This is a genomic window from Leptolyngbya sp. FACHB-541 (assembly GCF_014695875.1).
GTDB lineage: Bacteria > Cyanobacteriota > Cyanobacteriia > Elainellales > Elainellaceae > JAAUTN01.
The window spans coordinates 1-57,671 of the sequence record NZ_JACJPC010000048.1; the positions used below are offsets into that span (position 1 = coordinate 1).

Below are 57,671 nucleotides of genomic sequence, written 5' to 3' on the forward strand. Positions count from 1 at the left end.
GAGGTCTAATCTACGTACAGGCTTGGTTATCCCTAGGGGCGAATCAGAGTACTTCACTCCTGACAGGGTCTATCAGCAGTCTCGCTGATGCTGGCGCTTACATACAAGGGGCGTAGCTTCAGCAGGTAGTCTTTGGAATAAATCGAAAATTTTTGCGCGAATGCTATGCCCCTACATTCTCCTGGTCTATAGATTGATTTCTTAAGCATCTTCTTAAATTGGAATGTAATTCAAGCATTAATTTAGACAAAAAATACCGTTTAGAGCAAATTTATATCTGCAAGTATAGATATTCCTGATTTTTCTGAACGCATTTATATATTCGTGTTTAGAGTAAGAAATTTATTTCTTGAATAAACGGCTGGCTATACCTTTTAAGTACACAAAATCTCCTCCACAATTGGGAGTGATTAGATTTTAGAGCGGCAGATTTAGAAACACTACTGTTGGAATATGTCTTACTACAAACCAAAGCTCGTTCAAGTTTGGATCCAGCCTCACAGCAAGCACTGTGGTCACAAAATTTCTGAGGTTTATCTGCCTAAGCAATGCCAAATTATGGGATTGATTCGTCAGGAAGAAGTCATTCTAGCAAATGAAGATCCAATTATCTGTAGCAACGACCTTGTGATTGCTGTCGCTGTCAATCCGATGTTTTTGCCCGAACTGAAGTTGTGCCTAGAGCAAGCAAAGTATGTTTCGTAAAGCAAAAATTGCATTTAATTTATGGTGTGGCAAGGGCTTCTACAAATTTCGTTAATACTGCTGATTCTTGCAGTTGTGTCTCCTTTTCTGGGTAAATATATTGCACAAGTCTTCCAAACAAAATGGTCTTCTTGACCGATTTGCCTCTCCTTTAGACCAGTTTATTTACGCTTTGGGTGGGCTTTGCTATCAGGAATCGATGACAGGATGGCATTATGCCCGTGCTGTGTTTTACAGCAATCTAGTTATGGGCGTTCTGGTCTATTCAATCTTTTTGCTTCAAGCGATTTTGCCGTTCAATTCAACCAATTTATCGGCACCTTCCTGGGATTTGGCGCTGCATACTGCTATCTCGTTTACGACCAATACCGATCAGCAGCATTACTCTGGCGAAACGACGTTTAGCTATGCGAGTCAGGTGCTAGCACTGGGGTATTTGATGTTTACTTCAGCCGCAACCGGAATTGCAGTGGCGATCGCCTTCATTCGGGGTCTAACGGGGCAACCGCTGGGCAATTTCTATCGAGATCTGACTCTATCTATTACGCGCATTTTGTTACCCATTTCGGTTGTGGGGGCGATCGCCCTCCTTGCTGCTGGAGTGCCCGAAACCTTAGCTGGTCCGGCAACAGCAACTACGCTGGAAGGCGCAACCCAATACATTGTCAGAGGACCAGTTGCTCACTTTGAAATCATTAAACAGCTCGGCGAAAACGGCGGCGGATTCTTTGGCATTAACTCAGCCCATCCGTTTGAAAATCCCAATGGGTTTAGCAATCTGCTAGAGACCGTGACGATGCTAATTATTCCGGCGGCGCTGATTTTCACTTATGGAATCATGGCTGGCAACCAGAAACAGGGGCGACTAATCTTTGGAATGGTGTTTGTTTTGTTTGTGGGTTTGGTGGCGATCGCCCCTCTGGCTATTTCTGGCGCTGCGCTTGAATCTGGCGATCGCCCCTGCCGTTCTAGCTGCCAGCTCAAAAAGCGATCGGTTTAGAAACAGTGCCTTGTAAAGAATCGATCTGTCTAGGGCTAGATACCTGTTTGGCTCCTGGTTGACTGACAAATCTTCTGATGTAGGTTGGTGAAACAACGTGAAGCCCAACATTTGCCTGAATTCTGTTGGGTTACGCATTCGCTTCACGTAACCTACGATATACCCTTAGCTTTAGGAGTTTTGTCAGTCAACCAGAGGCATGAATACGAGAAACGCTATCGGGCTGTAGAGCAAACTCTCGTGGCTGGAATTGATGTTTTTTCTACCGTCAACATTCAGCATTTAGAGAGTTTAAATGATCTTGGGTTGCAGATATCGGGCGTTGACGTGCGCGAGCGCATTCCCGATCGCCTGCTTGATGAAGCCGACGAAGTTGTGGTTGTGGACGTAATGCCCGAGACACTTGAAGAACGTTTGATTGAGGGAAAGATTTATGCTCCCGAAAAGATCGATCAGGCGCTGAAAAATTTCTTTCAGCGGCGCAATCTCATTGCACTACGAGAGCTTGCATTGCGAGAGGTTGCTGACAATATCGAAGAAAACAATGGCACAAAGATTGCAGAAAAACGCTACTGCAATATTCATGAGCGGGTCATGGTTTGCCTTTCAACTTATCCCAATTCAATTCGGCTGTTGCGTCGTGGTGTAAGAATTGCAAGCTACATGAATGCGAAACTTTATGCCCTATTTGTAGACAATCTAGAACAATTTTTAACGAAAGCTGAAAGCCTACATGTAGAAACTTGTGAAAAGCTCTGTCGCGAGTTGGGGGGCGAGTTTTTGCGAGTTGAGGGGCATGACCCACTATCTAAGATTACTGAAATTGCTCAACGAGAACGAATTACCCAAATTGTAGTCGGGGAGACACATCGATCGCGCTGGGAGCTGTTTATTAAAGGATCGATTGTGCAGCGACTAATGCGATCGCTTCCTGACATTGACCTTCACATTATCGCGACCCAACAGCCTTTAACTTGAGGTCATCAGGTCTTTAATAGTCCATAGTGCTTCAGTGTCTCAGTCAAAAAACTCTTGTAGGAAAAAAAGATTGACCTACTCGTAACTTTACGGTATTTTTACAGTTACCAAAGCTTAGCCAGATTCAATCTCTCCTATTAGCTACTTGCTATAAGGATGATATTGAGACGGGGGGTTTAATTGGGGCACATCTCTGCTCAATGTATGCGTATTTCACATTTAATTTGATGCATCGATAGAGAGGACTTTCCTAAGTCTTTGCCCGTCAACTAGCTCCGTTGGCATTTGGTATTAAGTCTGTAAATTTGGCATTTTTATGAGTGCTATTACAGCAGTATCCTGCTCTCGTCAGTGTTCCTGGTTGGTATCGAGTCATGTCCTTGTACCTGCCCTTGGCTCTGAGGAGAAAGTTGTGTTGCCTTAGATTCAGAGCTTAGGGTCGGGTTAGTTGTTTAGGGTGAAATAATCTACCATGCTCCTGACTCAAGAAAAGCGAGTTGCTTTGATTTCTGTTTGTGGTGATCCTGCTGCTGAGATTGGGCAGGAAGAGGCTGGAGGGGAAAATGTTTATGTCCGTCAGGTCGGACAAACACTAGCTCAGCAGGGTTGGCAAGTGGATATGTTCACTCGCCGTAACGATCCTGAGCAGGCTGCAATTGTTCAGCATTTGCCTAACTGTCGAACGATTCGCCTGAGTGCTGGACCTGCGACTTACATGCATCGAGATCATCTATTTGAGCATCTACCGGAGTTTGTAGACCAGTTCCAGCGGTTTCAGCAACGGGAGGGGGTGCAGTACTCCCTGGTTCATACGCACTACTGGTTGGCCGCGTGGGTCGGAATGCAGCTCAAGCAGGCTCAACCCCTGGTTCAACTGCATACCTATCACTCACTCGGTGCGATCAAGTACAACACGGTGAGTGATGTTCCGGCGATCGCCACCCAGCGTCTAGAGGTCGAAAAAGCTTGCCTGGAAATGATTAACTGTGTGGTCGCCACCAGCCCTCAAGAGCAAGAGCACATGAGGACGCTGGTATCTAAGAAAGGCAGAATCGAAGTGATTCCCTGTGGCACAGACTTAGACAAGTTTGGCAACATTAGTCAACTTGAGGCGCGACAGCAGTTAGGAATTGATCCAAAGTCTAAGGTTGTCCTCTATGTTGGTCGATTTGACCCCCGTAAGGGGATCGAAACCTTAGTGCGGGCAGTTGCCAAATCTAGCCTGCGAGATCAGGGTGATTTGAGGTTGGTCATTGGTGGCGGCAGTCGTCCCGGACAGTCCGATGGCAAAGAGCGCGATCGCATTGGCGGTATTGTCTCAGAGCTAGGACTCGACTCGATCACGACTTTTCCTGGTCGTCTAGACGACTCAAACCTGCCGTTCTACTATGCCGCTGCGGATGTGTGCGTTGTGCCCAGTCACTATGAGCCGTTTGGCTTGGTGCCACTAGAGGCAATGGCTAGCCGCACTCCAGTCATCGCCAGCAACGTTGGCGGACTGAAGTTTACTGTTGTTCCTGAAGTCACCGGATTATTGGTACCACCCAAAGACGAGCTAGGGTTTACCACGGCGATCGATCGCATTCTTAGCGATCCCGCTTGGCGAAACCAGCTGGGTGAAACGGCTCGGCAACGAGTTGAAATCGCCTTTAGCTGGCAAAGCGTTGCGGCAAACCTGGGTCAACTTTACACCAGCTTGCTTGCCCAGGCGACTGCGGCTCCAGCAAAGTCTGTTGTTCCGGCAGCGATCGCGCCCAAAAAAGATCGCGTAGCGTGAGACACCGTGAATTTCGAAGTTTAGGAATTTAGTTGGGTGGTTGCTTTTGATCGGCTAACAAAAAGTTAGGGCAGAAAACGTCAAAACTAGGAGTCAGAGCAATGCTAAACGTTGAAGATTACGCAGTTCATCGCAAAACTGGATGGATTGGTAAGGTTACGGGCTACGGACACCTAATGCTCAACGGTACATATCTACCCACGCTCAAAGTCCATCTGCTAAAAGGTTCAGGCGCAGTTCAAGGCAGCATCATTGAAGATCTTTCTTCATCCTGGATGGAAGTAGAGGCAGAGTATAGCCACAGTGTTTAGTGCAGTGTCTTAGAAGGTGTTTTAGAAAAGGAGGATGGGTTTTGCCCCGCCCTCCTTTTTTGTCGTAATCCAGATCAGGTTGTGAGTGCACTTTTCGAGTGCACTCACAACCTATTCGTCGCTTGCTATAGACTTGAATCAAGGGAAGAGTAGGCGCAGGTGGTTACGGACGAAAGTCTGAGGAAAGTCCGGGCTCCCCAAAGACCAAACTTGCTGGGTAACGCCCAGTGCGGGCGACCGTGAGGAAAGTGCCACAGAAACATACCGCCGATGGAGTCTCAGACTCACAGGTAAGGTTGCAAGGGTGCGGTAAGAGCGCACCAGCAGCGTCGAGAGGCGCTGGCTCGGTAAACCCCGGTTGGGAGCAAGGTCGAAGGAGCAACGGTTGGTCTTTTTCCGGCTCCGGGTAGAAACGGTTAATCCGGTTCTGCGAAACCCGCTAGAGGTGTCTGGCAACAGGCATCCCAGATAGATAACTGCCCTTTCAGCAGTTCTCTGTTGAAAGAACAGAACCCGGCTTATGTCCGACTCTTCCCTTTTCCCAATTCCTTTCCCAGAGCTAATTGGGCTATCGGTTTCCAGCAGCAATGCGTCCAGGTTTAGGTTGAATGTCCCTGATTGATCCCCGTCGTCCAAAGCAGCTCCGTCAATTGGTAGAAAGGCTTGGATTACCGGCTGACTCTCCGGTTAAATGGGAGCTATTAGATTTGGCGTTGACCCATCCGACTGCTTCGCCTGAGGCAAATTATGAGCGGCTCGAATTTGTCGGCGATGCGGTCGTGAAGCTGGCAGCAGCAGAATTTTTATTTGAAACTTATCCCCAGTCCAGTGAAGGGGTGCTTTCGGCAATTCGGGCGGTATTGGTTAGCGATCGCTCTCTAGCAGCGATCGCTGATTCTTATGGCTTCGATCGCTATCTGCTCGTGGGCAGCAGCGCCTCACGCGACAAGGTTGGGCAGGAAACACGCTTAGCAGATTCTCTAGAAGCCGTTTTAGCAGCACTCTACCTCAGCACTCACAACCTGAAGCTAATCCATCCCTGGCTAGACTCTCATTTGCGCGAGTTGACCGAAACGGTTTTGCGTGATCCCACCCTGCAAAATTACAAAGGCGCTTTGCAAGCCTGGACGCAAACTCACTATCAAATGCTGCCTGAATACCGCGTCACTGAGATTGGTCAAACCTATGGCGATAGCGAGCGATTTATGGCAGAAGTTTGGTTCAAAGGACAACAGTGGGGACAAGGCAAAGGGCAATCTAAAAAAGCGGCAGAGCAAGCGGCAGCAAGAATTGCATTTCTAGCGTTGCAGCAAACAGAAGGAAGGGAAGGATGAGGAGGGAGAAGGATGAAGGCATTTCATTCTTCCGCTATACCTACTGTTCGAGGGAATAAAGGATGAGGGATGAGAAGCTTGGAATCGCGGTATTTGGGGCAGGGCGATGGGGCGTGCATCTGGTTCGCAATTTTTTAGAGCATCCTAACGCTCGGTTAATTGCAGTGGTAGACACTGAGGGCGATCGCCTAAATGCCCTGGCTGAGCGGTTTCCTCTGGACAATGTCAAGTTAAGTACGGATTGGGAAGCGGTAATGCAGCTTCAAGACGTGCAGGGGGTGGCGATCGCCACTCCAGCAACAACTCATGCCCTACTGATTCAGGCTGCACTAGAGCAAGGACACCACGTTCTTTCAGAAAAACCGCTGACGCTAGACGGAGCAGAATCAATCAAGCTATGTCAGCTTGCAGAGCAGCATCAGCGTCAGCTTGTAATTGACCATACTTACTTGTTTCATCCGGCTGTGCGGCAAGGCAGAAAAACTCTTCAAACTGGGGACTTAGGAGAGTTACGCTACGGCTACGCCGCCCGTACCCATCTTGGTCCCGTCCGTCAGGACGTGGATGCGCTCTGGGATCTAGCCATTCACGACATTGCTATTTTCAACCACTGGTTAAACGAAACACCGACTCAAGTGCAGGCACAGGGCACGGTCTGGCTACAGTCTCAGTCACCCAATACTCAGTTTTTTCCTCAAGGGTTATCAGATTTAGTGTGGCTAAAGCTCATTTACCCCAGCGGTTTTCAAGCCTTGGTTCACCTCTGTTGGCTCAATCCTGATAAACAGCGGCGACTCTGTATTGCTGGTAGTCAAGGGACGCTCATTTTTGATGAGCTATCTACTTCTCCTTTGACCCTCCAACGGGGATATCTGGAGCAGACCGATCAATACTTTATTCCTGCCGGTCAGAGCGTTGAAGCGTTAGAGCTAGAACCTGCTGAACCACTGCGACAAGTTTGTGACCACTTCCTGGACTGCATGGCTCAAAATCGACCCTCCGAAATTTCTTCCGGTTGGGTAGGGGCAAAACTCGTTCAGATTCTCTCAGCGCTGACGACCTCCCTCAACCAGGGTGGTCAAATCGTGTCAGTTCCATAGAGTGCAATCCGTTCTAGGTCTACTACCGTACGGCTGGATGCTCTGTAATAGTCTTTGAGGCTGGTTCCTGAGTGTCAGATCCCGCAATGGCAGCCGCAGGAGGCTGAATAGTGGCGATCGGCAAGGCAATTTCTACAGTGGTGCCCTGACCCACACCCGCGCTGTGCAGCGTAATGCTGCCACCCATCAACTCGATCAAATTTCGAGAAATAGCCAGTCCTAAACCCGTTCCTTCAAATTTGCGTGTGGTGGTACCGTCAACCATCACAAAAGGACGAAATAGCTTATGCTGCTGTGTCGGGTCGATTCCAATGCCTGTATCGTGAACCGAGATGATCACCCAGGCTTCAGGATTGACAGGAGTTTCTACAGTCCGATGTCCGTTAAACTGGCTTGTTTGAACCGAGTTCACAGCAGTTTCAATGCGAGTATCAATCGTGATACTGCCCTGATCAGTAAATTTAATTGCGTTGTATATCACGTTCAGCAGCACCTGCTTTAGCTTTGCCGGATCAGAGCGAACCATGATTGGCTCGGACATTTCTGGTACGCTCAGACGCAATCCTTTCTCGTGAATTTGCATACTTTGCAAATCGACCACTTCCTGAAGAATTTGCCGCAGGTCGATCAGCTCAATTGAAAGGGAAAGGGTTCCTGCCTCAATTTTGGCAATGTCCAGCAAATCGTTGATGATTTTGAGCAAATGGATTGCTGCTTCATCTGCTCGATCAAGAAACTCCACCTCTTCCTCAGGCGAGTCGCAGCAGTCGTCTCGGACTAAGCGAATGCAGCCAATAATTGCATTCAGCGGTGTTCGCAGTTCATGAGAGGTATTGGCAAGAAACTCACTTTTGAGTTGATTGGCGGCTTCGGCTTCTTGCCATGCTGCCTCTAGTTCTTTAGCCCGTTCTTCTAGCCGCCTCACCATGTTGTCGAGTACTTCAGCTAGATGATTGAGTTCTCGAATGCGAAAGTTTTTGGGAGCGCGTTGCAGCGGGTCGCGTTTGTGGATGTGACGGGCGTACTTTCCCAATTGCTCAATGGGTAGAGCCAAGTCTCTTGCCATGTAAAGCATGGCTAAAAGGTGAGCAGCCAGTAATCCTGTCGTTAGAATTACCAGAATGCGTTTAATATCTTCCAGCCCATGCAGGGCATTATCTAAGCGAGTTACGGCTAGAACTGTCCAGGTGCGATCTTCGGTTGGGCTAATACTAATTTGAATAGGGCTGTAGCCTGCTAGCCACTCCTCCTCATCTCCTACAAAACTGAAGATGTGACGGACATCTGGGTCGTCCCCTCGCTGAACGTTGTTAATGATATTTTCGAAGCGATCGGCATCAGGCCCGTCTTTAATGTTTTGCCCAACTCGGCTAGATAATGGATGAGCCAGAAAAACGCCATCTTGGTCAATGATGGTGGTGTAGCCTAGCAGTGAGCCTGGCTTGCCGCTTTCCCGCTGTGTCAGAACGGATTGAGCCGCTAGCGTATAGCGGAGCTGTCCGTTTTGATCGTAAACGGGAGTGCCAATGAGCAAATCTAATTCAGTTGAAAGTTCTGCTTGATCAGATTGAGTAGATTCGTTGCTTGGTTCAGCTTGTCCATCAGGTGTGGCGGGTTTGCTCGGCAGCGTACTGAGATAAAAACTGTCGGCGTTGAGTTCACTTTGCTGAGTCGCCCAGGGTAGGTCAGCCTTGGAAAGGAGAGGTTGATTACCGCAGGTCGTAGCAGTTATGTTGCCTGTTTGCCAGTCAATCAGCTGAAGGCAGTGAATCTCGGTAGGCAAATCGGCGGACAGTTGATTCAAATAAGTTTGGATCGCCTCTGGCTGGCCAGCCTGCAAGATAGAGGTACGGCTGGCCGTTTCTAGATTGGTTTGTAAGGACTGGATTGATGCCTGGATGTCATCTGCTTTGCGGATTGCGCTCTCGGCAAGGTTTTGACGAGCGGTATATAGCAGGCTGGTACGCGCCTTACGGAAAGTCACTCCTACTCCCAGCAGCAAGATTGGGATGCTGAGTACGAGAATTCGCGATAGCAGAATTCGGCGAAAGGAGGATTGACCTAGCATAGCCATAGCGATTGCTGAATCAAGGGACAAAGCCTGCTTTTAAAGCTTAATATTCAACCACACTGAGTAGCCTAAACATCCGTACACTGAGATGGATTTTTTCAGGGATTCTTTATACAGATGAAGAATTAACTGAGTTGGTGGATGCTTCAGGCAAAGCACTACATTTGGCTGAAAGCGTTCCCAGCAAATGGATTGAGTGGTGATGCTGATGAGATGGACCTTGATCTGTCTAAATTTTGTCTAAGCGATAGAAAATACCTGCTATTCGCTCGACTTGTTTAGAACGCTGAATGGCGATCGCTCCCTGAATTGGCTCACCCTTCAAGATCGATGATTTCTACAACAGTAGGTGGGCAGTACACGCTCCAGCGCGTTACTAAAAAGACGTACTGACAGGAAACACGAATAAATTCCCAGTATACATTCTTCAATCGAGCTGAACTAATCTTAGAAGATGGACCGTAAATCTATGTGTCACCACAATGGCAAATGTTTGGCATCTGTCCATTTAAAGCGTTTTACCGATAAAGTGTTTTACCGAAACGCAGCACAACAGACTGTCTAAGCAAAGAATCAGTTTTTGATTTGAAGTAGCGTGCCAGAGATGACTAAAAAACGGACTTCACCCTGCCGCATTTTTGACGGTGAAACAGACTCGATTGTTGCCGACAGTGCTGATATCGTGTTTTGCCAAGGGTTACTAGTCATTTAGAGGGTGCCACAGCACCTTAATTTGCCGTTAATTTAACGATGAAAACGATGAAGATGAATTAGAGGGCAATCTGCTGGAAGATTCTATCGGTTCTCTTAGCGCTTGAGCGAGTTGGGCAGGAGTTAAAAAACGCACTAAATCAATGGGCAATGTGGGTTCACTGATGCGTTCAGTGTAAGCAGCTCTGAGATAGTCAAGGTAGTCTGCATCCTTGACCAGATGAACTTGAAAAAAGGCTGTACTCATTGCGTCGATGTAGCTCCGAGCAACGGCTGGGCTTGGCCCAATGATTTCGGGTGGCAAAGTCACTATCTCGCTGCTAGTTTCAGAAGTGCCAATGGTTGAAAAGTGGGTTGATCCGCGAATCATCAGCAAATATTTGTTGGGCGTGGTGAGCCAGGTGAAAGGGCGAATCTGTTCAAACAGGGCTGGTGCAACGGTGTCTGCATTGCCTGAAACTAGCATGACTGGAATGTCGATTTCGCTAAAGCCTGCTGGACCTAAAATAATGCTGCCAATTGGGTTGATTGCCATGATTGAAACCACTCGCTCGTCTCGCAGGTCAATAGCGGGCGGCACCAGTTCTTCGGCCCGACATTGGAGCAATAGCGATAAATTCAGCGTGCTTTCTTCCGCAGCGCAATCTTCTGCAAGCTGCTGGAAGTTAATTTTTGCGCCTGCTAGGGCCAATGCCGTGTAACCGCCAAAGGATTGGCCCACTACGCCGACCTGCTGTAGATTTAGCCTCCCCTGAAAGGCAAAGTCTGATTGGTTGAGCCTTTCTAACTCGTCAAGCAGATATGTCACATCTAACGGACGGTTGATGAACTCAGCGGGTTCTGTGACCTGGCTAGCTCGACCCTCGACCAGTGCCTGTAGCTGATCGGCATTGCTGCCTGGATGCTCTGGAATGGCAACCGCAAAGCCGTAAGAGGCTAGGTGTTCTCCCAAATAACGATAGGTGGTACGGTCTGACCCTAGCCCATGAGACATGATGATCACCCGGGCAGAGGCAACAGGAGCTAGCGGGTAATTCGGATCCCCCGTTGCCTCAAGCGGAAGATAAACATCTGCAACAAAGGTGCGATCGCGGCTAGGGTCGTTTAACGTGATGGTTTGTCTTTGCCAGGTAAAGCTGCCTAATCGCCGAGGATCAGGCGGCGATGAGGAGTCAGTCATCGGATCAGATGCTGCTTCCAGTTCGGATTGTTGTTCAATTGCATTGACGGCTTCGGTGGTTTGATTGATCAGTTGCTCTAAGTTGCTAACCACTGACAGGGTGCGACTGAGGTCAATGCGAATGCCTGCGACTGGAAATTTCCTTAAAACATTTAATGGCGTTAGCCCTTCTGGATCGTCCGCAGCCAAAATCAAAGCAGAGCGAATGGCGTAAAATCCCGATTGACGGGCTTCGGTTTGGATAATTGCGCCTAGTCGCCTGAGCAGGATTTCCCCTTGGTCGGTGTAAAGAAACTGGGCGATCGCCACTGGACTTAGTTCTGCTTTGGCGCTCAGGAGGGTACGTAGTTGCTCTAGCTGTTCTGGGGTGGCGTATCGGGAGTAAGCTTCCAGATCAGCCTCAATCGTGCCTTCTTCGGCATAGATTTCTAAAGAATCAATAGAAATAGAGCGCTCGATAATGCCATAGGAAAAGTAAATGCGCTCAGCCGCCGACGCAGGAGAGGCAACTAAAACTGCGGGTAAGACTGCCGGAATTAAAATAGACTTTATTTTGGACTTAAACCAACGAGAGGATCGTTGAGTTAAAGCAAACGGACGCGATCGCACGTGCCTGGCAGTGAAGGACGAGGCAGGCTCAGAACAGTTCATATTCGTGAAATAGCCGTATTTTTACACCATTACAGCTAAAAATAGCCGTAATCAGAATGCTTTCGAGACGCTAAAACGTCTGCCCCTTCTAATCTGCCAATAACTCTAGCAATTGTGCTTCCGACAATTGGGTGATTCCAAGTGACTCAGCTTTCTCTAGCTTAGATCCGGCCTCAGCACCAACCACTACATAACTGGTTTTGGCACTGACCGAACCGGTGACCTTGCCGCCTGCTGCCTGAATCATGTCTTTTGCTTCCTCTCGCTTTAATGTTGGCAGTGTTCCTGTAATTACAAACGTTTTACCTGCCAGTTTGGAAGAAGCGGGTGCGGAGTTGGAAGTGTCACCTGCAAGCTGAATTCCCTCAGTTTTTAGGCGATCGATTAGCGTTTGGTTAGCAGGCACTCGAAACCAGTCATATACTGACTGAGCAATTTCAGCGCCAATGCCGTGAACAGTTTCAATGGCTTCTGGGGTGGCTTCAGCAAGCTGTTCTACAGTGGAAAACCGCTCCGTCAGGAGTTGGGCGTTGACGCTGCCAACATGCCGAATTCCTAACCCGTACAGCACTCGTGACCAAGGTTGAGTTTTAGATTGGGCGATCGCCTCCACTAATTTCTGTGCCGACTTTTTGCCCATGCGGTCTACGTTTATAAGTTGCTCAACCGTCAGGTCATGGAGGTCTGCAACGGTGCGAATTAGCTCCCGATCAACAAACTGCTGTACCCATTTTTCGCCTAGCCCGTTGATGTCTAACGCATCACGGCTCGCCCAATGCTCCAGTGCCTTGCGCAAAATTGCCGGACAGGAGGCATTAATGCAGCGCACCACGGCTTCACCCTCTGGACGCACGACTGGCTGTTTGCAGGTGGGGCAGTGGGTCGGCATTTGAAATGGCTGAGTGCCTGGTGGACGCAGATCCGTCAGCACCCGCACCACTTCGGGAATGATTTCGCCTGCCTTCCGCACGATCGCCGTGTCGCCAACTCGAATGTCTAGCTCGGCAATGCGATCGCCATTATGCAAGGTCGCCCGTGAAACGGTCGTTCCGGCTAGCTGCACCGGACGCAGTTCTGCGGTGGGGGTCAGTGCCCCAGTGCGGCCGACGTTGATGGTAATATCTTCTACGATTGTGGGGGCTTCTTCTGCCGGATATTTGAGGGCGATCGCCCAACGCGGAAACTTTTGGGTGAATCCTAACCGTTGCTGTAGCGACAGCGGATTTAGTTTGACGACCACGCCATCGGTCAGGTATGGCAATTCCAATCGCTCTGTAGACCAGCGATCGTAATATTCCTGCACCTCTTCTAATGATTGGCAAAGTTGGCGATTTGGATTGACCCGAAACCCAACGCTTTGTAGGAATTCTAGCGATTCCCACTGGCTAGAAATGTTGTGATGCAGTTCGCCTGTAATCGGGTTTTGATTCTCTAAATTTTGACTGTCGGAGTTTTTGGGTGGGCGATCGCCCTGTTCAGGAATGTGCAGCGTGTAGGCAAAAAAATCAAGCCGTCGCCGCGCCACAATTCGAGAATCTAACTGTCGCAGCGTTCCTGCTGCCGCATTGCGCGGGTTGGCGAACAGCGCCTCGCCTGCCTGCTCCCGCTCCTGATTGATTTGCTGAAACACGTCTAGCGGCAAAAATGCCTCGCCCCTCACCTCTACTACAGCAGGGGGATTGTCTGTCGCTAACCGCAGCGGAATCGTGCGAATTGTACGGACGTTCTGGCTAATGTTTTCGCCCATTACCCCGTCGCCCCGCGTCACGCCTCGAACCAAAACTCCGTTCTCATAGGTCAGCGCTAGCGCAGAACCGTCAATTTTCAATTCACAGACATACTCAAATTCTTTAACTTCCGGGGCAACTCGTCGCCAGCGCTCTTGCCATGCGGCAAACTCCTCTAGATTAAAGGCATTCTCCAAACTGTAAAGGGGAATATTGTGTCGCACCGAAGCGAATTGGGCGGCCGGACGCTCTCCCACCCGCTGGGTCGGGCTATCTGGACTGATCAACGCTGGATACTGGGCTTCTAGATCCTGAAGTTCCCGATAAAGCTGGTCATACACTGCATCTTCCAGGTCAGGAGCATCTAACACGTAATAGGCGTAGCTCGCTTGCTGAAGTACGCGACGCAGTTCCTCAACTCGCTGTTTGATTTCAGGTGGCTGTTCAGTTTCAGGTGGCTGTTTAATTTCAGGTGGCTGTTTAATTTTATTGGCGGGCTGTTCCACTTTAGGTGTGGGGTTTTCCACAAGTCTTCTCCACTCTGGCGATCGCTCCAAACAATCAGAGCTAGTCTAATATCACTTTAATTTGCAAACATCAGGTATTCTGCCTGTAGTTAGTCCTAAGCTGAAGCAATGCATGTTTGGGCTGCTTTTTTCGTTATCTTTTTAGGCATGATAGAACTCTATCAATGGTTACAGGGCTTGACGTTGCCTCTGCCTACGTTGATTGTGGCGGGAGTTTTGCTGGCGATCGCCTCCAACCGCAACAAACCGGCAGGCTTACCTTGGCAAAATTTTTCCCAACCATCACTCCCCAAGCCCCCTCAACCTAATTCCTCACTTCCCACCTCTCAATCCCCCAATTCCCAATCCCCAACCTCTAACCCTCAATCCTCAATTCCCAATCCTCGCCCTACCCCGCAGCTTCCTAACCTCACTGCTCCAAAAGCTCCATCAACTCCCCCTCAGCGCTCTATTTCGTTTACGATTCGCAAGCCGGGGCAAAACTGATTATTAAGAATGGCTGGGATAGGGGTTGTAGGATTGAGGCAGTTCAGCTACTATTAGGACTTCAAACGAGGCGATCGCTCCTGACTAACGCTTCAAAAGGTTTAGTTTCAAGGAATCTCAGCTTAGGCATTCATCCGGTAGAGTGAGGCTTAAGAGGCGATCGCTCCATCCAGAAGATCAGTGAAGAAATCGCAAAGAAATTCTTCTGGGCACTAAATATTCTGATTTGCATCTGCCGATTGGGTAAAGGTGTGGGGGCGTAACTCGTTACGTCCCCACTCTTATTAGGGGTTAACGCATTGCATTGACTCCCATTCCCACACTTACAGCCTGGCAGAGTAGCATGAAGAAGTGTTGCACAAATCCTAACCCAGATGTTACATTTCTTTGCAGAAACCAAACGTACCTGGACGTGACTCAGGTTTCAGGTCTAGTTTTTCAGGCTGACACTGATGCACTGCTCTGGTATCGGGTTCTATCCTCCCAACACAGCAAGTTCAGCCAGCCCAACACAATTAGGCTGGCTTTTGTTTAGTTCTTCACGAGAATTGCTGCTTATGGGTTGCAAGCTTTCTTCCAGAAATCGAAATCTACCGATGGAACTAGGGTTTAAGCTAGCCCCAAGCTTAAGGTCGTGGTAACTTAGTGGATGGCGCAGACATTTTGAGGTGGAAGGGTCACGTTAGACTCCTAAACTTTACGCTCTAGCAGTTGTTTGAGGTTCACTGAATTCTTTATCAGAGCCCTTTCTCTCCCCTGAGCATGAAGTTCCGCATAAGAGATGTTCAATAGTATCCACTAAGATGATGTGTTGCTGAAGTTTGGTCAAAGTATTAACTCATGAGTCTTTCAGTTTAGTGACCCCAGCTCTCTATCCTTAGCCAGTCCCAAAGCAGCACTTTTTAGCAAATTTGTTCGACTCAAAGTCTAGAGGTATCTTTGTTCTATGTCTATTCGTCTTTATGTAGGCAACCTGCCTAGAGAACTGGAACGCCAGGAACTAGAGACTGTGTTTGCCGAATTTGATGATTCAGTCTCTACCAAAGTGATTACCGATCGCAAAACCGGCAAATGTCGCGGTTTCGGGTTTGTCACCGTCAAAAATGACGAGCAGGCTGACCAGTTGATTGAGAAGTTCAACGGCTTTGTCCTCAAAGACAGTGCTCTCAAGATCGAAAAGGCACTGCCGCGGTCAAAAGGCAAGGATGAAGGCGACGCGAGCGAGGCTGAAAGTAACGCTGCTCCCGTTTCTGCCAAGCGTAGCAAAGGCAGCGGTGGTGGTGGCGGTGGTAAATCTAAGCGTCCTGCGGCGGCAAACTCTTCTGATCCTGAAGCAGTTCAGCCTGATCCACGCTGGGCTCAAGATTTAGAAAAGCTGAAGCAGCTTCTCGCAACCCAGACTGCTAACTCGTAGGTTTTGATTAGTTAGCCTCGAAGACGGTCTAACGCTGCTCGTCTGATGAGGGACTGGTTTTAGTAGCAATATGCCTGCCGTGATGGGGTTGGATAAACCTAACTCCATCGCGGCAGGCAGCTTTGTTTTTAGGTCTTTCTGTGTAAGTCAGGGATTATGTCGTCATTCGTACCTTGTTTGAACGGCAGATCGAGGTTGATGGCATCGATCTCTTGTTGCTCCATTCGGTTAACTTCAGTAATGTATGAGTTAAGAATTTGAGCAAGGCGACTATCGTAAAAGCGGTGCAGACTGTGGTTGGGGGTAGCGGGGAAACCACGCCGCTTTTTGTGTCTGCCACCAGCACCCGGATCAAAGGTTTGAATGTTGTGGGCGATCGCCCACTCAATCGGAGTGTAGTAGCAAGCATCAAAATGCAGGCTGTCAAACTCCTGTAAGCAACCCCAATATCGTCCATAAAGCTGGTCGCCTTTGGTCAGGCAAAAGGACATACCAATGGGTCGCTGCTCATTTTGCTCGTCATGGGCGGCAACAAATACTACCCGATGGCGGTAATGCGGGTAAAGCTGCTCAAAGAAGCGACGAGTCAAATATTTGCTGCCCCACCAGCCAAACTTATCGCAGGTATCGCTGTAGAAGGCATACATTTGTGAAAACATCGATTTAGGGATTTCGTCTCCGGTCAGCACCTGAAGCCGTAATCCTGCCTTTTCGACCGCCTTGCGCTCTCGTTTGATGTTGCGACGTTGGTTTGCGTTAAACGCACCTAAGTAATGGTCAAAGGTTTGATAGCCCTGGTTTTGCCAGATGTAGCTGTGGTGTAGCCAACTAACGAAGCCGTGCCGCTCCATCACGCTTCGCCACTCTGGATCGGCATAGAGAAAATTGCAGCTGGAGATGTGGTTGCGAAGACAGAAGTGGTCGATCGCCTCTACCATCAGTTCTGTAATTTCGTCTTCGTCTTCACCAGGGGCAATCAAGAAGCGGTAACCCTCTGCTGGGGTAAAGGGTGACATCCCCAGTAGTTTGGGGTAGTACTGGATGCCTAAGCGCTGCGATAAATCGGCCCACTGGTGGTCAAACACAAATTCACCATAGCTGTGCCCTTTCAGGTACAGGGGGGCGGCTGCGATTAAGGTGCGATCGCGCCATACCGTTAAGTGATTGGGCAACCAACCTGCTTTAGCGGTAGCGCTACCAGAGGTTTCCATGTTGTTGAGCCATTCCCACTCCAAAAATGGAGTTTTGAGTGGCAGTGCCAGCGCATCCCATTCGACTTGGGGGACTTCAGACAGCTTGTTAATCCAAGCCAGGGAATAGCGGGGCTTAAGTTGTTCCACCATGTTTGTAGATTAGGAATCGGATACCAAAGGGTTGAATGGGTTGAAGAACGTGAATGAATTAACCTGCCTAATCTCTTTACTGTACTCAACTGTACGGGCTTGGCAGTGCCAAGCCCCCAGCCTAAATGCTGCGCTTGATTCACTTACTTAATTCACGTTCCTGACTTGGGTGCGATCGCCAGCGTTTCAGGCTTACCAGGATCGCCACTCAGACTCACTCCACGTTGATTGGCGTGTAAATGCCGAGCGATTTTATAAATGGTTTCGATTTCGTCAGAGGCGTTGATCTTCTCAGCCAAGTCTGTAAGCCTAATAGGCTGCCCTACTTCCTGTAGAACCTCTACAACTCGTCGTTGCAGGTCTAACACTGCCGCTGCCGCCTTTTTGCCTGCCTCAACGCCCGGCTGATGGTAAGCGTTGATGTTGACCAGGGAAGCGTAGAATCCAACTGCTCGTTCATATAGCGCAATCAATGCCCCGACTGTATAGGGATTGACTTCAGGAATGGTCAGTGTAATCGAGTCTCGATGATTTTCGTAGAGTGCCTGACGAGTACCTTGAAGTAATCCAGAAAGGTAGTCTCCAGAGGTTACGCCCGGTTCGACTGCAACAGATTCGCCCTCGCGGTCGTCCAGCACTTCGATAAAGGTAAGGAAGAAGTTGGGTACGCCTTCTCGCAACTGCTGCACGTAGGCATGTTGGTCAGTGGAACCTTTGTTGCCATAAACTGCGATGCCTTGATAGACCGTGTTGCCATCCAGGTCTTTTTCCTTGCCCAGAGATTCCATCACGAGCTGTTGCAGATAGCGAGAAAACAGCAGCAGGCTGTCCTTGTACGGCAAAACCACCATATCTTTTTCGCCCTTACCGTTCCCAGCAAAATACCAGGACAGCGCCAGCAGTGCGGCAGGATTACCTTTGATGTCTGGCACACGGGTTGCGGCATCCATTTCCTTTGCGCCAGCTAGCATTGCGTCAATGCCAATTCCTTGAAGTGCGGCGGGAAGTAATCCAACGGCTGACAGTTCGGAGGTTCGTCCACCTACCCAGTCGTGCATAGGAAAACTGGCTAGCCAGCCTTCGGTTTGCGCGATTTTGTCCAAGTTGCTGCCTTTGCCTGTTGTAGCAACGGCATGTTTAGCAAAATCTAGCCCCTGTTTTTCAAAGGCGTGTTTGACTTCTAACATGCCGTTGCGCGCTTCAGGGGTACCACCAGACTTGGAGATGGTAATGACCAGTGTGGTCGCAAGTCGGTCTTGCAGTTGGATCAGGATGCGATCGATTCCTGTAGGGTCGGTGTTGTCAATGAAGTGAATGTTGAGCGGCGGAAAGATGGGAGACAAGGCTTCTGCGACGAATTCTGGCCCAAGCGCAGACCCGCCGATGCCGATGGAGAGAATGTCAGTGAATTTCTCTGCCTGGGGCGGGTGAATTTCGCCGCTGTGAACTTTCTGAGCAAAGGTGTGAATTTGCTCTAGCGTGTCGAGGATGTCTTGCTTTAGTTCTGGAGTGGGGGCTAGCTCTGGATCACGCAACCAGTAGTGCCCGACCATGCGGTTTTCGTCAGGGTTGGCGATCGCCCCTTTCTCTAAGTCCGCCATATCCTGAAATGCTTTCTCAAACTTAGGCTGCAACGTTGCTACAAATTCGTCATCAAACCGCATTCGACTGACATCGAGATAAAGCTCCAATCCCTCATGGTAGTAAAGCCAGTCTTGGTAACGTTGCCAGAGTGCAGCGGCATCCATAGCAAATTTCAACCTTCGTAATGGGTCAATCACAGTTTAGCGACTCATGTCCAACCCGTTGAGAAACATAAGGATAGAGTTTAGGTTTCACGATAATTTACCTTCTGTAAATGTCTCCGTCTCCCCTGATACGGGCTGTCTCTGTGAATGCGGTACAATTCATACGCAATCTTAAATGAACAGAACAGTGGCGATCGCCTTGGCAACTCTGAGCCTGCGATAACAGCGATCGCCAAGCTATTTCCCTTTCACAACCTCCCTTTCGCAACCTGCATGGAAGGCTACATTGTTTCGCTGATAATTTTCACCGCGATTTTCGCCCTGTTTGGCTTAGGGCTAAATTTGCAGTGGGGATATACCGGACTGATTAATTTTGGACACGTTGCATTCATGGCAGTCGGTGGCTATGTCACTGTGCTGCTAAGCGACCTTGATGTGCCTATTCCGCTGCTGATCTGGATACCGTTTTGTGTGCTGGTTGGCTCGCTCTTTGCAGCCATGCTGGGGCTACTGATTGGGCTATCGACCGTGCGGCTGCGAGAAGACTACCTGGCGATCGTCACCATCGGTGTTTCAGAAATGGTGCGCCTCGTTGCTCTCAATGAAGAGTGGCTAACTCGTGGTGCGTTTGGTGTGCAAGGGTTTCCGTTGCCTTTGCAGGGTTTTGCCCCCACTCTGCTGACTCGAATTGGGATGCTGGCTATTTTTACTGGAGTGATCGCGATCGGGTACTGGCAGTTGTGGAAATGGCTGCGTCAGCGAATCAAGGGTGTCCCGCGTCAGTCCCTGATTAACAGTTCTTTGGCTGTAGCTGGTTATCTCGGTTCGCTGGGTTTGCTGCTCTATGGAACTGTCATCATCGCCCGTCAGCTCAAGCTAGCGGAGGATTTGTCTCCCTGGCTGCTGGGTTTGTTTCTGTTGGGTGCTTTGGTTGGCATTATCGCGCTCTACACCTGGTTGGCGCAACAAACTATTCCTCGTCTGCCAGATTGGCTCATAGGACTGTCTCTCGTTTCCTGCTTGCTGTCTTTAGCAGTAGGGCTGTGGATTTACCAATTTGCTGCCCATGCAATCTACACCTACTCGCGCACTTCGATTAAGACGGGACTGATGTTTATCTCAGTCTTGGTGGTAGCGGTGATTTTTTGGGGTTTGCAGAAGTTGGTGCGATCGCCCTGGGGTCGGGTTCTCAAAGCCATTCGTGAAGATGAAGAAGTAGCAAAAGCGCTTGGCAAAAATGTCTTCTGGTACAAGCTGCAAGCGCTGATGTTGGGGGGACTGGTCGCTGGAGTTGCGGGAGCGCTTTATGCATGGCAACTGACAACAGTTTACCCAGACAACTTTCAACCGCTCGTCACCTTTAATGCCTGGACCATTGTGGTGCTAGGTGGCGCAGGCAACAACGTCGGGACGCTACTCGGTGCCGCTATTTTCTGGGCATACCAAACGTCTACTCGCTTTATCCTGGCTGATATTGTTCCATTGGATGATGCCCGTCTCGGCGCATTTCGCGTCATGATCATTGGGCTTTTGCTGATGGTGCTGATGGTTTGGCGACCTCAAGGAATTTTGGGCAAGAAGGAGGAGCTGACTCTTGGTCGATAATGCAAATGCTCTGTTATCCGCTAAGAACCTTTACAAGAGCTTTGGCGGTATCAAAGCGGTGGACAATGCTTCGATTGAAGTGCCTCAAGGCAGCATCACTGGTCTGATTGGGCCAAATGGTGCCGGCAAAACAACCCTTTTCAACCTGCTGTCCAGCTTTATCCGTCCAGATAGCGGTGAGGTGATTTTTGACGGCGAACCGATTCAGCAGTTACAGCCTCACCAAATTGCTCAACAAGGCATGGTGAGAACTTTTCAGGTCGCTCGCGTGCTCTCTCGTCTATCGGTGATGGAAAACATGCTGCTGGCGACTCAGCATCAGTCGGGTGAAAACTTTTGGAATGTCTGGCTTCGTCCAGGGCAAGTGATTAAAGAGGAGCGATCGCAACGGGAATACGCCAGCGAGATCTTGGAGTCAGTTGGGCTATCACACATGGCCCAAGAATATGCTGGAGCCCTATCGGGTGGTCAACGTAAGCTGCTAGAAATTGCCAGAGCTTTGATGGTGCGTCCAAAGCTGATTCTGCTAGACGAACCCGCAGCCGGGGTGAATCCAACGCTGATTAACAAAATCTGCGAACACATCGTTCAGTGGAACCGGGAAGGATTATCATTTTTGGTAATTGAGCATAACATGGACGTGATTATGTCTCTGTGCGATCGCGTCTGGGTGCTAGCGGAAGGTCGCAACCTCGCCTCTGGTACACCTGCCGAAATGCAAAAAAATACTCAGGTGCTAGAAGCCTATCTGGGTCAGTAACCTTCAGGGAACTTTCAAGGGAGCGATTGCCCGACGCAAGGACAATGAATACATAAAGTTATTGCCTTGACTTCAGTAGCTTTTCGGGCACATTTGGGCATTGTTAGTAAGGATGGAATCAAACAACAGCACGATCGAGTCGAATCAGCCTCACTGGGAGGGGTGAATCGCACAGTTGCTCTAGATAATAAGGTAGTATGAATCGCTAAAATAACTCCAAGCGCTCATAAATTTGGGCTTTTGCTGCTAAGCTAGTTAACTTTTCTTTGCAATTCTGCATAAAGCTACAGTCTAATAGCCGTTTCCCTGATTTTTGATACAGCCTTAGGAGCTAAAGTACGATACCTTTATCACTCAATTGACTTAGCTCTTGGTACGAGAAATAGGCTTTTGATCTGGGTACTGTTCATTCCCTCTGTTACTACGCGAATTCACGTTTGATGCAGGGTCTAGAGAGCCGATGATCGCCCTCTATCGGTAGGTCTAGTTAACCTTCCATCGGGTGCAACCGATTGTTGTTTTGATCAGACTAATTCACTCAAGTTGATGTATTTCATAACTTTGATGAAAAATTAGGCTGATCGCATTCCCTCTCTTTCGTTTTCTAATCGTTTTGCTTAGCTTTTGAGGTAGCAGGTGATTCTGGTAAGTCTTGCAAATGCACCCAATCTGATTCAGCTAGTGCAGTTGATGCCGCAGGCTGTTCATCAGTCGGGCTCCATTATTCTTTTGGTGTGAGGAGTCCGCCCCATGATGACAGACTCAAACATTGGCTGCATGTTAGCAAACCGCTATCAGCTCATAGAGACGCTGGGACAGGGGTCTATGGGCCGCGTCTATGGAGCTAAGGACGTGCTGTTGGGAGGGGTGCCCGTTGCCATTAAGTTTCTCTCGCAGACGCTGCTCAATGACAAAATGCGCGATCGCTTTGTGCGAGAGGCGACAACTTGTGCGTTGCTAGGGCAAAAGAGCATTCATATTGTCAGAGTGACTGACTATGGCGTGAATGATGACGAAATCCCTTTCTACGTGATGGAGTATCTGCGCGGAGAAAGCCTGAGCGATTTAATTGCCCATCAGCCGCTTTCTTTGCCTCGATTTTTAAACCTGACTCGTCACGTTTGTCTCGGTCTACAGCGCGCCCATCAAGGGATTCAGGTTGACGGCGATCTTTGCCCCGTGATTCACCGAGATATCAAACCCAGCAATATTCTGATAATTCAGGATGACAGTCTGGGAGAAATGGCCAAAATTTTGGACTTTGGCATCGCCAAAATGCTTCAGGCAGACAGCGGCCAGACCAACTGCTTTATGGGTACCCTGGCGTACTCTTCGCCCGAGCAAATGGAGGGGCGTGAGCTAGATGGACGCTCGGATATTTATAGCCTGGGCGTAATGATGTTTCAGATGTTGACCGGCAAAATGCCGCTTCATGCTGACACGCACACGTTTGGCGGTTGGTATAAGACCCATCATTTTCAGCAGCCCCGCACCTTTGAGTCGTTCAACCTGGACCTCAAGCCACCAAAAGCCTTAGAAAATCTGGTGATGAGCTGTTTGTCAAAGTCACCAGGCGATCGCCCCCAAACGGTTGCTGAAATCATTAAAGCTCTGGAGCCTTTAGAGCAGCGTTTTGGCCATGGCAGAGAACTAGGCAAACAGTGGAGCAAGATTCTCAAAGAAAAAGAAGTCGTCAGAAAGCCTGAGCGCCTTTCTAACTCCCTCTCCGTCATAGAAATCTGTCGATTTGCTTCTTGGCCCGACGATAAGCCGATCGCTGAAATTGTCTTTCACCATCCGCTTCGCACCAGCAAAGGTCATTTGGCAACCCTGTGGGTGATGTTGCCTAAAAAAGAAGTTCAAAAGCGGGAAACGGGTACTCGCTACAACCAGTTTTTGTTTTTAGAAGCGCCCCATCCCATGATGCTATGGCTCACCGTCCTCTATAACCGGAAATACGGTCCCCGCTGGCTGCCCTGCTATCTAGACTTAAAAACCCCTCAAGGACAAAAAATGACTCGGCTACTAGGCGAGTCAGGGGAATATCGGGTGTTGTTTTTTGCCCAAGAAGAACCGAAGCGTTGTGCCAATGTGGTCAATTCAACGATCGCCGTGCCACAGTGCAAGCTATTGCTCGACTGGGCAACAACGGGGCAGTTAACCCGTGGGTCGATCTCTCAAGCTCATATCAGCAAGAGCGTTTTGAAAGCAGAACTAGAGAAAATTAAGCCCAAAATCTTGATGAAGCTAGAATCTCTCTACTTCGAGGAAGATACTGACCTGTCGGGTTGAATATTGCTAGTTGCGCCGACTCACCCTCTTGTAGGGGGAAAATAGATGACTGGATGCCAGCTCCGGCGTAGAATCTCGCCTGTAAAGCTGGGTACTGACCACTCGATCAGCTTACCCAAACTGCCAGATGAGGAGGCGATCGCACTAATATCATGCACCTCAGCAGCTTTTAGCACCTCTAGGATAGGGTCGCCCATGCGTACCTCAGTTTCAACTCTTAATCCCAGTTTCTCCAGGTCAGCTTTAGCCTCTGCTAGCTTAGCTTCCGCCTCTTTTGCCCTAGATTCCTTTAAGACTGCACTGCTACGCCCAGATGGATCAACGACCCAGAAGAGGAAGCAGCACTCCAGTGAGCTATCCGGTTGTTGAGCGTAATGCTTGACCTGCTGAAGTAAGTACTGGGAGGGCGCGCTGCCATCATAGGGCAACAGCAGATAGCGAAACAAATGACGACAGCGCAGATCTAGCTCCTCCACTGTGTAGGTAGAAACGAGTTGGGGGCGCAGCGTCATCACTGGAATTGCCATTCGCTGACACAGGTTCATCGTTGTGCTGCCAAACAATTTTTCGGCAAGCAAGTTACGACTGGGCATTCCCAGAACGATTAAATCAGCATTGTGGGCTTTGGCAGTGCTGACGATGTGGTCAGAAGGTTTACCTGACTCAACTACAACTTTGACATCAACGCCATTAGGCACGTTTTCTAGAGCCACAGAGAGGCGCTCGCGTGCAGCCTGCATCTTCTCCGGATTAGGACGAGGGATCTCCCTTTCATCAGACAGGGGGATAACGTGTAAAAAAATGATTTGTTTTGCGCCACCAGCAGCGAGACTGGGAACGCAATTTGCTAGGCGATATATGCCGTCCGAAAAATCTGTGCAAATGATGACGCGCTGAAACATAGGTTAAGGTCTGGGTTGAAGGTCTAGCACATTATTCAGCTCCTCCTAACCCTAACATCCTTACCATAGAGTCTTGCTGCAACCTAGAGCGCTTGCCCGACCTCAAGGGCAATGCGTGTAGCAGCAACCGTAGGTCTAAAAGTTTTACCTACGCACCAAACAAAAGCGATATTAGTGATTAGATTTTTAGTTGAATTCTAGCGGCTTGCTGTGCAGAGGTGAGCAATTGCCAAGAATCACGTAAACAGCGCAACAGGGTTCAAAGACAGACAAACTCGCGTGGTAATGCGTCCGTCTTCACAGATATGCAGTCAAAAGGTTCACAGGAGAAGACTGTAGCGAACGGACTTGTACGGAGCTAAGTGACATCAGGAAAGCAATTTCCGTATCAAGGGAAGAGTTGACGCCCCAGCATCCCCAGCTCTTTTCCCAGCAGGAACTTAGCAAGAGAGGGAGGTCGCCCACTGCGACAAAAGCAGAACTTAGAACTGGGGACCAGCCTCAATGCCCCACTGATGCTTGAGGAACTGCTTGTACATGGTCTCCCTTAACATCATCTGCTCATACAGCTTGATTAGAAATTGCTGAGCTTGTTCACGGCTCATCCGCTCAACCTGAGTCTCAAACGACCGAAGGCTGAACTGTTGTTCCAGAGAAAGTTCGATTGGTTGGTTCATGATTGACTCCTCTTGGGGTAGTGAGTGAATTCGCGGTGTGTGCAAATCTAACTAGATATTGCAAGCTCCTCGAAATCTATTCGGCGATCGTTGTTACGCTTCAGGTTTCCCATGAACAAGCTTTAGGATCGCTTTATATTACAAAAGATAACAATCGTTTGACAAATTGCCTATCCCCATAAGGGTACTTTTGCTCGAAAACCGCATAATCCGAAAGACGGGGATCTGCAAAAGCCCCTCTGCTCGTAGGTTATAGGTATTTCTAGCAAGTTACGAATTGTAAAAAAGTTCAAAGTAAACTAAATTTAACCCAATCCGATTTTGGTGAAGCTTGCTCGACTAGGGTTACTCTTCAGCACGGGCGGAGCTGTCGCTGCCAACGATCACGACGGTGATGTTATCTCGCCCACCTTTGTCTTTTGCTGCGCTTACCAGGGTTAAAGCTGCTTTGTCACAAGCGCGAATCCCTTTTAGGTAGGAGGCGATCAAATGGTCGGGAAGCTCTTCGGTCAAGCCATCGCTGCAGAGTAGGAGGCGATCGCTCGGCAGCAAATCAAACGACTGCACATCCACCTGACGTAAATCCTCTCGTCCCAAACACTTCGACAAAATGTGTCGCCAAGGATGAATTCGAGCCTGATCGGGAGTTAAATCTCCTACCTTCATGGCCCGAGCCACCCAAGTGTGATCTTCCGTGATTTGATCTAGTTTTGCCCCTCGTAGGCGATAAAGCCGTGAATCTCCAATGTGGGCACAGTAAGGCTGCTCATCCCGAAAAATGACCACGACAGCCGTTGTTCCCATGTCAGAGCGTTCTGGGTGAGCCGCTTGGTCGTTTAGGATAGCCCGATTTGCTTCTAGAAACGCTGTCTCCAGCAATATCTTAGATTGCTCCGGTGAAGCCCAGTATTTATCCAGATGCATTTGGATTGCATAGGTTGCAATTCGGCTTGCTTCTTGACCGCCTGCATGACCTCCCATGCCGTCTGCCACGATAAAAAAACGCCCATCTGGGTCGTTATAAAAGGCATCCTGGTTCACGGATCGGATCAATCCAGGGTCAGTAAGACCCGTGAAGAGGCGTTTCATAGAGTAGCTGCTTGCATCGGAAGCGAATTTAGATCTTTAAAGCATACGCTCAAGTCGGTCAAGCTTCATTAAGAGCCGAACTAGAGCCACTGCAACAACCGATGCTGCGATGGCTGATAGTGCTGCCAACCAAACGTACTGATTTACTAACAAGATCGTAGCCGACAATGTGAAGGCTCCGATCAGCAAAGTATAGTTAGTCCCCATGTTAACGCTGCTGAGGCGACGTAGGGCGCGATCGGTTTCAGTCGATCGCACCCGAATTCGCAAATCTCCCCGCTCTAGCTTCTCAATGGTGTCTTCAATACGGCGAGGTAAACCCAGCGCTGTACTGCTCACCTGAGCGGCTTGACGACCTAACTCGCTAAACAAACCGCTGGATTCTGAAGAATGTCCGTTTGTCATAATTTGCATCGCAAAAGGTCTTGCGACCTCCATAAAGTTAAAATCTGGATCTAGTCCCTTCCCGACTCCCTCCAGTGTTGAAAACGCTCGCATTACAAAGGTAAAGGTTGCGGGAAAACGGAAGGGTTGGTCGTAGGCAATTTCGTAGAGGTCGTCGCTAATGGAGCTGACAGATTGGTGCTCAAAGGGCTGATCCATGAAGTGATCCAGCATGTACTGAATCGATCGTCGCACTGGACCCATATCTTCTGCTGGAGCCAGTGCCCCTAGCTCAATGAGGGAAGCTACGACCTGATCAGCATCCTTTTGAGCAATGCCAAAAAAGGTTTGTAAAAGTTTTTGCCGCGTGACGGGTTGAACTCGCCCCATCATGCCGAAATCATAAAAAATTAGTGATCCTTCTGGGCTAACGGCAATGTTGCCAGGGTGGGGGTCAGCATGGAAAAACCCATCATTAAGCAACTGATACAAATAGGCTTTAGCGCCCAGCTGAGCAAGCAGTTTGCGGTCTAATCCCGCAGCCTCTAGTGCTTCGTAGTGGCTGATTTTGATTCCGGGGACATATTCTAGGGTTAGCGCTCTTGGAGACGTGTAGCGCCAGTAGATTCGAGGAACTTTTACCCAATCCTCACCCCGAAAATTGCGGCGAAATGTGTCTGCGTTGCGTCCTTCGTTCAGGTAATCAATTTCTTCCCATAGGATGCGGCAGCACTCATCGTAGATTCCCAGCCAATCGCGACCTCGCCCCCAATTGGGATGGTTTTGGAAGTAGCGGGCAATTCCTTTGAGAATCCGCAGGTCAATCTCAAACAGTTTCTTTAGCCCCGGACGCTGCACCTTTACCACAACTTCTTCACCGGAATGAAGCTGAGCTCGGTGAACCTGTCCTAAACTAGCGGCTGCTAGAGGAATGGGGTCAAAACTGCGATAAAGCCCTGGAATCGCTTTGTCAAAATCTTCCTGAATGATTGCCTCAACCTGCTCATAGCTGAAGGCAGGGACTCTGTCTTGAAGCTTGGTTAGCTCCTCAACATACTCCGCTGGAAACAAGTCAGCGCGGGTTGAAAAGAGTTGTCCCAGCTTGATGAAGGTGGGGCCAAGATCTAGGAATGTTTCTCTAATCCAGATTGCCAGCGCTCGACGTCGGAGGGACTTGTTTTCCTCAGTTGCTCCGCCTCGATAGCTCCATGATTTTTTGTAGAACCATTGGGCTGCTAAAAGCTTTAGCACAAAGGTCCAGATGTCGATGAAGCGACGCTGGCGAGAATAATTCTTACGGCTCCAGCGATAAGCCTTTGCAGAATTGGGCTTAAATCGATTGCGAACTGACAGGTCACGGTCTGACCCGACCAGTGCGTCACTTGACTCTAGTTCAGCTTGAGAAGGAAGCGCCGACATTACTTGCCTCGCACTCCGTGCAGGTTGAATGGGATCATCAGGAGGAACAGACACTCAAGTGCTTAAAGAAACTTCAGGAGAAAGATTTTAAGTTACTTAAAGCCTACCAAGGGGTGAGCTTTTGAGATTTTTAAAGTGCAGTGGAGCTAGAACGCTAAGCTATCAGGACGATCGGCTGCGATAGCGCTGAAGCTCGGCGCGAAGTTGGGCAACCTCTGCCCGAAGTTCGTCAATGGTGGCTTGCAGGTCTTCTGGTTGCGAACCGCGACGCACTAAGGCTGAGGTTGTACGACCCTGCATAGCAGATTCTTCTTCACGATTGGCTCGTTCGATGACTTGCTCTGTGAACTGTCGTAGACGTTCGCGTTGCTCCGCATCAAATTTGCCGAGCTCGCTAAGGGTGTCAGTTACAGCGTTTTCAAGCTGCTCGCCGAGCGCTTCTGCGAAAGCTCTGCCTACAAAAAACGCATGAACCAGGGGATTACTCATGTGCAAATTATGTTACGCTTCCGCAAAAATTATAGCCTGCTTACTCAGGTTGGGGGAGATGATTGGGGGTTAGCCTCTGATCCCCATTCCCTAATCCCTAATTCTTAATCCCCCATCCGCAAAATTCCTATGCAATATCGGCAGATTAGTGATTGGCTGGAGACTCGCTGGGTGAAGCCTGCCTATAGCGGCTGGCTGTTGGCGGGGCTGTCGCTGTTTTTCTTTGCATCGGCGACGAATACGATGTCGGGTTGGCTGTATGTGATTAGTGGGGTAATTTTTGCGCTGTTGGCGATCGCCACCATCCTCCCCCGGCGATCGCTGCGGCAGATTCGGGTGATCCGACAGCCGATTCAACCTGTTAGTGCGGGTGAACCGCTCACGATTGAACTGGAATTGCACAACCCAGCAACCCAGCCCAAAACGCTAATTGAGGTTCAAGATATGCTGCCTCATGTGTTGAACAAGCCAGTGCAGCAGGCGTTTGAGCTAATTCCAGCAAGGGGAATGCAGCGCTGGGTTTATCAGCAGCCGACTCAGCGACGGGGCGTGTATCGCTGGCATACGGTGAATCTAAGAACGGCTGCACCGCTGGGACTATTTTGGAGTCGGCGGAGTCGAACGGCAAAGGCGATCGCGATTGTCTACCCCATCGTTTTGCCTCTGAGTCAGTGTCCTTTGATTGATGAAATGGGGAGGGACGTGAATGCTCAGGTGCAGAGCAGCTACCGTGCTCTAGGCTCAACAGAGGGAGTAACGCGGACGCTACGTCCCTACCGTTGGGGAGATCCAATTCGGTTGGTTCACTGGCGTACTAGCGCCCGCTACGGAGAGCTAAGGGTGCGAGAGCTAGAGATGTTTACGGGTGGGCAGGAAGTCGTCATTGCTTTGGACAGTGCGATCGCCTGGGAGCGAGATGACTTTGAGCAAGCGGTGATCGCGGCGGCTTCGCTGTATTTTTATGCAGTTCAGCGTCAGCTTCAGGTCAGCCTCTGGACCGCTCGAACGGGACTGTTGCGGGGTGGACAAGCGGTGTTGGAAGCGTTGGCAGAAACGTATGCTGGAGAAGAGGAGACGGGCGATCGCCTCCCTCCGCTGTCTCTGGTGTGGCTCAGCCAAAATCCAGATAGCCTCAGTGATTTACCCCAAGGTGGTCGTTGGCTCCTGTGGTCACCGAGAAATTCCAATGAGTTTCGGTCTGAGAAGCCGCTATCAAACGTATCGCTCAGCTCCAGCCATCCCGGTTTTGTAGTTCAACCTGAAAAAGACCTACAGCTTCAACTTCAGGCACCTTTACCGCGACACTAAACGAATGAATGAAGAGATGGAGGAAATCCCAGAGGAATTTTGGCAGGGCGTGGAGCAGTTCAATCAGCGCGAGTTTTATGATTGCCACGACACGCTAGAGGCACTGTGGATGGATTCAGTGGAGCCAGAAAAGCGGTTTTACCAAGGGGTACTACAAATTGCAGTGGCGTTGCACCATTTGGGCAATCACAATTGGCGAGGGGCGGTGATTCTGCTGGGAGAGGGGATGAATCGGCTGCGACACTACCAACCCGTTTATTCTGGAGTAAATGTGACGCAGTTGTTAAATCAGGCGGCAGATTTGCTGGCGATGTTGCAACAGGTAGGAGCAGAGCGAGTGGCGGATCTGGTACAAATGGAAGCGGGCGATCGCCTCGCCTCAACCGGCTCCTTGAAGCTGCCGACTATCTCAAAAGCTGAGGAAGGATCGCAATCAGTGAGCTAGTTCTTGCTGAAGTGAGTCAAAGGTACAAACTTTTTAACAAAAGTTCTGTTGAGGCTGAAACTTCTGTGAAGATAGGAGAGTCAAGGACGTTATAGAGCTTGCTTGTTTCTTGTGATCAGGCTCTGGTTGGGTAATATTGGCATATAAACTAGCTGCATCTACGCTAGAACTAGAAGCTGTTGCACTTGGCTAGCGTTCAGTTTTAAGCCTTACTACCTAATTCCTACTAAAAGTTCTATTACTTCGTTTATGAAATCTGCGTCTCGCTCCCGCTTCAACCTGCCTTTCCTCAAACTGACGCTGGTCTTTGCTGCGGTAATGGGGGCGATCGCTCCTTTGCCTCTACCTTTGGCGATCGCTCAGAATGCCCCAGCCCAGCGACCCAACCAACCGTTGACCCTGCGCTCAGATGTGCAGGAAGCCAATGCCGTGACGGGCGTAGTAACGGCTCGTGGCAATGTGCAGATTAACTACCCGGCTCGGCAAATTCAAGCCACTTCTGCCCAGGCTCAGTACTATAGCCGTGAACGGCGAATTGTCCTCAGTGGCGATGTCTATGTCCTGCAAGAGGGCAATAGTATGCGCGCCGAAACAATTACTTATCTAGTCGACGAAGGACGATTTGTAGCCCTTCCTGAAGATCAGCGGCAGGTTGAGTCAATCTATATCGTGCCTGACCCTAACGCCCCTGTTGCGACGACGACTCCTGTCTCTACAACGGAAGAATCGTCAGAAGAATCGTCAGACTTTAACCCCAAGCCAGAATTTAAGACACCCATTAGTCCCTAGTTTTTGCTTGGGGCCGCTTTTGGCACAGTGTCCTATAACGAATGAACTGCCTCTGATAGGATTAGGGCTAACCCTTTTGCAATAACTACCGTTGAGGGTCAACCTTGAAGATTGTCCTGGAGAATGTTCACAAATCCTACGGTAGACGCGCAGTAGTTAACCGCGTCAACCTTTCGGTAGTGCGAGGAGAAGTGGTAGGGCTGCTTGGTCCAAATGGGGCAGGAAAAACGACTACCTTTTACATGGCAACAGGGCTGGAAAAGCCTGACCAGGGTAGAGTCTGGCTAAATGACTTGGACATCACTGATTTGCCAATGCACCAGCGGGCTAAATTGGGAATTGGCTATTTGGCTCAAGAACCTAGTATTTTTCGGCATCTCAGTGTGCAGGACAACATTTTGCTCGTGTTGCAGCAGACAGGAGTACCGCGCTACGAACATGTTGATCGGTTACATCAACTGCTCAAGGAATTTCGCCTGGAGAAAGTTGCTGCTACTTCTGGAGTTAAAGTTTCCGGAGGAGAGCGACGGCGTACAGAATTGGCTAGAGCACTAGCGTCTGGGCAAGATGGACCAAAATTCTTACTGCTAGATGAGCCGTTTGCGGGAGTTGATCCGATCGCCGTTGCTGAGATTCAAGAGATCATTGCTAACTTGCGCGATCGCCAGATGGGAATCTTGATTACCGATCACAACGTTCGAGAAACCCTAGCAATCACCGATCGTGCTTACATCATGCGAGATGGGCAAATTTTAGCATCCGGCAGTTCGGAGGAGCTTTACAGTAATCCACTAGTGCGCCAATACTATCTGGGTGACAGTTTCCAACCGTAAGGCTACTCTATAAAGTCTCCCCTCAATTCCCCGATGCTGTTGCTGATTCAGCTTTTATGAATTCAGGTTTCTCAAAACTTGCTAATCCAAAACTTAACCTGTGGAACTGGCTGCCTCAACTGTCAGTGATGGATCGCTACATTGCCACGGAGTTAACACTGCCTTTTTTGTTTGGGGTGGGAATTTTTTCGTCCCTTGGTGTTTCGGTAGGGGCGCTGTTTGACCTGATTCGTCGTGTCACGGAGTCTGGATTGCCAATCTCTACAGCTGTAGAGATACTAGCGTTAAATTTTCCTCAGTTCATGGTTTATGGCTTTCCTGCCTCCTCGCTGTTGGCTACCCTGATGACGTATGGGCGGCTCTCCACGGACAGTGAACTGGTGGCGCTGCGCGGCTGTGGCATCAGTGTGTTTCGTCTGGTGCTTCCGGCTGTTGTGCTTTGTACGATCGTGACGGGGCTGACGTTTGTATTTAACGAGCTAATTGTTCCAGCGGCTAACTACCGTGCAGCAACGACGCTGGAGCGGGCATTAGGGGATGAAAGACCTGAATTTCAGGAAGAAAACATCTTCTATCAAGAATTTCAGGAGTTTGTCGAAGATGATGGCGATCGCAAGCAGCGGCTAGCGCGGCTCTTCTATGCCAGAGAGTTTAACGGACGGGAGATGCAGGGGCTAACCATTCTAGACTTTTCGCGAGAAGGGCTAAATCAAATTGTTAGCGCCAAATCCGCCATCTGGAATCTAGCTCAAAGCACCTGGGATTTTTTTGATGGCACCATTTATGTGGTGTCGTCGGATGGTTCGTTTCGCAATATCGTCACCTTTGAGCAGCAGCAAATTCAGTTGCCGCGCACCCCGCTGGACCTTGCCTCCAGAGGACGTGACTATGACGAAATGAATATCAAACAATCGCTAGATTACATGGCGCTGCTACAACAGGGTGGGGATGAGGCAAAGATTCGCAAGCTAAGAGTGCGAATTCAGCAGAAATACTCGTTGCCCTTTGTCTGTGTGGCGTTTGGGCTAGTTGGGGCCGCACTGGGGACGCGATCGCGACGCACAGGGAGAGCAACGGGTTTTGCCATCAGCCTGGTGATTATCTTTGGCTATTACCTGTCTGCGGTGGTCACTGGCTCCCTCGCCCAAAACGAAGTTTTATCGCCCTTTATGGGAGCGTGGCTACCCAACCTGCTTGGGCTGGTGGCTGGTGGTTTCCTGTTAGTTCGGGCTTCTCGCTAGGGCTTTGATTAAAGGCGTTGATGTTAACAAATCTACGCAGATTTCTGTATGAAGTGTTGAAGAAGACTTCATATAGAAGCAGGTATAAATTTTAAGAAGCGGCTAGGATAGAACAAAATCAAGTTCAGCTAATGGATTTGTTGTAGAGTTCGGACTGCTATAACCATGTCACCTCTCAATCACTCTCCGGCTTCCGTTCGTTATCTCAAAGCGCGGCTGCGGATTCTAAAGCGCCCTGCGGTTTGGGGATCTGCGGCAATCCTATTGCTGACCTTGTTCTCCGTTTACACCCTTTTGCAGCGCCCAGACTGGTTAACCGTGAGTGAGAGCGATCGCGTCTCTCCTGAAGCTGAAAACGCAACTGATACGGCTGACCCTGATGCCTTGCCGCCCGAAGAAGACAGTGCGATCGGGATGGATATCGACAGTCTCTCGGTCCTGAGAAACGAGATTAGTGACTTTGATGAAGAAGCAGAAATTGATCTGCTGGCTCCGCCGTCACGCTCTGCAGATGGGGAAGATGGGGAAGCGTCCACCTTACGGCCGACGGATTCACCTTTGGTCAGTGGGGCACCCCAGTCTACTAGTCAGTCTTCTCCATTTTCGTCAGCTTATGCTCAAGGTGGTCAACCTTTGAGCCTGAACCTGTTCAACAATCCCACTTTGTTGCCCGGAAGTTCGACTACTGCTGATTCTGCTTCGGCTGGGGCACCAAATCCTGGCTTTGGGTTGGGCACAGCCGCCCAAGCTACTCCTCCTGCTAGTCCACTTCGCTCAGCAGTTGAGCAATACGCTAATTCTGCTAACCAGCCCACCACTCAAACTCAGTCTCAGGCTGAGTCTTCTGAGACAGCCTCAGGCGATACGAGGCGACAGCCAGCGGCAACTCCTACTTATCTGCCGCCTCAACCGGTAGAGCAATATGCCCCTCAAACTTCTCCAACCCCTGGAACGACGGGCTACACGATTCCGCCTTCACTGATTTACGGTCGCAATAGCCCGTATACCAGCCCAACTAGCCCCAATTCGGTTAGCCCTCAGGCTGTACCTGGCTTACCGCAGGCTCCGCAAGTCTTGCCGCAAACCATTCCTGCTCAACCTGGAATTGGGCAACCGGTCCAGACTCCCTACGGCGGTGGAACAGCAGGCGGTACTTCTCCAGTTCCCAACGTGCAACAGCCCCAGGTGGTTCAACCCCCGCCTCAACCTTTCTCAGTACCTCGTACGAGTGCAGGGTACTCGATTGGGGGACGAGAGATTGAGACTTTCTCAAATCCTTAAACGCCAACTTATAGTACTTACTTCTTAAAAAGAAGGGAGACAGGAGGTTTAGCCCTGCCTCCCTTCTTTGTCTTAACCTTTATGACTAGAGCTATAGAGCGGTAGCAGTACGATAAAAGCCGACCCCTCGCCGGGTTTACTTCTCACTGAAATAGAGCCACCACAGCGCAGCAAAAGCTGATGGACAATGGACAGCCCTAAACCCGCGCCGTTTTGGTCGTCTGCACCACCCTGACGTACTCGATAGAAGCGCTCGAAGATTCGGGGGATTTCGGCGGGTGGAATGCCAATTCCGGTGTCTCGCACTTCTACTTGAATATAGTCGCCCTGTTGTCTTGCCTTGACCCACACCTGTCCGCCTTCAGGGGTGAATTTAATGCTGTTGTGCAGAAGGTTGATGACGATCTGCCTCAGCCAGTTGGGCAGGCAGGAGACGGGTGGCAGGTCTTCAGGCACAGTGTAGGCTAGCATGATGCCCTTTTCCTGAGCTAGCGGCTGATAGGTGCTGACAATTCCGGGGACTGCTTCGATCAGGCGTAGCGGCTGCATCGGGGTGTCAACTGCATCTTCAATCTGCACTAGGTCGAGCACACTGGTGATGAGAGAACTCTGGCGATCGCACTCGTGGGTCAACATCTCCATGTAACGCTGGCGTTGAGTCGTCTTAAGACTGGGAGAAGCAAGTAGGGTAAGAGCCGTTTTCATGGTGGTCAACGGTGTCCGCAACTCTTGCCCAACATGCTTCAGAAATTCGTCCTTGAGCCGAATGGAATGGAGCAGTTCCTCATTTTCAAGCTGAAGCGCTGCCGCCGCATCCGCTTGTCTGCGCCAGAGTGCCGTGCTGTACCAGATTTCTTCTTGTCGCTGAACTTGTTTAGTAAATAAATGGCTCAACAGGCTTGGGTTGAGTGGGCAATCTGTCACTTGCTCGACAAACCCATCCCAATTAACTAGCAGTTCTTCAATTTCAGCAGTTGGTTCAGCCTGCGATTGCCCAAAACAAACGGCGCGATGGATTCCTTCTAAAACTTGCTGGATCGTTTCACCATTCAGGGTGAAAAGTCCCAATAAGGGATGCTTGCGATCGACCTCTTCGTCACCTATTGGAATGGATTTAGGGCTGCTGAATAGGGTGTCTTGATTGTCACTATCTCGGGGCGATCGCATGGAACGAGGTCGATGAGCCAGCACCAACCCACAAAAATCAGCTGACAACACCAGCAAAAAGTATTCTCGCCTCAAGTTACTCTCAGCCGCCAGAGGTAAGGTCAGGCTACCCGCATGTCCAGTCAAAGGGGGCACGGGATCGCGAACGTCCAACCATTCATCTTCTAGTTCATCGGTCGGTGCTGCGAATGAAGCCTCCTGTGGCTCGTCTGTTGCTTCGGGTTCGAGTTCGGCTAGTGGGTCTGATGGCGCTAACGGGTCGAATTGATCAAAGTCTGCGATCGCGGTTTGCTTTTTAGCCTCCTCCCGATGAGAACTGAGAATGTATAGCGAAGAGGGAACACTGACTGACTTTTGAAAACGCTCAATCTCAGATTGCCAAGCTTCGCCACGGGGTAGTTTTAGCCATAGAGTTGCAGGAATTCTTTGGTCAAGCAGCAAGTCCATCAAGGTACTGACCATGGACTTAAAGATAGTCGGGCTAACCTGCAAAGGACGAGGAGCGGTCTCTGAGCTGTGGGCTAGCTCATAAAGGGAAACGTCCTGGAGGCTGGATGAGTTCATGAGGGTGAGGTGATGAACAGAGGAATGAGGCTATAGCAGCAATAACAAGGCGATAGCCACTGCTGCTATGTACTAGCGCGTCGAGCATTTCGCCAAAAAATCTGAATGATTTTCTAGACCAGGGTTTAACACAAACTATAAAGACATAAGGCTAACTCGTTTTGGCAACTAAAAATCTTTGAGAAAAAGCTTTAGCTTCAAAACGAATCACTTTAAAGGCTCATACGCTTCACGTTTGAGCTGTTATTCAAGACAGATTTCAACCGTAAGTTCACTGCTTATTAGGTTAAACCTGGTTTAGAAATTTATCCACCATTCCTAAATTTGCATCAGCTAAATAGATAGACATTTCGATCAGAAATCTGCCTCATTCTGTCGAATTAATCTGCCTGATCAAGCCGCTCAGTCAAGGCTGCCCGTGCCTGTTCTCGGTCATCAAAGTGAACTTTTTCTGTACCTAAAATTTGATAGTCTTCATGCCCTTTTCCAGCAATTAGTACGCCATCTCCAGCCTTAGCTTGCAAAATAGCGGTGCGAATTGCCTCGGCACGATCGCCAATGACTAGCGGCTCTACCGTATCGGGAATGCCGGTGAGAATGTCCTGCAAAATTCGCTCTGGATCTTCGGTACGGGGATTGTCTGAGGTGACAATTGCCCAATCTGCCAATTCTGCGGCAATTTTGCCCATGAGGGGACGCTTGGTGCGATCGCGATCACCCCCGCAGCCAAATACACAGATCATCCGAGCCGGAATGAAAGGACGTGCTGCTTTTAGCAAATTTTCTAAACTGTCGGGCGTGTGAGCATAGTCCACAATGACGTTGATGTCTTGCGTTGGAGTAATCTGCACCTGCTCCATCCGTCCAGGAACGCCCGTGAAGAGAGGCAAGGAGTGGGCGATCGCCTCCAATTCCACACCTAAGTGCAGCGCTGCCCCTACTGCTGCTAACAGATTTGACAAATTAAACTGCCCGACCAGCGGAGATTGAAACGCTGTCTCTCCCTTGGGTGTATGCAAAACGCCTTTTACCCGATCTGGCTCATATACCAAATCGCTTGTCCACAAATCTGCCGTCTGACCCGTAACGCTGTACGTCCAGACTTGCTCAGGCTGCAATTGTTGAACTAGCCGCTGTCCATAAGCATCATCTAGATTCACAATTGCTCGACCTTTGAGGTAGTCCGTTGAAAACAGCAGCGCCTTGGCAGAAAAATAGTCTTCCATGTCGCGGTGATAGTCCAGATGATCCTGAGTCAAGTTGGTAAACACCGCTACCTCAAAGGGGCAACCCATCACTCGCCCCTGCGCCAGCGCATGAGAACTGACTTCCATCACACCTAGCTTGCAGCCTGCTGCCACCGCTTCAGCCAACTGCTGCTGCAACTCCACCGCGAAGGGCGTGGTATGAACTGCCGTTTGCTGATGACCCGCCCAGCGAGTGTAGAGCGTTCCCATCAGGGCGGTCGGCTGCTGTGTCTGGTTCAGCAGAAACTCGATTAGGTGAGTCGTGGTTGTCTTACCGTTAGTACCGGTCACTCCGACCAGTTGAAGCTGCTGTGCCGGATAGCCATAGAATGCCGTCGCTACCTGAGCGCAAGCCTGCACCATGTCGGCTACGGGAATGACGCAAGCCGTTGAATCTGTTAAAGGCTGTTTTTGAGCGGCTGAGGTAGAAACTAGGGCAGCGATCGCCCCTGTGGCGATCGCACTTGGCCAAAACTCACCCCCATCTACCCGTGTTCCTGGCATCCCAATAAATAAATCTCCTGGCTGACAGGCATGAGAATTGGTCGCCAACCCTTTTACCTCAGCCTCTAAAGCCGGATGCTCTAGTACCTGAACAGATTCGGGCAAAGTCATCAAGAGTTCTCGTAATTTCATGTCACAACTCCTCACATCTGCTGCGCCTATTCTGAACTATTTCCTACCCCATATTTCTGTAGCATCTGCTCCACTTGGGCGATCGTGGCACGAGGGGAGAGGCGAGGGAGGGGAATTGGGGATTGGGGGTTGGAGGTTGCTTCCAGAAAGAGGACTGGAATTTCGTATTGAAAGGCTTCAAACCAATCTTTGCGAGTGGTAATGTCTCTCACCTCTAGCTCAAACTGTAGCGTTTGAATTTGCCCTAGTTTTTCCTCAAGTCCTTCACACAGATGACATCCGGGCTTGCTGTATAGAATTAACCGCATAGAAAATCTCTCATGAACTAGTAAGACCTGTTTTCCGATCGGAATACGAGCCTTCTCTCAAGCTAAAATTGTCTGTAGAAACACAAATAAGCTTACTGAAGAAATGACTAGTTATTTCGTAGAGCGCAAAAGCCAGAATCAGAGTTTTGACCTGGATGAGCTAAACCAAAGATTTGAGACTGCTCATCCGTCAGAAGTCCTTTTTTGGTGTGTGGCTAACTTCCCAACTGGGCTGGTGCAGACGAGTGCTTTTAATGTCGATGATCTGATCATCACGGACATTCTCTATCGTCAAATCATCCCTGCTCAACCCGTTCCTGTGATTTTCCTGGATACGCTGCATCACTTCCCGCAAACCCTGGAACTGGTTGCTAAAGCTGAAGCAATCTATAGATTGGACTTGAAAACTTACAAGATTCCCGACGTGGCAACTCGTGAAGCCTTTGCTGCACAGTACGGTGAAGCGCTTTGGGATACTGACATTCAGAAATTTCATCACTTGACCAAAATTGAGCCTTTGCAGCGCAGCCTAAAAGAACTGGACAGCAAAGCCTGGATTACGGGACGTCGCCGCGATCAGGCAACCACTCGTGCTGATATGCCCGTTCTAGAGCTAGACGCAAACCAACGTCTCAAGGTCAATCCGCTAGCTAACTGGACTCGCAAGCAAAGCTGGGAATATGTCGTAAAGCATGGCGTTATCTACAACCCGCTGCACGACCAGGGCTATCCCAGTATTGGCGATGAACCGATCACGACTCCCGTTGCCGAAGGCGAAGACGAGCGGGCCGGACGCTGGCGCGGCACAGGTAAGACGGAGTGTGGAATTCATATTTGAGGAAGGGGCTAAGAGCTAAGGACTGGGGGCTAGCTCCCAGTCCTTAGCCATCGTGCTACCGTTGAGCGTAATGCTGTCAACGCATGGCTCGATGGTTAAGATTCTTCATCTTTCGGATATTCATTTGGGTAGCGGGTTTTCGCATGGGCGAATTAACCCGGAGACGGGGTTGAATACGCGGCTCGAAGATTTTGTAAAGACGCTGGGGCTGTGTATTGACCGGGCAGTTTCTGAACCAGTTGATTTAGTTCTGTTTGGTGGGGATGCGTTCCCCGATGCGACACCGCCGCCGATTGTGCAACAGGCGTTTGCGGCGCAGTTTCGCCGTTTGGTGGATGCTCAGATTCCGACAGTGCTGCTGGTAGGAAATCATGACCAGCACGCTCAGGGTCAGGGGGGTGCGAGTCTGTGCATTTATCGCACGTTGGGAATTCCAGGATTTGTGGTGGGCGATCGCCTCGAAACTCACACGATTCAAACCCGCAGCGGAGCCATACAAATCATTACGCTGCCCTGGCTCACCCGTTCCACCCTGCTCACCCGTCCTGAAACGGAAGGTTTATCTCTGGTAGAGGTGAACGATCTGCTGATCGATCGCCTACGGGTTGCCTTAGAAGGGGAAATTCGGCGGCTTGATCCAGATATTCCAACGGTGCTGCTGGCTCATTTGATGACTGATACGGCAAGATTTGGGGCGGAGCGATTTCTAGCGGTTGGGAAGGGGTTTACAGTGCCGATGGCGTTGCTCAACCGTCCCTGTTTTGACTATGTGGCGTTAGGGCACGTGCATCGACATCAGATTTTGGCGGAGCAGCCGCCAGTCGTGTATCCGGGCAGTATTGAGCGGGTTGACTTTAGCGAAGAGCAAGAGGAGAAGGGCTATGTGCTGGTTGAGCTAGAGGGCGATCGCACTCAGCTAGAGTTTTGTCCTTTACCCGTCCGCGCGTTTCGCACGCTGCGAGTCGATTTATCTAAGGTAGAAGATCCGCAAGCGGCGTTACTCCAGGCGATTCAGCTAGAAACAATTGAAGAGGCGGTGGTCCGTCTGGTCTATCAGCTTCGCTCGGATCAGCTTAGCCAAATTGACAGTGCTGCGTTGCATGATGCGCTCAGTGCTGCTCATACATACACGATTCACGCTGAGTTGGTGAGCCAGCTTGCTCGTCCTCGATTACCTGAATTGGGTGCAGGCAGCGGCATTGATCCGATTGAGGCACTGCAAGCGTATCTGGACAATCAGCCCAACCTGAAGGACATCGCAGGTGAAATGCTGGAGGTGGCTCAAAGCTTAATGGCAAAGGAACAGGCTGTTTGGCTGGGTGCGGCTGAGGTGGATTTGCTGGAGGAGGATGATTTTGGCAATCGCCCCGCCATCGAAGCAGTGGAGGCCCAACTAAGATTGCTTTAATGGTAAATGGCTCTAAATCGCCTGATTCCCATCGCCCTGCTGTGACCAATGCCCAATCCCAACATCCACGCTCAACCGCCGCTAGAGTTTATTCCCTCTCAGTTTGATCCACTGGTGTTTGGAGCGGTGCGATCGCTGCTGCCCACCTGGCGACGTTGGCGAGTTGGGATTACAGACATTGAGGTCAGCAATCTTGAAACCCTGGCACAACTATACAAACAGTTTCAGGACGGCAAGATCCGCTTACTGATTGCCTTTCGCCATCCTAGTACCAACGACCCTTACAGCATGGCAGATATGCTGTGGCGGCAGGTGTCTCAGACGATGCGGCAGCAGGGCATTCCGGTCAAAGCTCCGATCCATGCCCACTTTATCTATGACCGGGGAATTCCGCTGTGGGCAGGTAAATTTGTTGGTTGGCTCTACTCGCGCTTAGGGGGAACTCCAATTCGGCGGGGTAAGGTCGATCTGATGGGGCTGCGCTCGATCCGAGAACTGTTTGCCAATGGACAATTTCCTATGGCGGCGGCTCCTGAAGGGGCAACCAATGGACACAACGAAATTGTCAGCCCAATCGAACCGGGGATTGCTCAGTTTGGCTTTTGGTGTGTGGAGGATTTGCACAAGGCAGGACGGACGGAGCAGGTCTTAATCGTGCCCATTGGCATCCAGTATCGCTATGTAGAACCACCCTGGGACTTGGTAGAACAGTTGTTGAGCCGACTGGAGTTGGAAAGCGGGTTGGTTCCAGAAGCGGCGGCAGTAGGTGGGAGTGAGGGCGATTACCCCAAAGGGGGAACTGCTTCGCATCGCCAAACTCTGCTCTACCGCAGGCTCTACCGATTGGGCGAACATTTGCTGACGCTGATGGAGCAGTTTTACAAGAAGTTTTACGGTCAATCATTCCCGGCTGTTCCAGCAGCAGCTTCGACATCATCTGAAGGTTCCCCGGACGTTTCTTCCCTCAGCTCTAACGAACAGCTTGCTCATCGTCTCCAGGCTTTGCTAAGTGCGGCTCTGAGCGTGGCAGAACAGTTTTTTGACCTACCGCCCAAAGGAAATTTAAGCGATCGCTGTCGTCGTCTGGAGCAGGCTGGCTGGGATCGAATTTATCGGGAAGACCTGAAGCAAATTGAAGCCCTTTCTCCCGTCGAGCGAGGCTTGGCTGACCGCGTCGCCGAGGAAGCCGACCTGCGGCTGTGGCACATGCGCCTGGTAGAAACCTTTGTTAGCGTCACGGGACACTACGTCGCCGAAAAGCTCACAGTCGAGCGCTTTGCTGAGACAACGCTGTTGCTGTGGGATATGGTGACACGCATCAAAGGCAAATCTCCCTTCCCCCGTCCAAAGCTGGGGCAGCAGCAGGTCAAGATGACGGTCGGTGAACCCATTTCCGTCTCAGATTATTGGGAGGCTTATCAGATTAGCCGCCGCCAAGCCGTGGCTAACCTGACGAAAGAATTGCAGACTGTGATGGAAGCGAGCGCCAATCAAGCAAAGCCCCTAGACTAACCAAAGTCTCCCTGAAAAGGGAGACGGTGTACACACAAATGTGAATGAGCAAAAAATACGGCGCAATTCGTAAATTAATAGAACAACCGGTCAGCACAGCTCTAAGTAAGCGTTTTAGCTTCTGACAACCTAAGATGAGCTATGTTTAAGCGGTCATGACTAGCAGTGGGCTAGAAGCTCGAAACTATTAGGAACTCTGGCTTCACAAAACTGTGCCGCTCTTTTGTAAATTGTGCCAGATCTCTTGCTCATTCACACTTGCCCAAGTGCCAGGTAACGGGAGGCTGAAATGAAGAATCTACGTTAGAAACGGCTGGAACTGTTAAGTGCTACAGTTCACAAACTTCTGCACGAAAGAAGAAACCCAAGTATTACATGAGCTACACACACCAAATTCCCTTCACACTCTGCACCCTCACCGCCTTCCGACGCCCACACTTGATACAACTCTCCACCCCTCGGGAACCCTCCTCTTTCGAGGGAAGAATTGTTCCCATACCAACCGACAGCATCAACAAAACAGTTAATTGCCTCTTCATCATTTCCATCCGAGTTGCCACCGCAGTCTTTAAGGTAAATTTCCTTTTGAACACTGAAGCCAAATTTATCTTCGCTATTGTCTAACCACAGGCGATCGATCTGCCTTAGCGCCTCACAAAGACTGTTTCGGATGCTGTCGGAGTCTAGCGACCTTTCCTTTCCCCAATCCGCTACTTCCCGTATTAAGTTGTTAGTTTCTTGATCAGCGTCCTCCCATCGCTCTGCTTTGAGAAATTCCTCTAATTTAGAATAATCAACGGATGGAGCAGGTTGCTTTCCTAGAAATTGGCTGGCAACGGTTACTCCAACAACTCCAACCCCTGCTGGAATTACCCATTTGAGGAACTGCTGACGAGTTAATAGACGGGATGCAGGAGAATGGCTAGTTTGAGAAACAGATTTTGGACTAGGAGGAATTTCACTTTGGGAAAACGAAGATTGCGGAGCTGTAACAGGGGTTCCAGGACTGGGTGCAGGTTGTGGTCTTGAAACTGGAGCAGGATGAGGTTTAGGATGTACCGGCGTTGAACTGGGTGCAGACGCTTTGGCAGATTTGGCTGTTTGTGATGATTGGGTCGGTTGTGGACGTGGAAGCTGCCGTTCATTCAGAATAATTTGTTCGATTCGGATGATGTCTTCGTCGCGTAAACTCAACAACTTCTGAAGCCGGTTTAGCCCATTGCGATCTTGGTCAGTTAGAGGATAACGCTGTTGAATTGCCCCCTCAAATACTTCACGATATCGCACCTCTTTTGCCTTGCGCTGGCGATATGGCTCTAGTTCCTCCGTTTCGATTGTTTGAGTGATTGGTGAGTCTAACCCTAAATCTCTCTGGAGGTCGTCTAGATAGCAACGATTGATATAGCCCAATTCACCTTCATCCTCTTCTGCTAGTTTCCTCACCTCTTTGCGGTACTTCACCGCTGGGTCATCTTTGGGCGATCGAGCGATCAAAATTGGCTCTGTATCTCGCGACAGATTGTAAATCTCTGGAGTCATTGCTGGAGCCGCTTCTTTCACCTTTTTAGCGACGTATTCATGCAACTCTTGCACCGAGATGTGACCGTCATCGTCTAAATCCGCCGCGCCCTTCGCCAAACCCTCTACCAGGTAATGGCTGTAAATGGATAGCTCCAGTCCTTCTTGTTCAAACGCATATTGGGTCGAGGTTGCTGCCGTTAAAATCGCTCGTCCTTCTCCCCCTAACTGCGATCGAATATCGATGGTTCCCTCCCCTTTTGCCGTGATGCCTTTCGCAAATCCGCCAGCAAAACAACAGTCGAGAATGACTAGTTGACGACGCGCTCGGCTGCTTGCCATCCAGCTTTGAATTTCAGAGGCAGCAATAGCAGTGGTGGGCATGAGTTTATCTTGCTGCTTACGAGTCGATCGGCTAGCCAAATGAAAACTGCCCCACTCATTCACTACCCCATGTCCTGAAAAGAACAGCAACAGTAGGTCGTCCTTCTTGCTGTTGGTAAAGAAGTCGTACAGCCGATCCGCCATGTCTTGCCGCTCTGGATTAGACAGCACAGTGACTTCATCAAATCCGCCAATCTGAGGATCGTGCAATACCTGTCTCAGGGCTGCCACATCTCGCACGGCACTGGGTAACGGATTCAATCCGTCTGTATACTCACTGACTCCAATCAACAGCGCCAACTTGCCCATGACGTACCTCAGCCTTCTCCCAGTTGCTTAATGATCTGAGCCCGAAACGCGTTGAGGTCTTCTAGATCCTCCGCTGTAATGGCTAATTTATACCCGTCTGGGGTAGTCACCTCGATCGATAGTTTGCGATTCAACTCATTAGCTTTCGACTTCAGCCATCGCTTCTCGACCCAGTCAATAATCTCAATCAGTGCCTTGAGGGTGGAGATCACCGTCACAGTTCCCAGCAGAACCGCCCCAAAATCCTTGGAAGTCATTCCTGATACTTCAACAGGCTGATCGCGCGGAACTAATCCTGCTTCTTCTACTCCGTCAAATTCTCGAATTTGAGGCAGCAGGTTTTGAGTGTAGTCCTGTAATTCCTCGTCCTCAAGCTCAGGGTCTTGCAAGGCGATCGTCATCTTTAAGTCAGTCATGTGCGATCGTTCAGAGCTTTTCCTATATTTTTTATCAGCATAGCGGTACTACTTTCAGTCCGCGTGATTCAGCTATGGATTTAGTTATAACCTTCATCCCCGTTAATCTTTCAGGTTATAACGCTCAATTGTGAATGAGCAAAAAATACGGCGCAATTCGTCAATTAATAGCCCAATCGGTCAACACAGCTCTAAGTAAGCGTTTCAGCTTCTGACAACCTGAGATGAGCTATGTCTAAGCGGTCGTAACAAGGCTCTGCCTAGTCATGAGAGGGCTGGAGACTCTGACTCCTAAATCAAGCAACCGGAGGCAGAGCCTCCTCATCGAATTCCCAGCCAGAGGCTAGGAACCAGGGACAGGTGTTTAGGAAGTATCTAGTGATAATTGACCGAATGTTGCCTTACCTCAAGCCACCTGCTCTGGTATAGCGAATTGGCGGTTTAATCAAACTGTTTTCTCCAAAACGGCTAAAGCGAAATAGGTCAAGTAGCTTGATCTGATCGTCCATTTTGCCCAGGATGAAGCGGCTCATCAGATCGCCAATGATGGGGCTGAGTTTGTAGCCGTGTCCGCTAAACCCAACCGCACAATAGAGTCCGGGAATGTGGTCGAGGCGATCGATAATGGGCTGGTAGTCAGGCGTAATTCCCCAAATGCCGGAGTACGTTTCAACAACCGGGGCTGTTTCTAAGATAGGGCAGCGGTGAATTAACTTTTGCTGAAGCGTTTCGCAAATGTCAGGAAACTGCTGTCCGTGAAACTGATCGGCATCAGGCAGCAAAAACTGCGGGTGATATTTCGGGTCTGAGTTGCCAATGCGGGTGTAGGGATTGTCAGCATCCGATCGCACGTAACACAGATTCACCAAATCAGATACAACGGGGTGCGGTGCAGCATGTTCAGTAGGACGCTCCATCACCACCACATGCTCCACAACAGGGCTAACCGGAAAAGGTAAACCCAGCGCCTCGGTGAATTTTCTAGCCCAGGGACCGACACAATCAACAACGGTGCGGGTAGCAATGTCCCCAGTTGGGGTACTAACTGCCTCAATTCGCCCTTCCAGATCTAGCTTGATGACTGTCACAGGGGTTTCCGTGCGAACCTCAACGCCCAACTCGGCAGCACGGTTTGCCAAGGCGATCGTTGTTTTGGGAGGACTGCCATAGCCAGAATTGGGCTCATAAGCTGCCGCAGCTACATCATCAATTCGCAGAAATGGCATCTGCGCCTGCGCTTCAGCGGGGGAAACCATCTGCACGTCAATGCCTAATGGCTGGTGCATTGAAACGACATCCTTAAGGGTGTCAACATCGGAATCGCCAACCAGGATGAAGTAGCCACAGGGATTGAAGCCGCTGTCATAGCCACCAAACCGCTCTTCAAAATTGTGAAAAAGCTGAAGTGAGGCGTAGGCCAGTTTTGCTAAGACGGGATGGGTGTAGTGGGTGCGAATAATTCCGATGCCTTTACCCGAAGCGCCATTCGCCAACTGCTTTTGCTCTAGCAGCAGTACTTTTCCTGCTTGCTGTTCCGCTAGATGAAGGGCGATCGCTGCTCCAATGCACCCACCCCCTACCACCACAATATCCGCCGTCTCACTCATACCCTGACACTCCATCACCCAGCGCCTAACCCGTAACGCGAACTTAACAAACTCCATCCCAACCAGGCGTATCGCCCTATACAAACTTGTCATAACAAGATTGATTTACTTGAGGGCAAAGCGTCTGAAGGTGTTTTGGAGAGTCTGCTATGGTCAGCATGTTGTCTCGCGATCGCAGCCTGGTTAAGTTGGCAGATGAGCTAAACCTGGATTTTTTCCTGGTTTCTTACACTGACTTGCTGGGTGGAACTCGCTCTAAGCTGGTTCCAGCTGCCAAAATTGCTGCGGTTGAGTCCGATGGTGCCTTCTTTGCGCCGTTTGCCTCCAATTTAGGGCTAGGTCCAGATGCCCATGACATCGCCGCCATTCCTGACCCCAACTCTCTAATCGTGCTGCCCTGGCAAACCAACGTGGGTTGGTTAGCTAGCGACATTTACATGGACGGCGAACCGTTTGCAGCGGCTCCTCGAAATATTTTTAAGCAAATCCTTCAGCGCTGTGAAAGCCTCGGCTACAGCTACAAAACGGGTGTTGAGGCAGAATTTTTCTTGCTAAAGAAGGGCGAACAGGGTTATCAAATTGCCGATTCAATGGATACGGCTGTGCGTCCCTGCTACGACCAACTCAACCTGATGCGTCAGTTTGACCTGATTTCGACGCTGGTTGGCTATATGGAAAGTTTGGGCTGGGAGCCTTACCAGTGTGACCACGAAGACGCAAATGGACAATTTGAACTGAATTGGACATATAGCGATGCGCTAACGACTGCCGATCGCCACGTTTTCTTCAAATACATGGTGAAAACTCTGGCAGAGCAACGAGGATTGACTGCCACTTTCATGCCCAAACCGTTCAGCCACCTCACCGGAAACGGCGCACATCTGCATATGAGCCTATGGAATGACGGGGAGAATGCCTTTGCCGATGCTAAGGATGAGCTAGGTTTGGCGGCGATCGGCTACGAATTTCTTGCAGGCATCCTGGCTCACGCGCGGGGCGTTTCTGCTCTGTGTACCCCTACGGTTACCTCTTACAAGCGGTTAGCCGCCAGTACCAGCGTTTCGGGAAGCTGTTGGGCACCTCGCTACATTTCCTACGGTGGTAACAACCGCACCCACATGATTCGCATTCCCGAAGGCGGACGGTTTGAGTGTCGTCTGGTTGATGGTGCTGCCAATTTGTATCTAGCGCAGGCAGGCTTGTTGGCGGCCGGGTTAGACGGCATTGCGAATCACCTACAACCCAGGGAACGGCTTGACGAAAATATGTTTGTCCGGGGTTCAGAGTTTTCTGACCTACAAACCCTACCCACCAGCCTGCTAGAAGCGCTGCACTGTCTAGAGCAAGACCCGCTGATCATGGCTACTTTGGGGGAACAGGCGGCTAAAACTTTTCTTGACTTCAAATATCAGGAATGGAACGCCTACAGCATGGCAGTCACTCCCTGGGAAATGGAGCAATACGTGAATTGCTAATGATGTGCTGCTACTATTAGGCGAATAGGTGAGGGGCTTTGCCCCTCACCTATTCGCCCTAGCTTGACTGACCAGCACCATAAACCCTGGTTAAACGCTGTACTCTAGGGCAAAGTGATGTTACTACCGGATCAGTAGTTCCAAGGTTTCAAGGTGTCTACCTCCGTTAAATCATGAACAATTTTTCACTCGATGATCTCGCCAAGAAAGACTTCTTTGCCTGCATTGGCGTTTGGCTTGCCCTGGAAGTCGTTAGTTTCGTTATTTTTCCTACGTTCAGGCTGATTCAACCGGGCGATCGCTTGCAGTCCTGGTTCCTGATGAGTTTACCGTTGGGAATCATAGGAGCTTTTATGGTGGGAGCTAGCTCTCGCTATATGGCTATTGCTAACGAACGAGATCCCGGAAATGAAAAGACTCTTCGCATTTGGCTGGGTCAATTGATTGGCGGCTTAGGGCTAGCAGGCATTGCTTTCCCGTTGCTGATGGTAATTATTGAGTTCTTCACGATTATGCTAAGTACCCCGATCAAGACTTAGAGTCGTCTCGGGCTTATTCCTGGCAGATTTGCAGCACCACGCCTTCCCGAGCTAACTGCACATTAGGGAAACTAGACTGAACTTCTGCCTCAACTTGGTCCAAAAAGTTATCGTCATGGGCAGGGTCGTGGTGAAACATGACCATCTGCTTAACGTTGGCGGCAACTGCCACCTCAATACCAGCTTGCCAGGTTGCGGGCTTGTGCTCGGCTGCGTCTGTGCTCGGCGTGTAATAAGTGTGATCTGCGTAGGCAGCATCATAGATCAGCAAATCTGCCTGATGCGCCAAATAGAGCAAACTCTGGTCTAGCTTTTCTGACGAATGCTCGGTGTCCGTTGCGTAGACGACAGAATGACCATTCCAGCTAATGCGATAGCCCAAGGCGCTGTTCGGGCGGTTGAGGGCGATCGTTTCAACGATGACGTCATCTAGCGAGAGCATGGAGCCGGGAGAGATGTCGTGAAACCGCATCTCAGATCGCATGACCTGAAGTGGCACTGGAAAATTAGGACGCAGCATTTGATCGCTGAGGCGCTGCTTAATTGAAGCTCCATTAGGTCCAATGGAGCCATAGATGTCAAAAGAGTTGCCTGCAATGAAGGCAGGAATGAAAAACGGAAAGCCTTGAATCCGATCCCAGTGGGTGTGCGTAAAAAATAAGTGAGCGGAGACGGGCATCTGCTTTACCATCGTTCTACCCAGAACGCGCAGTCCGGTGCCACCGTCAAAAATTAGCCGCTTGCCTCCGACCTGCATCTCGACGCAAACCGTGTTTCCCCCGTAGCGGACATTTTCGATGCCAGGTGTAGGAATGCTGCCCCGAACTCCCCAGAACTGCACCGTAAAAGCCTGGGAAACGCTGGTTTGGGGTGCATTGCTGCTGGTGGGTTGCACACTCTTTATTGGGGAGTCAAAACCTGACATCTTCAATTGCATTAACCCTTGCTTAGCGGATCATTGTAGTTTGTAGAGTCTTATCTGCAGATTCTACTTGTGAGCCAGAATTTTAACTGCCCGATAAATTGACCGATAGCTGAGAAATTGAGGTGACACCAGGAACCAAATAGCTAGAGCGAGGATTGACTATCAGACTCTCTCTACACTATATTTCGACCGTTCTACTTTTTTCCTCGTATATACCCCTACAAAATACTCGCATCAGGAAAATAAATCGGAAATGCAAACTTTCAACAGCCCCAACGGAAGTTTGAACACTGAATAAAAAGCATTCTATTCAATCTACAGAACTTTGTTGGGCAGTGACCAGGGTGATGCAACTGAACCTGCATCTTAATACAGCAGTGCCCTCAGCGAAACAGGCTAAACCCGTAAGACATTTGCAGAGGGCACTACTTCTTTAAGTTTTATTTTTGTCCTGCTTTGATGCAGGCTTCAACCAGCGGAGCAACATGATCAACGTCTTTCCAGCCTAAGATTTCAGTTACTTTCTTCTCCAGATTTTTATAGGTTCTAAAGAATTCAGCAATTTCGTCTAGACGGTGAGGAGCGATGTCACCTAGAGATTTGACCTGGGCATAGCGGGGGTCTTTGTCAGGCACACAGAGAATTTTTTCGTCGCGATCGCCTCCATCCACCATTTCCAACATCCCGATGGGTCGTGCAGCAATGACGCATCCTGGGAAGGTGGGCTGATCCATAATCACCATACCGTCCAGGGGGTCGCCATCGTCTGCCAGGGTGTTGGGCACAAATCCATAGTCATAGGGATATTGCACTGAGGCATAAAGCACCCGATCGAGTGCAAAAGACTGGAGGTCCTTGTCAAATTCGTACTTGTTCTTGCTGCCTGCCGGAATTTCGATCAGGACGTTGATAATTCCAGGTTTGGGCTGGGGGGGAATGCGCGATAAATCCACAACAGTTCTCCAATCAAATAGCATTTTGGGCAGCCAGCCTCTTCTCTTCAAAACTGAACATTTGACGTGTCCCACGCGCGCAGGGCACGTCAAATGTTCAGCTTCTATGTAGAAACGGTGTGAACTGCCCCTCGAATAGCATTCTAGGGGATGACGGTTAACTCATGGCAACCCGTTCCTCCTAAAAATCCCTGATTTGAGGGAGTTTGGAGGAATATGACGATGATCGATTACATACCGATTACATCAATCTTGGGATCGCAGAAGCGGGTAGGTTGACGGTTGCCAAATTTCAACGCTGTCTGAAGAGAAGTAGGCGATCGCAAAGACGGGAATGGTCAAAGTCATGAGAGCTATAAACGTACCGATGATATTGGCTAACCTGTGAGAAGCTCGCCCAGGAGGGTTGTCGGTTCGACTACCAGATTCCATATAGGATTTGAAAAACCAGCTTGAATTGAGTATTGCTTTAGTCTGTAGAACTATCCCAACTTTAATGAGAATTGGGATAGTTCTACAGGTGATCTTAACAATTTCACAAAGCAACCAAATTTGCTGTGATCTAGATTGCAAATCCCTACATCTAAAGGTTGAGTTAAGAATGAGTTAACTCAGATTGAATAGTTCCCGTGTAATTCTGGAATCACCCGGTAGTAGAATTAGCAACTTTGTCAAGTTGGCTATTCTAGGGTGTGTAGTATTCATTTCGCATAGTTTTTAACACTGCTGCTATGCTTTCACAAATTGTTCGTCCGATGGTTCGTACTCAAATCCGGCTGCTAGCAAACAGTCACGCGACTCGTTCAACACTGGTCAACACGATTGCTCAGTGGCTTGGCTTTTTGGGAGTGCGGGCACAAGTCACCCAAATTGATGCGGTTTCTAATCAAATTTCTGTTTCCCTGACGGTGGGCAAGCCGGAAGCTTGCGATACTCACGATTGGCAGCAGATTTTGCAAAACTTGAACCAGAGTAAGACTGAAGAAGAGGTCGTGCCTTCGCCGCAGGTGCAAATAACTCCGCAACAGCAAAGCAAATTGCAGCGGCTACTAGCCTATGTGATTCAGGTGGGCAGTTCGGAGAAGCCTAACTGGGATAAGCTCTATCCTCAACTTCAGACCTTGGGGTTTGAAGAGTCGACGCTGCTGGGCATTCGATCGGCGCTGAAGGTGCCGCAGTCGCTCGATCAGCTTATGGAAGGGCTAGATTCGGATGTGGCGGCGATCGCTCTCCCGAAGGCCGTCAGCATTGCTCTGCTCGACCGTCAGGTGAACCCATCTGAAGATAAGGCCCTGGCTACGCTGTTGGAAGCGATGAAGCAGCCTGCTTCTGCCTAGAGCTAACTCACTAAACCTGATTACCCCTTACTTGTTTGCTTTACTTAAAGTAAATCAGCAGATTGAGCCCTGGAATGGTGCGCGAGAGCGTCCAGAGCAGCAGTGCGATGTAGAGAATGCCCAGAAGCCACTGATACCAGGAGAGGGTAGTGATCAGTCCGGGTAGATGTTCGTCGCGCAGGCGAATGTCATTGAAGCCAAATTTGAGCAAATTATTCAGGCTGAAGTCGAAGTAGTTGAGCCAGTTCCAGCGGCGATCCCAAAGGATGGGCATGTAGCGATCGCGAAAAAAGACAAACCGAGGCATATTCGGCAATCTGCCAATCAGCAGGCGAAACTGCCGCAGGCTGCCATCTTCGACAAAGTAGCTAACGTCCATCAGGTCGTGATAGCGACCTCGCTGATAGATCAAAAACAGCAGTATTGCTGGTACTGGAATAATCACAATCGCCAGACAGGTGAGTGTAAGCCAGGGCTGCTCGGAGGTGCGAAAAATGGCTGAGAGTCCGAGTAGCGACAATAAGCTAAAACTGCTAACAACCCAGGTACTTTCTGATAGCGTTGGAACGATTGGCTTGGGGTGAAACCGACGCAGGCGATCGATCAGCCAAAACAATCCACCAAAGTAGGCTAGTGCAATCATGCCGACTCCAAAACTGAGCCAAAAATTGGTGCCATAGCCACTTAATAGCAGCAGCAGGCTAAGCCCTAGCCAGTGCAGTGCATCTAACGTCCAGCCAACAGCCGAACGAGGTTCGCTGACGACGACGCGATCGCGCACTTTAACGTAAGTCGCCAGATCAACTTCATTCACCCTCAGCAGGTCGGGAAGGTTGCGAAAGGCTTGCTCGGTGCGAAATTGGGCGATCGCCTCTGCCTGAGTGAGTGAGAAACCCACTTGCTGAAGCCGTTCTAACGTTGCTGTGTTCAGGTTGGTGCCCCACAACTGCTGCCGCAACTGCCGCAGCCGCAGCTTTTCTCGCGTATATTCCACCTGATTTGCATCGGGAATTTGCTCTAGCAGGCGAAAGTTTCGCACCAGATTGCGAAGCAGCGTTTCGTTGCCTTGCAGCGTTGGTACAGAAAGCACTCGCCCCACCTGCCCCGGATCGCCCAAAATTCTTGCTTCCTCGGAGTTAAACTGAAGCCCTGTAACATTCAGGTAAGCGGCTTTGGCAAAGCTGGCATCGCCAAAATCTGCCTGATCTAAAATGTTTGCTCCACGCAAATTGACGGGCTGGCTAAACTGAGCTTCTCGAAAACTAATTAGTTTCTCAAAGGTGGCTTCACTCAAGAAGAGAGAACGGGAGAATTTGCTTCTGTTGAAGAAGACGGAGTTTTGCCAATTGGTTTGAGCAAAGTCGGCGTTGCCCTGCCACTGAGTACGGCTGAAATTTGCGGTTTGTTGAAAGGCTGACTGACTGAAGTTAGCGGTTGAGCGGAATTCACTACCCTGAAAGTTGACTGCCTGAAATCGCCCCAGGTTGAATCCGACCCGTTCAAAGAAAATGGTGTTGCGAAATCGAGCCTCACGTCGAAAGATGGCTCCGGTGAAGTTGGCGGGTTGGCTAAACCGTGTCTCCGACCAGTCTGACTCTTGGACAAACTCTGCCCCTGGTGCTTCGACGCGGCCAAGAAAGAAGGCGTTGGTGAAATTGACGAAGCCTTCAAAGCGGGTCTGAACGAGTTTGAGCGCTCCTCGAAATACAGTGATTTGTAGGGAGGTGGGCTGTCCTTGAATCAGCAGCGATCGCGATAGTTGGCTCAATTGCGACAGCCGACGGCGATCGCGCCTCAACTGCGCTTGCTCTATCTCGCTTAAAAGCGGCGATAGCTCTTGACCATAGAGCGGCGATCGCAGTCCGAGTTCACTAATATTTAACTCGCCCTTGATGGTGGAATAGCTCAGGTCTAAGCCTAGTGGAGCAATCATTTCTCCAGTTGTGACATTGCGGGAGCGCTGGAGTTGTGCCTGAATTAATCGGTAGAACTGATCGCGAAAGTCCGCATTTTCAGGACGCAAATCAATTACGACTCGGCGCAGGTCCAAGGTTCGCACGCCTTCGCTTTGGAGGGGCGATCGCAATCTTTCTTGCAATAGCTCCACCGTTAGAGGAACTTGCTCTGGCTGGGCGATCGCTCCCCAGGCAGCTTGGGGCTGTAAAACGAGGATTAAAAGAATCAGAAATAAGATGCCTAGGCTAGCCCGAAACGGATACATTGGCGCTTGTAGAAGGGATCAAAATCTATAGCTAGCCAGGGAATTCATGATGAGTCTGGATCTAGGCTATTTCAGTTCACTGTCTAGCTTATTACTCGTTACTGCAACTGTGGCGATCGCTCTACCCGCTTCAACTTTAAGCATCCATCAATAGCGCAATTTTGCCGATGCTCGATCCGTCCTCTAAGAGGCGATGAGCGGCGGCAGCTTCTGCCAAAGGAAAGGCGCGGTTTAGGTGAATTTGCAATTGCTGCTGGTCAAATAGTCGGGCGCACTGCTGCAAAATTTTCGCTTGATCTTGCTGGGCTTTGACCAAGCCTTTGAGCATGGGGGTGAGCATTAGCTCGAAGCTGACACGAAGGTTGCGATCGCGCGCTGTTTTCCAATCTGTCTCTGGGTCCGCTCCTAAAATCGTCACTACGTCACCATAGATGCGTGTGGCTGCAAAGGATTGGGAGAATACAGCTCCACCAACGGTATCAAAGCTGAGGTCAACGCCTTCTCCGTTTGTCCAGTCGAGAGCTGCCTGCACAAAGTCACGCTGATTGTAGAAGATGGGAAAGTCTGCCCCCATTTGACGAACAAAGTCAGCTTTTTCTTGGGAACTGATGGTGGTGGCAACTTCTACTCCGGTTAGTTTTGCCAGTTGAATGGCAACGTGCCCTACGCCGCCTGCCCCAGCATGAATGAGGACTTTGCGTCCTGCTTCTAGGCGACCACGATCGTAGAGTGCTTCCCAGGCAGTGATCAGGACGAGGGGTGCGGCGGCGGCTTCGGTAAAGCTGAGGGATTTGGGTTTGTGGGCAACGAAGCGCTGATCGACAACGGCGAGTTCGGCGTAGTTGCCGGGGTGACTGCCTAAGCCTGCGTTGCAGAAGTAAACTTCGTCGCCTACCTGGAAGGATTGGGCACCGGGGGCGATCGCTTCTACGATTCCAGCCCCATCGCAACCCAAGACGGTAGGCATTTGGTCGGGGAAGAAGGTGCCACGTTTGCGGAGCTTGGTGTCAATCGGGTTGATTCCTGCTGCTTTGAGGCGAACTAGGATTTCGGTGTTGTGCTGAATTTGGGGGTCGGGGATTTCTTTTAGCTGTAGAACGTCTGGATCGCCGGGGGCGTTCATGATGATGGCTTTCATGGGGGGCTCCTCAAGAGGTCAGCGTTGGTGCGATTTTTAGAATAGATCGCTTGTGGAGTGTGCGAAAGTTTATGGACTCTGGCAGAAACCCTGTGTGGGGGACTTGCCTCCCACGCCCCCACTGAGGGACGGTTGCGTCCCCCAGACTCCCTCCAAAAGGGTTGGCTAACACGCTAGGTCAGGCTTTGCACCTGTGGGAGGCAAAATCTAGTCAACAGCTGATTTTTTGTGTGCATTGCACACAAAAAATCAGCTCTTAAGGTAGCCCTAGCTCCTAGCTCCTCTCGATTCCTCTGGCTCAATCCAAAGTGTTCGCTTTTCGGAGCTGCGAATGATGGTGAGGGGCGATCGCACGCTGACTTGTTCTTCGGTGAGGAATTTGTGTAGGTCGTCGATGCTGGCGATCGCCTGTTCGCCAAAGCCTACGATTACGTCTCGCTCTAGTAGTCCGGCGCGGTGGGCGGGGCTGTCTGCTTCGATGGAAATAATTAGGATGCCGCTTTCGACGATGAGGTTGTAGAGGTTTTGCAGCCGACGGGGAAGGGGTACGGTTTGACCGCCAACGCCAATGTAGCTGCGCCGCACTCTGCCATCTCGGATGAGTGGTCCGACGACGAATTTTGCAGTGTTGATGGGGATGGCAAAGCAGATGCCTTGAGCTGACATGATCACGGCGGTGTTTACGCCAATCACTTCACCTCGTGAAGAAACCAGTGGACCACCGGAGTTGCCGGGGTTGAGGGCGGCATCAGTCTGGATAACGCTGTCGATTAGTCTGCCGGAGTTGGAGCGGAACGATCGCCCAACGGCACTGACTACGCCTGCGGTGACGGTGCACTGAAAGCCATAGGGGTTACCAATGGCGATCGCGACTTGCCCTGCCCGCAAAAATTCAGAATCGCCCAGCTTTGCTGCTACCAAATTCGGTGCCTGAATCCGAATTACAGCTAGGTCAGTGTCCGGATCTTCGCCCACCATTTCTGCACTGTAGCGACGACCATCTGAGAGCGTTACCTCAATATGGCTGGCGTTGTGAACCACATGACTATTGGTCAGAATGTAGCCGTCTGGGGTAAACACAAAGCCAGAGCCATTTCCCTGCATTTCTCGATTGCGATAGGGGCGATCGCTTCGCCGCTGCCGCACATCAATGTTGACTACTGCTGGACTTACCTTTTCAACCACCTGAGTCACTGTCTCAGAGTAAGCATCCAGCAGGCGATCGTCATTCAAAACAGTGGAAACAGGCTGAAGCTCCTGGCTACCCTGACGTGGCGTACCATCCGAAACAAGTCGTAAAGCTGTCATACCGCAAACTCCTGTCCCGATCTAAAGCGGGATGACACTTAATAAAATTGTGTCTCCAAATTTAGCAATCGCTCTCCTACCCGTGTTGCCCTAGCAGGGAGGGAAAACCCTACCAAAAACGTGAGACCAGGCACCACAGCGCTCCCATTCCCGTGCAACCCACTGATGCGAAGCGCGCTTTGCTACCCACCCTAGACCCTTGCGGAGGGGGTCTGGGGGACGCGCTCGTCCCTCAGTGGGGATTTGGGGGCTTTGCCCCCAAAAAGTCTTTGCTTGAGCCAAAAGACTCTCTAAACCTTCGCCTCTAGAGACTTCAAGTATTCCGTATTCACCCCCGACTCCCGCGTGAGTGCAATTTTTCCTGTTCGCGCCATCTCCCGAATCCCAAATCGATTGAGTACCTGAACGATTGCCACCATCTTCCCTGGATCGCCCACCACTTCAATCGTCAAAGAATCCTCCGCCACATCCACCACTCGCGCCCGAAAAATTTGCGCCAGTTCTACGATTTCAGACCGGGTAGAGCTAGTCGCGTTCACTTTAATCAACATCAGCTCTCGCTCGACGCAGGGCACTTCTGAGATGTCCTGCACCTTCAGCACATTAATTAGCTTGTAAAGCTGCTTCGTCAACTGCTCAATAATGTGGTCATCCCCTGGCACCACCATCGTGATCCGAGAAATGCCATCTTGCTCAGCTGGCCCCACCGCCAAGCTTTCAATATTAAATCCGCGACGAGCAAACAAACCTGCAATCCGGGTTAAAACGCCTGCTTCATCCTCGACCAGGACTGAGAGGGTGTGTTTCATGGTGGGTAAATGTCTTAGGCAATTTAGGCAATAGCTCTTGATTTTAACTTGGTTTGGGGCGATCGCAAACTGTCACCGGTGAAGTTGAAATAACGCTATAAGTTGAGATGAAGTTGGAATAGCGCTGTTGTCCCTGAGCAGTGCGTAGACCAGTAAGATCAAATTGATACTTGTCGCCTAAATGACTGTGGCTAATCTTTACTGGCTTGACCAGATTCAACCTGCAAATCGCAATCAAGTAGGGGACAAAGCGTTCTATCTAGGGCTATTGGGGCAGAAAGGCTATTCTGTAATGCCTGGAGTCGTCGTTGCAGACTCCGTATTCCGAGAATTTTTAGGAACAATCAATTGGCTGGAACCGTTGTTTGCCGATTTGCCCAACTCGGCACTGCATCTGGATGTAGACAACCCCCGTCAACTGCAGGCGATCGCCCAACAAATTCGTCAGGCTATTCAGTCAACCCCTTTAGCAGCA

General features: G+C 50.1%; 45 protein-coding genes, 1 other RNA gene and 2 pseudogenes (1 of these 48 running past the window's edge). 26 read left to right on the plus strand and 22 right to left on the minus strand.

The genetic code is table 11. The features are described from left to right. The first annotated feature begins 453 nt into the window (after window positions 1-453). The 8 genes and pseudogenes from H6G00_RS08670 (at window position 454) to H6G00_RS08705 (ending at window position 7,205) form a co-directional block, all read left to right on the plus strand. Window positions 454-705 (plus strand): TrkA C-terminal domain-containing protein, encoded by a 252-nt coding sequence (locus H6G00_RS08670; RefSeq protein ID WP_190796454.1) that lies wholly within the window; start codon window positions 454-456, stop codon window positions 703-705. 21 nt (window positions 706-726) lie between these two features. Then, window positions 727-1,618, plus strand: a pseudogene (gene kdpA, locus H6G00_RS08675) (potassium-transporting ATPase subunit KdpA); the annotation flags it as partial. Window positions 1,619-1,912: 294 nt separating this feature from the next. Then, a pseudogene (locus tag H6G00_RS08680) lies at window positions 1,913-2,683 on the plus strand (sensor histidine kinase KdpD); the annotation flags it as partial. A 472-nt stretch (window positions 2,684-3,155) separates the two neighbouring features. Further along, window positions 3,156-4,460, plus strand: coding sequence for a glycosyltransferase (locus H6G00_RS08685; protein ID WP_190796456.1), 1,305 nt, complete (start codon window positions 3,156-3,158; stop codon window positions 4,458-4,460). Window positions 4,461-4,561: 101 nt separating this feature from the next. Beyond that, on the plus strand, window positions 4,562-4,771 hold the full coding sequence (locus tag H6G00_RS08690) for a hypothetical protein (protein ID WP_190641833.1): 210 nt from the start codon (window positions 4,562-4,564) through the stop codon (window positions 4,769-4,771). Window positions 4,772-4,917: 146 nt separating this feature from the next. After that, an RNA gene (gene rnpB / locus H6G00_RS08695) (RNase P RNA component class A) lies at window positions 4,918-5,307 on the plus strand. Window positions 5,308-5,379: 72 nt separating this feature from the next. Continuing rightward, on the plus strand, window positions 5,380-6,105 hold the full coding sequence (gene rnc / locus H6G00_RS08700; protein WP_190641832.1) for a ribonuclease III: 726 nt from the start codon (window positions 5,380-5,382) through the stop codon (window positions 6,103-6,105). Between the two features lie 62 nt (window positions 6,106-6,167). Further along, window positions 6,168-7,205, plus strand: a complete 1,038-nt coding sequence (locus H6G00_RS08705; RefSeq protein WP_190796457.1) for a Gfo/Idh/MocA family oxidoreductase — start codon at window positions 6,168-6,170, stop codon at window positions 7,203-7,205. A 22-nt stretch (window positions 7,206-7,227) separates the two neighbouring features. Here H6G00_RS08705 and H6G00_RS08710 read toward each other — a convergent pair whose 3' ends face one another. The 3 genes from H6G00_RS08710 to ligA form a co-directional block, all read right to left on the minus strand. After that, on the minus strand, window positions 7,228-9,279 hold the full coding sequence (locus tag H6G00_RS08710) for a sensor histidine kinase (protein WP_190796458.1): 2,052 nt from the start codon (window positions 9,277-9,279) through the stop codon (window positions 7,228-7,230). 736 nt (window positions 9,280-10,015) lie between these two features. Beyond that, window positions 10,016-11,818: an alpha/beta hydrolase gene (locus tag H6G00_RS08715; RefSeq protein ID WP_190796459.1), complete on the minus strand. Its 1,803-nt coding sequence runs from the start codon at window positions 11,816-11,818 to the stop codon at window positions 10,016-10,018. A gap of 88 nt (window positions 11,819-11,906) precedes the next feature. Next, window positions 11,907-14,012: an NAD-dependent DNA ligase LigA gene (ligA, locus tag H6G00_RS08720; protein WP_190796648.1), complete on the minus strand. Its 2,106-nt coding sequence runs from the start codon at window positions 14,010-14,012 to the stop codon at window positions 11,907-11,909. A gap of 207 nt (window positions 14,013-14,219) precedes the next feature. Here ligA and H6G00_RS08725 point away from each other — a divergent pair, with 207 nt between their 5' ends. Continuing rightward, complete coding sequence (locus tag H6G00_RS08725; protein WP_190796460.1) at window positions 14,220-14,558, plus strand: hypothetical protein; 339 nt, start codon at window positions 14,220-14,222, stop codon at window positions 14,556-14,558. 946 nt (window positions 14,559-15,504) lie between these two features. Then, window positions 15,505-15,972, plus strand: coding sequence for an RNA-binding protein (locus tag H6G00_RS08730; protein WP_190796461.1), 468 nt, complete (start codon window positions 15,505-15,507; stop codon window positions 15,970-15,972). 128 nt (window positions 15,973-16,100) lie between these two features. Here H6G00_RS08730 and H6G00_RS08735 read toward each other — a convergent pair whose 3' ends face one another. Both H6G00_RS08735 and H6G00_RS08740 read right to left on the minus strand, forming a co-directional pair. Beyond that, complete coding sequence (locus H6G00_RS08735) at window positions 16,101-17,315, minus strand: GNAT family N-acetyltransferase (RefSeq protein WP_190796462.1); 1,215 nt, start codon at window positions 17,313-17,315, stop codon at window positions 16,101-16,103. Window positions 17,316-17,467: 152 nt separating this feature from the next. Continuing rightward, a complete protein-coding gene (locus H6G00_RS08740) occupies window positions 17,468-19,063 on the minus strand; it encodes a glucose-6-phosphate isomerase (protein ID WP_190684804.1) in 1,596 nt (531 codons plus the stop codon). 273 nt (window positions 19,064-19,336) lie between these two features. Here H6G00_RS08740 and H6G00_RS08745 point away from each other — a divergent pair, with 273 nt between their 5' ends. From H6G00_RS08745 to H6G00_RS08755, 3 genes are all read left to right on the plus strand, one after another. Next, window positions 19,337-20,668, plus strand: a complete 1,332-nt coding sequence (locus H6G00_RS08745) for a branched-chain amino acid ABC transporter permease (RefSeq protein WP_190796649.1) — start codon at window positions 19,337-19,339, stop codon at window positions 20,666-20,668. Then, a complete protein-coding gene (locus H6G00_RS08750) occupies window positions 20,658-21,428 on the plus strand; it encodes an ABC transporter ATP-binding protein (protein ID WP_190641824.1) in 771 nt (256 codons plus the stop codon). The genes H6G00_RS08745 and H6G00_RS08750 overlap by 11 nt, the downstream gene beginning before the upstream one ends. A gap of 753 nt (window positions 21,429-22,181) precedes the next feature. Beyond that, window positions 22,182-23,720, plus strand: coding sequence for a serine/threonine-protein kinase (locus H6G00_RS08755; RefSeq protein WP_190641876.1), 1,539 nt, complete (start codon window positions 22,182-22,184; stop codon window positions 23,718-23,720). Between the two features lie 20 nt (window positions 23,721-23,740). On the opposite strand, the gene H6G00_RS08760 is transcribed toward H6G00_RS08755, so the two are convergent. The 5 genes from H6G00_RS08760 to H6G00_RS08780 all read right to left on the minus strand — a co-directional run bounded on the left by H6G00_RS08760 (window position 23,741) and on the right by H6G00_RS08780 (window position 28,680). Beyond that, window positions 23,741-24,622 carry a universal stress protein gene (locus H6G00_RS08760; RefSeq protein ID WP_190796463.1) on the minus strand — a complete coding sequence of 294 codons (882 nt, stop codon included), beginning with the start codon at window positions 24,620-24,622 and terminating at the stop codon, window positions 23,741-23,743. Window positions 24,623-25,104: 482 nt separating this feature from the next. Next, window positions 25,105-25,299: an NblA/ycf18 family protein gene (locus tag H6G00_RS08765; protein WP_190641822.1), complete on the minus strand. Its 195-nt coding sequence runs from the start codon at window positions 25,297-25,299 to the stop codon at window positions 25,105-25,107. A 345-nt stretch (window positions 25,300-25,644) separates the two neighbouring features. Next, window positions 25,645-26,388: a protein phosphatase 2C domain-containing protein gene (locus H6G00_RS08770; protein WP_190796464.1), complete on the minus strand. Its 744-nt coding sequence runs from the start codon at window positions 26,386-26,388 to the stop codon at window positions 25,645-25,647. A gap of 36 nt (window positions 26,389-26,424) precedes the next feature. Beyond that, window positions 26,425-28,191 (minus strand): AarF/ABC1/UbiB kinase family protein, encoded by a 1,767-nt coding sequence (locus H6G00_RS08775; RefSeq protein ID WP_190796465.1) that lies wholly within the window; start codon window positions 28,189-28,191, stop codon window positions 26,425-26,427. A gap of 162 nt (window positions 28,192-28,353) precedes the next feature. Continuing rightward, window positions 28,354-28,680: a DUF6825 family protein gene (locus tag H6G00_RS08780; RefSeq protein ID WP_190641820.1), complete on the minus strand. Its 327-nt coding sequence runs from the start codon at window positions 28,678-28,680 to the stop codon at window positions 28,354-28,356. A gap of 129 nt (window positions 28,681-28,809) precedes the next feature. On the opposite strand from H6G00_RS08780, the gene H6G00_RS08785 reads away from it, so the two are divergent. The 6 genes from H6G00_RS08785 (at window position 28,810) to H6G00_RS08810 (ending at window position 34,577) form a co-directional block, all read left to right on the plus strand. Further along, the gene (locus H6G00_RS08785; RefSeq protein WP_190796466.1) at window positions 28,810-29,988 is read left to right on the plus strand and encodes a DUF58 domain-containing protein; all 1,179 of its coding nucleotides are present in this window, start codon (window positions 28,810-28,812) and stop codon (window positions 29,986-29,988) included. Window positions 29,989-29,992: 4 nt separating this feature from the next. Continuing rightward, window positions 29,993-30,433, plus strand: a complete 441-nt coding sequence (locus tag H6G00_RS08790; RefSeq protein ID WP_242042196.1) for a DUF309 domain-containing protein — start codon at window positions 29,993-29,995, stop codon at window positions 30,431-30,433. Between the two features lie 318 nt (window positions 30,434-30,751). Next, the gene (locus H6G00_RS08795; RefSeq protein ID WP_347278166.1) at window positions 30,752-31,222 is read left to right on the plus strand and encodes an LptA/OstA family protein; all 471 of its coding nucleotides are present in this window, start codon (window positions 30,752-30,754) and stop codon (window positions 31,220-31,222) included. A gap of 104 nt (window positions 31,223-31,326) precedes the next feature. Then, entirely contained in the window at window positions 31,327-32,055 is a 729-nt protein-coding gene (lptB, locus tag H6G00_RS08800) for an LPS export ABC transporter ATP-binding protein (RefSeq protein ID WP_190641817.1), read from the plus strand. A 128-nt stretch (window positions 32,056-32,183) separates the two neighbouring features. Beyond that, window positions 32,184-33,296: an LptF/LptG family permease gene (locus H6G00_RS08805; RefSeq protein WP_190641873.1), complete on the plus strand. Its 1,113-nt coding sequence runs from the start codon at window positions 32,184-32,186 to the stop codon at window positions 33,294-33,296. A gap of 165 nt (window positions 33,297-33,461) precedes the next feature. Continuing rightward, window positions 33,462-34,577 carry a hypothetical protein gene (locus H6G00_RS08810; RefSeq protein ID WP_190796468.1) on the plus strand — a complete coding sequence of 372 codons (1,116 nt, stop codon included), beginning with the start codon at window positions 33,462-33,464 and terminating at the stop codon, window positions 34,575-34,577. A 72-nt stretch (window positions 34,578-34,649) separates the two neighbouring features. Here H6G00_RS08810 and H6G00_RS08815 read toward each other — a convergent pair whose 3' ends face one another. The 3 genes from H6G00_RS08815 to H6G00_RS08825 all read right to left on the minus strand — a co-directional run bounded on the left by H6G00_RS08815 (window position 34,650) and on the right by H6G00_RS08825 (window position 38,499). Then, entirely contained in the window at window positions 34,650-36,308 is a 1,659-nt protein-coding gene (locus H6G00_RS08815; protein ID WP_190796469.1) for an ATP-binding protein, read from the minus strand. 380 nt (window positions 36,309-36,688) lie between these two features. Continuing rightward, the gene (locus H6G00_RS08820) at window positions 36,689-38,191 is read right to left on the minus strand and encodes a UDP-N-acetylmuramoyl-L-alanyl-D-glutamate--2,6-diaminopimelate ligase (protein ID WP_190796470.1); all 1,503 of its coding nucleotides are present in this window, start codon (window positions 38,189-38,191) and stop codon (window positions 36,689-36,691) included. Between the two features lie 26 nt (window positions 38,192-38,217). Further along, the gene (locus H6G00_RS08825) at window positions 38,218-38,499 is read right to left on the minus strand and encodes a glutaredoxin family protein (protein WP_190684783.1); all 282 of its coding nucleotides are present in this window, start codon (window positions 38,497-38,499) and stop codon (window positions 38,218-38,220) included. A gap of 103 nt (window positions 38,500-38,602) precedes the next feature. Here H6G00_RS08825 and cysH point away from each other — a divergent pair, with 103 nt between their 5' ends. The 3 genes from cysH (at window position 38,603) to H6G00_RS08840 (ending at window position 42,257) form a co-directional block, all read left to right on the plus strand. Further along, complete coding sequence (gene cysH / locus H6G00_RS08830) at window positions 38,603-39,337, plus strand: phosphoadenosine phosphosulfate reductase (protein ID WP_190796471.1); 735 nt, start codon at window positions 38,603-38,605, stop codon at window positions 39,335-39,337. 91 nt (window positions 39,338-39,428) lie between these two features. Then, on the plus strand, window positions 39,429-40,745 hold the full coding sequence (gene sbcD, locus H6G00_RS08835) for an exonuclease subunit SbcD (protein WP_190641811.1): 1,317 nt from the start codon (window positions 39,429-39,431) through the stop codon (window positions 40,743-40,745). 48 nt (window positions 40,746-40,793) lie between these two features. Further along, window positions 40,794-42,257 carry a 1-acyl-sn-glycerol-3-phosphate acyltransferase gene (locus H6G00_RS08840; protein WP_190796472.1) on the plus strand — a complete coding sequence of 488 codons (1,464 nt, stop codon included), beginning with the start codon at window positions 40,794-40,796 and terminating at the stop codon, window positions 42,255-42,257. A 336-nt stretch (window positions 42,258-42,593) separates the two neighbouring features. On the opposite strand, the gene H6G00_RS08845 is transcribed toward H6G00_RS08840, so the two are convergent. The 3 genes from H6G00_RS08845 to H6G00_RS08855 form a co-directional block, all read right to left on the minus strand. Continuing rightward, window positions 42,594-44,468, minus strand: coding sequence for a GUN4 domain-containing protein (locus tag H6G00_RS08845; RefSeq protein ID WP_190796473.1), 1,875 nt, complete (start codon window positions 44,466-44,468; stop codon window positions 42,594-42,596). A gap of 8 nt (window positions 44,469-44,476) precedes the next feature. Beyond that, window positions 44,477-44,884, minus strand: coding sequence for a sugar ABC transporter permease (locus H6G00_RS08850; protein ID WP_190796474.1), 408 nt, complete (start codon window positions 44,882-44,884; stop codon window positions 44,477-44,479). A 401-nt stretch (window positions 44,885-45,285) separates the two neighbouring features. Beyond that, window positions 45,286-46,584 carry an FAD-binding oxidoreductase gene (locus tag H6G00_RS08855; RefSeq protein ID WP_190796475.1) on the minus strand — a complete coding sequence of 433 codons (1,299 nt, stop codon included), beginning with the start codon at window positions 46,582-46,584 and terminating at the stop codon, window positions 45,286-45,288. 56 nt (window positions 46,585-46,640) lie between these two features. Between H6G00_RS08855 and glnT the strand changes: the two genes are divergently transcribed. Continuing rightward, the gene (gene glnT, locus H6G00_RS08860; RefSeq protein WP_190796476.1) at window positions 46,641-47,966 is read left to right on the plus strand and encodes a type III glutamate--ammonia ligase; all 1,326 of its coding nucleotides are present in this window, start codon (window positions 46,641-46,643) and stop codon (window positions 47,964-47,966) included. Between the two features lie 173 nt (window positions 47,967-48,139). Continuing rightward, window positions 48,140-48,505, plus strand: coding sequence for a hypothetical protein (locus H6G00_RS08865; RefSeq protein WP_190796477.1), 366 nt, complete (start codon window positions 48,140-48,142; stop codon window positions 48,503-48,505). Between the two features lie 13 nt (window positions 48,506-48,518). Here the strand turns inward: H6G00_RS08865 and H6G00_RS08870 are convergent, their stop codons facing one another. After that, window positions 48,519-49,430: an MBL fold metallo-hydrolase gene (locus tag H6G00_RS08870; protein ID WP_190641806.1), complete on the minus strand. Its 912-nt coding sequence runs from the start codon at window positions 49,428-49,430 to the stop codon at window positions 48,519-48,521. Window positions 49,431-49,870: 440 nt separating this feature from the next. Beyond that, window positions 49,871-50,383 carry an inorganic diphosphatase gene (locus tag H6G00_RS08875; protein ID WP_190796478.1) on the minus strand — a complete coding sequence of 171 codons (513 nt, stop codon included), beginning with the start codon at window positions 50,381-50,383 and terminating at the stop codon, window positions 49,871-49,873. A gap of 731 nt (window positions 50,384-51,114) precedes the next feature. Here H6G00_RS08875 and H6G00_RS08885 point away from each other — a divergent pair. Further along, window positions 51,115-51,720 carry a hypothetical protein gene (locus H6G00_RS08885; protein ID WP_190796480.1) on the plus strand — a complete coding sequence of 202 codons (606 nt, stop codon included), beginning with the start codon at window positions 51,115-51,117 and terminating at the stop codon, window positions 51,718-51,720. Between the two features lie 40 nt (window positions 51,721-51,760). On the opposite strand, the gene H6G00_RS08890 is transcribed toward H6G00_RS08885, so the two are convergent. From H6G00_RS08890 to ilvN, 4 genes are all read right to left on the minus strand, one after another. Then, on the minus strand, window positions 51,761-53,941 hold the full coding sequence (locus H6G00_RS08890; protein ID WP_190796481.1) for a pentapeptide repeat-containing protein: 2,181 nt from the start codon (window positions 53,939-53,941) through the stop codon (window positions 51,761-51,763). 136 nt (window positions 53,942-54,077) lie between these two features. Next, complete coding sequence (locus H6G00_RS08895; protein WP_190796482.1) at window positions 54,078-55,079, minus strand: zinc-dependent alcohol dehydrogenase family protein; 1,002 nt, start codon at window positions 55,077-55,079, stop codon at window positions 54,078-54,080. 267 nt (window positions 55,080-55,346) lie between these two features. Continuing rightward, complete coding sequence (locus H6G00_RS08900; RefSeq protein WP_190796483.1) at window positions 55,347-56,387, minus strand: trypsin-like peptidase domain-containing protein; 1,041 nt, start codon at window positions 56,385-56,387, stop codon at window positions 55,347-55,349. Window positions 56,388-56,677: 290 nt separating this feature from the next. After that, window positions 56,678-57,196: an acetolactate synthase small subunit gene (gene ilvN / locus H6G00_RS08905; RefSeq protein ID WP_190684751.1), complete on the minus strand. Its 519-nt coding sequence runs from the start codon at window positions 57,194-57,196 to the stop codon at window positions 56,678-56,680. Window positions 57,197-57,383: 187 nt separating this feature from the next. On the opposite strand from ilvN, the gene H6G00_RS08910 reads away from it, so the two are divergent. Next, window positions 57,384-57,671: the 5' portion of a putative PEP-binding protein gene (locus tag H6G00_RS08910; protein ID WP_190796484.1), read on the plus strand. 2,214 nt of this gene lie beyond the right edge of the window; the window shows 288 of its 2,502 coding nt (coding positions 1-288); it begins with the start codon at window positions 57,384-57,386; its stop codon lies off the right edge, out of view.

Excerpts from the sequence above, each read along its gene's own strand:
- H6G00_RS08670 (WP_190796454.1), top strand. The coding sequence starts at position 454 with ATGTCTTACTACAAACCAAAGCTCGTTCAAGTTTGGATCCAGCCTCAC.
- H6G00_RS08685 (WP_190796456.1), top strand. The coding sequence starts at position 3,156 with ATGCTCCTGACTCAAGAAAAGCGAGTTGCTTTGATTTCTGTTTGTGGT.
- H6G00_RS08690 (WP_190641833.1), top strand. The coding sequence starts at position 4,562 with ATGCTAAACGTTGAAGATTACGCAGTTCATCGCAAAACTGGATGGATT.
- rnc (WP_190641832.1), top strand. The coding sequence starts at position 5,380 with ATGTCCCTGATTGATCCCCGTCGTCCAAAGCAGCTCCGTCAATTGGTA.
- H6G00_RS08705 (WP_190796457.1), top strand. The coding sequence starts at position 6,168 with ATGAGGGATGAGAAGCTTGGAATCGCGGTATTTGGGGCAGGGCGATGG.
- H6G00_RS08710 (WP_190796458.1), bottom strand. The coding sequence starts at position 9,279 with ATGGCTATGCTAGGTCAATCCTCCTTTCGCCGAATTCTGCTATCGCGA.
- H6G00_RS08715 (WP_190796459.1), bottom strand. The coding sequence starts at position 11,818 with ATGAACTGTTCTGAGCCTGCCTCGTCCTTCACTGCCAGGCACGTGCGA.
- H6G00_RS08725 (WP_190796460.1), top strand. The coding sequence starts at position 14,220 with ATGATAGAACTCTATCAATGGTTACAGGGCTTGACGTTGCCTCTGCCT.
- H6G00_RS08730 (WP_190796461.1), top strand. The coding sequence starts at position 15,505 with ATGTCTATTCGTCTTTATGTAGGCAACCTGCCTAGAGAACTGGAACGC.
- H6G00_RS08735 (WP_190796462.1), bottom strand. The coding sequence starts at position 17,315 with ATGGTGGAACAACTTAAGCCCCGCTATTCCCTGGCTTGGATTAACAAG.
- H6G00_RS08740 (WP_190684804.1), bottom strand. The coding sequence starts at position 19,063 with ATGGATGCCGCTGCACTCTGGCAACGTTACCAAGACTGGCTTTACTAC.
- H6G00_RS08745 (WP_190796649.1), top strand. The coding sequence starts at position 19,337 with ATGGAAGGCTACATTGTTTCGCTGATAATTTTCACCGCGATTTTCGCC.
- H6G00_RS08755 (WP_190641876.1), top strand. The coding sequence starts at position 22,182 with ATGACAGACTCAAACATTGGCTGCATGTTAGCAAACCGCTATCAGCTC.
- H6G00_RS08760 (WP_190796463.1), bottom strand. The coding sequence starts at position 24,622 with ATGTTTCAGCGCGTCATCATTTGCACAGATTTTTCGGACGGCATATAT.
- H6G00_RS08765 (WP_190641822.1), bottom strand. The coding sequence starts at position 25,299 with ATGAACCAACCAATCGAACTTTCTCTGGAACAACAGTTCAGCCTTCGG.
- H6G00_RS08770 (WP_190796464.1), bottom strand. The coding sequence starts at position 26,388 with ATGAAACGCCTCTTCACGGGTCTTACTGACCCTGGATTGATCCGATCC.
- H6G00_RS08775 (WP_190796465.1), bottom strand. The coding sequence starts at position 28,191 with ATGTCGGCGCTTCCTTCTCAAGCTGAACTAGAGTCAAGTGACGCACTG.
- H6G00_RS08780 (WP_190641820.1), bottom strand. The coding sequence starts at position 28,680 with ATGAGTAATCCCCTGGTTCATGCGTTTTTTGTAGGCAGAGCTTTCGCA.
- H6G00_RS08785 (WP_190796466.1), top strand. The coding sequence starts at position 28,810 with ATGCAATATCGGCAGATTAGTGATTGGCTGGAGACTCGCTGGGTGAAG.
- H6G00_RS08790 (WP_242042196.1), top strand. The coding sequence starts at position 29,993 with ATGAATGAAGAGATGGAGGAAATCCCAGAGGAATTTTGGCAGGGCGTG.
- H6G00_RS08795 (WP_347278166.1), top strand. The coding sequence starts at position 30,752 with ATGGGGGCGATCGCTCCTTTGCCTCTACCTTTGGCGATCGCTCAGAAT.
- H6G00_RS08805 (WP_190641873.1), top strand. The coding sequence starts at position 32,184 with ATGGATCGCTACATTGCCACGGAGTTAACACTGCCTTTTTTGTTTGGG.
- H6G00_RS08810 (WP_190796468.1), top strand. The coding sequence starts at position 33,462 with ATGTCACCTCTCAATCACTCTCCGGCTTCCGTTCGTTATCTCAAAGCG.
- H6G00_RS08815 (WP_190796469.1), bottom strand. The coding sequence starts at position 36,308 with ATGAACTCATCCAGCCTCCAGGACGTTTCCCTTTATGAGCTAGCCCAC.
- H6G00_RS08820 (WP_190796470.1), bottom strand. The coding sequence starts at position 38,191 with ATGAAATTACGAGAACTCTTGATGACTTTGCCCGAATCTGTTCAGGTA.
- H6G00_RS08825 (WP_190684783.1), bottom strand. The coding sequence starts at position 38,499 with ATGCGGTTAATTCTATACAGCAAGCCCGGATGTCATCTGTGTGAAGGA.
- cysH (WP_190796471.1), top strand. The coding sequence starts at position 38,603 with ATGACTAGTTATTTCGTAGAGCGCAAAAGCCAGAATCAGAGTTTTGAC.
- sbcD (WP_190641811.1), top strand. The coding sequence starts at position 39,429 with ATGGTTAAGATTCTTCATCTTTCGGATATTCATTTGGGTAGCGGGTTT.
- H6G00_RS08840 (WP_190796472.1), top strand. The coding sequence starts at position 40,794 with ATGCCCAATCCCAACATCCACGCTCAACCGCCGCTAGAGTTTATTCCC.
- H6G00_RS08845 (WP_190796473.1), bottom strand. The coding sequence starts at position 44,468 with ATGGGCAAGTTGGCGCTGTTGATTGGAGTCAGTGAGTATACAGACGGA.
- H6G00_RS08850 (WP_190796474.1), bottom strand. The coding sequence starts at position 44,884 with ATGACTGACTTAAAGATGACGATCGCCTTGCAAGACCCTGAGCTTGAG.
- H6G00_RS08855 (WP_190796475.1), bottom strand. The coding sequence starts at position 46,584 with ATGACAAGTTTGTATAGGGCGATACGCCTGGTTGGGATGGAGTTTGTT.
- glnT (WP_190796476.1), top strand. The coding sequence starts at position 46,641 with ATGGTCAGCATGTTGTCTCGCGATCGCAGCCTGGTTAAGTTGGCAGAT.
- H6G00_RS08865 (WP_190796477.1), top strand. The coding sequence starts at position 48,140 with ATGAACAATTTTTCACTCGATGATCTCGCCAAGAAAGACTTCTTTGCC.
- H6G00_RS08870 (WP_190641806.1), bottom strand. The coding sequence starts at position 49,430 with ATGTCAGGTTTTGACTCCCCAATAAAGAGTGTGCAACCCACCAGCAGC.
- H6G00_RS08885 (WP_190796480.1), top strand. The coding sequence starts at position 51,115 with ATGCTTTCACAAATTGTTCGTCCGATGGTTCGTACTCAAATCCGGCTG.
- H6G00_RS08890 (WP_190796481.1), bottom strand. The coding sequence starts at position 53,941 with ATGTATCCGTTTCGGGCTAGCCTAGGCATCTTATTTCTGATTCTTTTA.
- H6G00_RS08895 (WP_190796482.1), bottom strand. The coding sequence starts at position 55,079 with ATGAAAGCCATCATCATGAACGCCCCCGGCGATCCAGACGTTCTACAG.
- H6G00_RS08900 (WP_190796483.1), bottom strand. The coding sequence starts at position 56,387 with ATGACAGCTTTACGACTTGTTTCGGATGGTACGCCACGTCAGGGTAGC.
- ilvN (WP_190684751.1), bottom strand. The coding sequence starts at position 57,196 with ATGAAACACACCCTCTCAGTCCTGGTCGAGGATGAAGCAGGCGTTTTA.